Below are 51954 nucleotides of genomic sequence, written 5' to 3'. Positions count from 1 at the left end.
CCTTGGGCAGAAATTCGGCGACCTGCTCGTCGGCGAGCTGCGCGAGCTCGACCGCCTTCGCGTAACCTGCGGCGCGCGTGCGCAGGTCGGCGATCCTCGACGCGCGTGCACGTGCCGCGTTGTCCGCCGCGTCGGCCGCGCCAATCTGCTGCTGCAGTTCGCCGATCCGGTCGTCGAGCGCCGCGCGATCGCCAGTGAGCTTCCGCAACGCTGCCTCGTCGAACTCGACCGGCGCCGGGCGCCAGGTTGCTCCCTTCTGGCTGCCGTACGTCTCGCCGGTCGCGTTGCGCCACGACTGCTTCGCGCCGCGCGCGCGGTCGGCCGCTTCCTTCTGCGCTGCTTCAAAGCCCGCTCGCAACATCGGTGTGATGGCTGCGAGCCGCGCGGCGGCCGATGCGGGCACCGCATCGGCACGAAACCCGAGCTTGTCCAGCAGCCGGGCGCGCATTTCGTCGACGCCGATCTTCACGCCCATCAGGTCGTACAGGAACGCGCGACGCTCGGCCGCGCTGAGGTGCGCGAACCGCTGCGCGTCGAGCACCAGCGGAAGGCGCGGATCATCGGCGAGTTCGCGCTTCATCTTGCCGCCTGGCAGCATGACGCTGTTCGCCTGCTCGCCGCAGGCGACCACAATCTGGCCGCCGTCGGCTCCCTCGGTAACGAGCGAGCCATATTCTTTCTTCAGTGCAACGCGGACCGTGTCGCCCGTGAGCGCCATGCGCACGGCTTCCTGCAGACTGCTCTTGCCGGCGCCGTTGGGGCCGGTAAAGAGGCCGACGGGCTTCGCGAGCCGGATATCCGCTGTGCGGATCCCGAGCACGTTCGCCACGTAAATGTCGGTGATTTTCACGATTCCTCTCCCTGCGGGCCATGTGGCTTGAGCACCGTGCGCCCGCCATCCGCGTCGAGCGGACTGACGACACCCTTTGTTTCGAGCAGCTCGACCAGCCGCGCGGCGCGGTTGTAGCCGATCTTGAACTGGCGCTGGACGCTCGAAATCGTCACCTTCTGCTGCTCGATCACGAACGCTTCAACCTGGCCGTACAGCGGATCTTCGTCGCCCTGGCGTGCCTGTTCCTCGTGCCATTCCTTCCAGCCCTTCACCCATGCGATGCACAGCTCGCCGGCCATCACGGGACATTCGCTCTCGGGCTTACCTTCGGCGGCCGCCTGCCGCCCGGCCTGATGCTGTTCGTCGAGCTGCGCTTGCGTCGGGCCGTCGCCGAGCTTCGGCACCTCGCGGAACTCTGCGTCGACGACGTCGTCGCCATGGGGACGCTGCCCGTCCATGCCGTCGCCGTCCTGGTCGGTGTACTCGCGGCCGAGGTCGAACCCGCGCTGATCGGATTCGCCGCGGATCTCGTCCATGCCGTCGGTATGCTCGGCCGGGTTCGCGACGACGACCAGAACGGTTTTTCCACTGGCTTCGTAAAGCTCGTGCAGATTCGGCTGCGAGCCACCGAACTTCACGACCGCCTTGACCCCATCCTTGATCGTGATCTGATCGAGGTCGCCCTGGACTACGATGCGGCCGTTGCTCGCGATGAGGTGCGTCGCCATCTTCACGTTGTGGTCGACGCGTGCCCGAAGCCGGTCGATGACGTCGTTCTGCTTCTTTTCGGACAGCTTCACCCAGATATCGGGCATCAGCTTCATCTCGGTCACGAGCGCGGAAAGCAGATCTTTGCCGATGCTGTCGGCGGTCATCTGGAGGACGTTTTTGTCGGTCATGTCGGAATCCTTGGAGGCGAATCAGTCGGGTTAGTCGGCGTTGATCGGGTTGCGCGGGCGGCGGCCGGCCGGCGCGGTCGCCTGAGCGGATGCTTTGCCGGTGGCCGACTGTTCAGCTGCGGCGGTGATGGCGCGCATGCGCGCTGACGCGAGGGCGTTCAGTTCGGCCTTCGCCGTCTCATCCGGCACGCCGCTGATCGCGCTGCGGGCGAGGTCGAGGTCTTCGGGCGTCTTGGCAGACTCGATGTCCTCGCGGATTCCGCGCACGAGGCCGGCGACGTCGAAGTCGAAACCACCTTGGCCGTCGCCGTCATCCTCCTGCGGCCCGTCCTGGTCGTCGACGGGATCAGCTTGCGTGGCATTCGTCGCCTCGCCGGTGTCGGTCGTGGTCGCGGTGGTATGCGGTTGGCGTACCGTCTGCGAAGGATCGCGCGCAGCGTCGTACGCGCCTTGCTGCCAACCCGGCTGCGGATCGGATTGCGTTGCGCGGCCGACTTCTTCGGCCTGCTGCGCGCGGCCGGCGCGCATCTCGTCGAGCGTCGTGCGGTTGACCGAGTACGAGCCGTCCGGGTTGACGTCCACGATGTCAGCTGCTTCCTCGACAGTGATGAGGCCCATCAGCAGTTCGGGGGCGTAGAGCTTCCCGAAGAACGATGCCGTGCGGTACCGCAGCATGACTTCGTCCATCGTCTGCCACTTGCTGCCGTTCTTCGTGTACCAGCCTTCCTTGACGGCCATCTCGATCGACACGGCCGGCGACTCGATGCGCTCGCCCGTTTCCTTCTCGATCGCCCACGCGACGCAGACCTTGTCGATAATCGGCACGCGCTTCGTGACGTTGCTCCGGTTGCCGTTTTCCCAGACTGTATCGACGCGCTCGACCGTCTTCTCGCCGAGCACCTTGATGTCGAAGCGCAGCGGGGAGAAGCGACCGCAGCCGTTCACGGCAGCGATGATCCACTGCGAAGACCAGGACGGCCGACCTTCGACGATGTACAGGTTTTGCATCACCATCAGCGGATCGGCGCCCATACGCTGGGCCATGTTCAACGCGACGACTGCGTTCGCGAGTGCGTTCGGGTTCTCGCGCGATTCCTTCACGTTGCCGTACTTATCGAGCTTCTCGATCACCTTGCGGTATGCAGCGGGAACGAGTGTCGAAGATGCGAGCAGATTTGCCGCGCGTTGCATCAGCTCGAACGACTGCAGCGAGCCGAAGCCGGGTGTGACCGTGGGGAGATTTGCCTCGCGCGGGAGGGGCGAGCGGACTGCTTCAAGTGTGGTCGGCGTGGACATGAATACCTCGGTTATTCGTGGAACTGACAGGTGCCGTAGCGTGGACAGTACTTACGGTCACAGAGAAGAGACTTCGGGTTGGGGTAGAAGCGGCCGGAGCGGAACATGTCGGCCGCGAACTGGATCAGGCCGGGTGTTTCCTCGGTGCCGATCATCACGCGCTTCGCGTTCTTGACCGCGGCGGTCGCGACCTCCGGCGTGCCCTTCGTTTTGAGCCCGATGATCTCGGCCGTATCGGCGATCAACTCGCCAGTCGTGTGCTCGTAGAGCATCTCGTAGGTGCCGATCTGCGGCCCGTGGCCTTTCGTGACAGCGATACCCTGGGCAACAGCCTTCGAACCGCTCTTCAAGTCTGCGATGCCCGGGCCTAGTGCAGTGCGCCGGACGCGTGCGCGGTCCATCGTGCCGGTAAGGCGGATCACAATTCCACCGCCGCAGTCGATGTCGAGCGGCTTTGTTTCCATCTCGACCGCGACGAAGTCGTACCGCGGCGTGATCTCGAGGCAGTACTTCGTCGTGAGCGAGATGCCGATGCGCTCGGCTTCCTTCAGGTTGAGATCGTCGCTCTCCGGGTTGTACTCGTTCGATGGGTCGTAGAGCTTGTCGATGAACGCGCCGGCTGCGTCGTCAACGGTCAGGCCAGAGCCATCGAGCACGCTCTGGTCATAGGCGGCCGTGCCGGCGTGGATCGCGGTGCCGAGCGCGGCGCGCAGGCCGACAACGTTGCGCATCTTCAGAAGGTGGATCGCTTCCCACCTGTATCCGCATTCGAACAGTGCACCCCAGCTCGACGCGCGCACGGTATAGACCGAGGGAGTCATGCCGTACCTGCGGTTTCGGCGTCGACATCCGCGGCCGGCGCCGGCATCTTCTCGACGCACCGGTACGGGAAGCGCTCCGGGAACGGCTTGATGTGCTTGTAGAAGTGCGAGCCGAGCGAGTCGGCGGTCTTGAGCGCGTCGAAGTTCGCTCGCGTGAAGCCGGCGTAGTGATACAGCGACGTCGGCGCGGCAGTCTTGCGATCCTTGAACCGGACCGCGAGCGTTTCGGATTCAGCGTCGTAGCCGATGCTGTGGATCTGCGACGATTCGACGGGTTGGGTGTCGATGGTTTTCATGTCTTGGAACTCCAGATAGAACGACGAGAGACGCGCATCGGACGGCGCGGCATGTGGTGGACAACGTGACGTCGATGGGTGCGATGACGGCGCTTAGAGGATCCCCAAGCGTTTGCTGAAGTAGTCGATCGCGATCGCGATAACTGCGACCGCGACGAAGGTCGCGAGAACGAGCGCGCGTGCGGCGCGCGGATGTTGGCGCTCGAAGCGATCAGCGTGATCGGTGAAGCGGCTCATGTTGGCCTCGTGACGAGTGCGGTTACGGTCGTGCCGTCCGCGTTGAGCCGGGCAAGCACGAACGTGCACACCGCAGCGATCGCGAGCGCGACAAGGTAACCTGCTATGGGATTCCATTCGAATACCCGGTCGAGCAGCGCGCCGAGGAGGTCGAAGGGCGTCATCCGAGGCTCCGCAGGTATGGGCCGGCCAGATCAGCGCCGAACCAGAGCGCGCCGATCGCGACGCCGTACGCGAACGCCCATGCCGAGCCTTCGATCGCATAGCGGAGCCGCGATACAGGCGATCGCTTGTACTGACGAAATACAGGCTGCAAGCTGTTGAGGGGTGAACGCATCACCGGTTCCTCCGAAGGTTCCGCTCGGCAAACGTCACCACGTTGTGCTTTGTCCGGTCGAGGATCTGCTGCGCGATCGCCTCGCTGCCGACCATGGTGATGCCGAGCGCCGCCTTGCTGATCAGCATTTCCATCACGTTCGCGAGCGCATCCGGATTGCCGTACGCACCGGATTCGCGCACGTAGTCGGCGATCAGCTTTTCAGCGAGGTCGCCGCATTGAGCGGGGGATTTGAGATTGCTCATCGGTCGACTCCGGCAATGGTGATGTGGCGAACGGGATCGGACACCGGCACGGGCGCGCGGAAACCTGCCTTCGCCAGCGCGTCGTCGACAACGGCTCGGATGCCGGAGGTGAGCACGGTCTTCGACGCGACCAGGTGCAGCGCGTCGATCAGATGCGCCATCGGTTGAAGGTGCGCGTCGAGCGACCGATCGGCCGCGTGCGAGCGGGCGTAAGCATCGGCCGATGCACTTTCGTCGGCGTCGGTTGGCAGCTCACCGTAGGCGAAGCTCGAGTCAGCCAGCTCCTGCGCCAGGTCCTTCGCGCGCTGCAGCCATGCTTGACCGAGCGTGTGTTTGATCCCGTTCATGTGGTGTCTCGGTGTGGTTTGAGCGCCAGCCGTAGCGGGCGCGGGTGGTCAGTCGCCCAGTGCGCGACGAACGGTGTGGTCGGTGCAGCGGGAGAAACCGGCGTTGCCGGGGCCGAATTTCTGGCCGCAGCCTGCGCAGTAGACGTTGGCGAAACGCGGCGCGGTGGCAGCGAGATCGGCGTCGGCGATGCGCTGAGCGATTTCCCTGTCGAGGGCTGCCTTGCAGATATTCCAGACCTCGTACACGTCCTCGATTCGGCCGCGGCGCAGCGCCGCGTCGAGCACGGCGATCTGCGCGGTGGAGAACGGCAGTACGTCGAAAGTGACGCCGTCGGCGATTGCTTCGTTGCGCTCGTCGCGCGCCAGCGCTTCGTCGTCCGAATCGGCCTGAAGCTGGTCGGTGCGTCGGTCGACCAGCGCGGGCAGATGGCGGACGTTGTTGTGATGGGTTCGAGGAGTGTGCATTGCGCCCTCCGATGAAAGTAGGATTGCTAACTGAATTGCAGTCTTGAATAGCGAATCTGCATGTGCGGGCAGTGCTCACCGGCGACGCCTCGAGAGTACGAAACGCCGCCGGTCAGAACTGCATCACTCGCGCGCCCGGCTACTCCCGACCGTGCCGGCTCCGGGCCGCGCGAGGTTTTGTGCCGATTACGACGCCATCGGTCACGTGGTGCTGGCTGTCTTGCATCAGGTTCGTTCAAGCCTGCAAGCGGTAGCCAAAATCGGCCTAGCGCGCTGCGCCTGTCCTGACTCACGACGCTGATCGCGCCGGCCGGTTGCTCCGCGTGTGCGGTCCCGGCTTACCTTCGATTGTTAGAGAGCGATCCGCCTCGGGCGGTGGCGCAGCGATCGGAGCTGCGTTAAGACGGACTTTAGCGAAACGCGAAATGCTTGTCTATAGCGAAACGCGAAAATTTTTGCGAATCGCGCATTTGATAGGCAGCACTTGGCCGCGCGGCCAGCTGGCGTGCGGGGGCAGGCGGACGTGTGTCAGTTGTGACAACGGGAGTTGAAAGCTCCCCAATTGTGGCGCTACACTACTGTATATTCATACAGTATTTGGTTCGACATACGAGCGGGGATCACGTGAATCGAGAGGCGAGGGCATGCAGGATGAAGTGCAAACCTGGAGATCTGGCGCGGGTTATTCGCTCGCGGAACCGTGCGCTTGTTGGGAGGGTCGTGAGAGTCGACCGACCGCATGGTGACGGTTGCTGGGAATGCGAACTGGTCGGCGACCCTGTCTTGGGGTTGGCCGATGACGGGGAAGGTTTGCTGCTTACGCGCGATTGGCTTTTTTCGGACCCGTCGCTCGAGCCACGAGTGGTGATTCGGTCGGAGACCTCAATCGCCTTTGCCGAAGCGCTTGCCGCCTGACGGCGGGGCGTCATGTTGAGTCGCGGATTGGCTGATGAGCCACCCGATAAAAGACTCGACTTGTGCCCTTTGAGTTGGGGTCAGTTTGTCCCAGCCTGCGGGCTGCGCGGACGCTCGCGGGTCCGCTGCAACAAGGGAATGGTCAGTATCGAGCCAACCCACCGGCTTGCCGGCGAGCTCTTCAATTTTACGCGCCGTCGCCGTGCGCATTCCCCGGGGGCGTCCGGTCTTCGAATCCTTGGCGCCGTCTCGGAGGTTCGTGAATTGGGAATGTGACATCCCAAGTGCCGCCGCAGCTGCTGCTGGCCCACCGCGCTCCGCTTCGATGATCCGGAGATTGTCTCGACGGATTTCGTCAATTTCCTTCATGTCTCGCATTCAATAGCAAAACGCTAAAAGCGTATATGCGCGAAACGCTATAGACATTCCTTTCGCGTTTCGCTAAAGTCCGTGCATGGACCTGAAAAGCTACCTTTCCGCCGAGCGCGGTCGACTCACGGCTCTCAGCCGAGCAATCGACGCTCATGCATCCGACGTTAGTCGCTGGGCAAGCGGCGAGCGTCCCATTCCGATTCCGTTCGGCCGGCCGATCGAGCGCGAGACAGGTGGTCAAGTCACGCGCACGGAGATGTTTCCAGTCGAGGTGATCAAGCGTGTGTGGCCGGAACTGCTCGAGGCGCCCCCCGTGTAACCGGTTCGCGCTGGTCCTGTTTGTTGAATCGGCCAGGCATGTCCTGGCCGTTATTTCGCCCCGGCGCCAACTGGGTAAGCAAGTGGGTAATCAACTGGGTATCGATTGATTTTTCGTATGAACCAGACCGAATTCAGGATGTTCGCGCCGTGGGTACAGGCCGCGACGCTGCCCGATGCTGAGATCGAGGCAATGACGTTTGAGGCGTGCCTCGAACGCGCGCTCGAACTCGGGCTGCGGCGCTTCGATCGCAAGACACTGGCGCGCAACTGCGACATCCACTATCCGCACTTCGGCGACCTGGTCGCCGGCCGCCGGCCGTTTCCGGCGACGAAGCTGCACCTGTTCTGCATGTTCACGGGCTGCGACTACCCGCGTCAGTGGCTCGCCATCCAGGAGCGCAAGGCGATCGACGAATATCGCCGGCTCAGCCAGCAGGCGATCGGCGAGTTCGTCCAGCAGGCATTCGGCCAGCGGCAGGCGGCGGCATGACGCTGACTCTCAGCCAGCGCGACATCGGCAAGCCCTTCGCCGTCAAGCTCGGGCGCCCCATGAACTACCTCGGCATCGTCGAGGAAAAGCATCTCTTCATCTACCGCGATCCTCCGCAGGACTATCTCGCGTTCCGTCCGGACCAGCTCTGGATGCTGGAGCGCGTCCGTCCGGAAGCGGCGCCGATCGACAACCAGAAGGGGGACGGCACGTGCTGACTCGACTGCTCGATACCAACCGCTTTTTACCAGCGACTATAGGAATTGCGTGGAATCGGCACTTGAGGGGCCGGGACGTGCTTGCCGGTGCGGTACTCCATGGCGCACAAGGGGCATTTAAGCTTGATTCCACCATACTTCGAGGTTTGCTGAAGGACCCCAAGTTTGTTGTCGTTGTCCATGCAGGGCTGACAAATCAGATGCGCCGGCTGCGACGTGTCGGCGCTTGTGCTTGCCAGCACGAATACGCCCTCGGTCAGTTGGTGAAGCACATACTGACTTCGGATAGCACGTTTTCGATCAAGCTCGGCAATCTTCTCGTTGGCGGATCGAAGCTGCTCCTTCAATTCATCGATTTCGTCGCGCGCGCCCGCCTGCTTCTCCTGCAAGGCGAGAGCCGCGTTTTGAACATCAATCACGCGATCGTTGATCGACTGTTGCATCTCGGCGAGCTTCAGTTCGTCTCGCGCGGCGACTGCTGCTTTTGCAAGATCGACAGCGTTCTTCAGGCCGGCAATCGCTGCCGTTACGGTCATGATCGGCATCTGGTTCCCCGTCTTGAAATAGACCGCGCACGCCCGCGGCGAGACCATCATAGCGCACTCGCGGCGGGCGCTTGCTTGCGCTGGGAGTGCGCATGAACTGGGCGCACGATGACCTTGCCAACGATCTCGCCGCGCATCTTCGCGGCGCATCCGATCGCCTCGTATGGACTGACATGCAGCTCGGGCCGTCCGGCTCGCCGCGGCCGGACGTCTACACGGTGCCGTGCTCGTTCGCCAGGTTCCAGCCGGTCGCCTACGAATGCAAGATCAGCGTCGCCGACTTCCGTCGCGACGTAACGGCGGGCAAGTGGACCTCCTATCTGCGCTTCGCCGCCGGCGTGATTTTCGCCGCTCCGGCCGGGCTGCTGAAGAAAGAAGACATCCCGACGGGCTGCGGCCTGATCGTGCGCGGGCCGGATGGCTGGCGATCGCTGAAGGGGCCGACGTTGAAGAACATAGAGAACCTGCCGCGTGACGCGTGGGTGAAGCTGATCATCGACGGCATGGCGCGGCTCGCGAACTCGAACCTCGAACAGGTTCGGGTCGGGCTCCATAACGAGTGGACGCTCGAGAAGAAGCTGCGCCGGCGGCTCGGCGACATCGTGGCGGACGCGGTGCGTGATCGTCTGCATGCGGAACGGCGCTTGACGGCTGCCACTGCGCGGCTCGAAGGGCTGGCGCAAGAGGCCGAAGACGAACGTCGTCTGATTCTCGATCGTGCGAAGGAAAATGCCCAGCGCGACGCCGCTCAGATTGACAGCGCGCGTATTGAACTCGCGCGGTCGCTCGGACTGGGCGAGAGCGCGGGGGCGTGGGAAATCTCCAGCGCCTGCAAAGAAGCCGCGCGCCGGCTCAGTACCGACGCCGAAATTAAACGACTGCATCAGCAGCTCGAGCGCATTCAGATTGCGATCGGATCGGCTACGCAGCCGCTGCCGCACATTGCGCAGGAGGCAGCGTGAACTGGATCGATAGCGCCCACCGCGGTGACTGCCGCGACCTGATGCGCGCGATGATCGCCGACGGCGTGCGCGTGCAGACGATCGTTACGTCGCCCCCATACTGGGGCCTTCGCTCGTACCTGCCGGACGGCCACCCCGACAAGGCGCGTGAGATCGGCCAGGAGCCGACGCTGCGCGAGTTCATCCGCACGTTGGTCGACGTGTTCGATCTCGCGCGCCAGCTGCTCGCAGACGACGGCACACTTTGGCTGAACATGGGCGACGCGTACGCCGGATCGTGGGGCGCGCAGGGGCGCAGCGGACAGATGTCGGATCGCTCGGTGATCAGTGCGCAGCAGATCGCCGCCGCTCAGCATCGGGCCAGCGGGACCGGCTCGCGCGAGCGCACAGGTCTGAAGTCAAAAGACCTGATGGGCCAACCGTGGCGCCTCGCGTTCGCGCTGCAGGATGCCGGCTGGTATCTCCGTCAGGACATCATCTGGCACAAGCCGAACCCCATGCCTGAGAGCGTGCGCGATCGCTGCACGAAGGCGCACGAATACCTGTTCCTGCTCTCGAAGAGCGAGAAGTACTTTTACGACTTCGCCGCCATGCAGGAGCCGGTCAGCGGCGGCGCGCACGCGCGCGGATCTGGCGTGAATCCGAAGGCACGCGAACCATCCGGCTGGGACACCGGCCCCGGCTCGCATCGCGAGAGGGTTGGGCGTTATCCCGGTACTGGGGTTGGTTTCGGCCGCGGCTATGACCCAGTCGCGAAGCCGCGTGTGAAGCAGAACGCCTCGTTCTCCGGCTCGGTAAATGAACTCGTGACCATGCGCAACCGGCGCAGCGTCTGGACCATCCCGACGCAATCTTTCGACGGCGCGCATTTCGCGACCTTCCCCGAGGCCCTGGTCGAGCCCTGCGTGCTCGCAGGCAGCCGCCCGGGCGACGTCGTGTTCGATCCGTTCTTCGGCAGCGGCACGACGGGCCAGGTCGCGCAGCGCTTCGGGCGGCACTTCGTCGGCTTCGAGCTGAATCCGGAATACACGCCGCTGCAGCGTGATCGCCTGCGCCAGCCCGGCCTCGTGCTGGAGGTGTCGTGATGGACCGGCCGACCCTCCACGTCGTCTCGCTGTCGGGCGGCAAGGACAGCACCGCGACGCTGCTCGTCGCGCTCGAGCTGCACGGCCACGAGAATGTTCGTGCCGTGTTCGCCGACACCGGCAACGAGCACGAGTCGACGTACGAATACGCGCTCGAATACCTACCGCGCGCGCTGGGAATCGCCGTCGACGTGGTGCGTGCCGACTTCACCGACGAATTCGCCACGAAGCGAGCGAACCTCGCGCGGATCGCCGCCGGCGAGCCGGAATCATCCGTGTACGGCAAGCGCGAGTTCATGTACGCGTGGACGCCCGAGGCGGCCGCTCGCGCGCTAGACCTGCTGCACCCGACCGGGAATCCGTTCCTTGACCTTTGCATGGTGCGTGGTGGTTTCCCGTCCCGGAAGCGGCAGTTCTGCACTGAATACTTGAAGCGGAATCCCTTGACGGAATACGCGCTGGATCAGATCGACGCGGGGTATTTCGTCGAGTCGTGGCAGGGCGTTCGCGCGGACGAGAGCGAGGCGCGCAGGTGGCTTCCGAATTACGAATGGCGCGGTGGTCATTACGCCGTGTTTCGACCGATTCTGCGCTGGAACATTGCCGACGTATTCGATGCACACGCGGCCGCTGGCATCACCGCGAATCCGCTGTACCGCGAAGGCATGACGCGCGTCGGGTGCATGCCCTGCATCAACGCAGGGAAGCTCGAATTGCGTGAGATTGCGCGCCGGTTCCCCGAGCACATCGAGCGCATCGCCGCGTGGGAGAGCCTAGTTTCGGAGGTATGTCGACCCTTGAGCCCCGTCTCATTCTTCCACATGGGCACGACGGGGCATTCGGGCCAAGCCACAACAGTGCATCAGGTCGTCGAGTGGTCGAAAACGACTCGCGGCGGCCGGCAATACGACCTTCTCGCGGACGCCGAGCCGGCGACCGCATGCGCCTCGGCGTATGGACTTTGCGAATGAATGACCTCCCGAATCCTCTCACCGACGCGACATGTGACTTGCGGACGTTCGCGTTCATGCCGCTTGATGTCGTGCGTCTTCGCGACAGCGACATCGCCGCGCTGTCCACGGCCGAAGAGTTCCGCGCGGCGGTGCTGCTCTGGTGTGCGGCATGGCACCAGGTGCCGGCAGCGTCGCTTCCTGATGATGATCGCGTGCTCGCGCAGCTGGCCGGCTACGGCCGCGTCGTCGCCGAGTGGCGGAAGGTGCGTACCGGCGCGCTGCGTGGCTGGGTGAAATGCGCTGACGGTCGGCTGTATCACCCAGTTGTGGCCGAGAAGGCGCGCGACGCATGGGCCGCGAAGCACGAGCAGCGCTACAAGACCGAGTGCGCACGCATCAAGAAGCACAACCAGCGGCACGGGACCGAGATCGAATTCCCGACGCTCGAAGAGTTCTTGTCTCCCGATTATCGTGATCCCGTCCCTAGGGACAAAAAGAAAGTGTCCCCGGGGACAAAGGGCAAATGTCCACCGGGACAGACAGGAGTTGTCCCTCAAGACGTCCCTAGGGAAACAGCATCCAAGGGACAGGGAGAGGGAGAAGTAAACCTAAAAGCAAGCGGCGGCGGCACAGCACAGGCAGTAGCGGATGACCCGCCGAACGCCGCCGCCGCCTTCGTCGAAGTCCTGCGCACGAGTGGCGTCGGCTTCGCCGCCGATGACGCGCGGCTGCTCGGATGGTCCGCACGCGGCGTGACGCCGGATGACCTGCGTTCGGCCATCGCCACGGGCCGCAAGCGCCGTGAGCGCGAGGGCAGCGGGCAGCCGCTGAATGTCGGGCTGCTCGACCTGATCCTCGGCGATCTACTCGCCGCGCGCACCGCGAAGCCTACGGCGGGGGCGCGAGCTGCCGGCGACTGGTGGCGCTCTTGGACCGGCATCGTCGAGCACGGCGGCACGCTCGGCATCGAGCAAGGCCGGGACGAACCTCCGTTCGATTTCAAGCTGCGCGTGTTCGACGCCGCCGGCGACGGCCCGTGGTGGGACGAGCACAACCGCGCATTTCGCAACACTGCCGGCCCGGTCGCGGCTGGCGCACTCCTGGGGGAAGGACGATGAACTGCAAAGTCGGCGACATGGCCGTGATCACGCGTGGCGATGCCCGCGATCGAATCGTAGAGGTGAAGGCGCCCTACGGCGACTACTTGCACCTCGGCTTCTGCTGGTACGTCGAAGCGCCGACGCCTATCCCGCCGACGGACGTCGTCACGTTCCGACCGTGTGAGTTGAAGACCGGATGGATTCCGGATGCGTGGCTGCGCCCGATCAGCGGCGTGCCGGTGACCGACGACGTGAGCGACGAGGTGACGGCATGAGGCGAATCACGAAAGCAATGAAGCAGGCCGGCGGCCATCGCTACTGCTGCGAATGCGCGGCTCGCGGCCCGCGCGTGAAAGCGCATTGGACGCACAAGGGGCGCGACTACTGCCACGCACACAAGCCGGCCGAGACGGCGGCGCGGCCCGTGCGCGAGGTGCGCGTATGACCCAGCAAACGCTCATCACGGCATCGCCGATCGCGCAGCGCGTTGAGTTTGTCGTTCCGGGTGCCCCGGTCGCAAAGGGGCGCCCGAAGTTCGCACGCCGCGGCGCGCACGTCACGGCCTACACGCCCGAGAAGACCGAGCGTTACGAGAACCTCGTGAAGATGGTCGCGCGCGCAGCGATGCGCAGCGCCGCACCGTATGCCGGCCCGATCCGCCTGATCGTGCACATCGGTCTGCCGATTCCGGCGAGTTGGTCGATGAAGCGCCAGGGCGAGGCGGCCGGCGGCGCCATCGGCGCCACGAAGAAGCCAGACGCCGACAACGTTGTCAAGGCGTTGAAGGACGGGATGAACGGGGTGGTGTACGTCGACGACGGCCAGGTCGTCGACCTCTGGGTGTCGAAGCGCTACGCGCGCACGCCGGGCGTGCGCATCGAGGCGATCGAATTGAATCTGAAGTCAGCATAAGGAGCGGGGCCTTGAAAGCAAAAGGAAAACTCACCATCAACGCGATCATCGCGGCCATGAAGCCCGGCATCCGGTACTCGTCGCACGATCTCGCCCGTCGCCTGAAGCAGCCCGTTTCGTCGGTGCGCCAGGTGCTCGCGTTGGACGTCGCACTCGCGCGGCTCGACAGCCATTCCGAGAGCCGCGGGCGGATGTACTCGCTTGCGGGAACGAGCCGATCGCCCGGGACGCACGTCGACATGCGCGTCCGGCCGGACTTCACCAGCAACCTGTCGGGCTACATGGCCGAGATCAACACGCGCCAGGCGCTGGCGATGACGACGCGGGGTGTGCGATGAGCGATGTTGTCGAGTTCAAGTCGGCGTTCGATGCCGTGCGGTTCGCGATGTGCTACTCGTCGCAGCAGTACGGCGAGACGATGCTGGCAAAGCGGCTGCGCGGCGAGTCGATCGGTACTGGCATGGGTCTGGTCGGGCTCGATGGCGCGGGGCAGGCCGGGGAGATTCGCCGGCACCTCTGGGAGCTGCCCGAACTGCACCTGTCCGTGATCGTCGCGCGCGCGGCGCCGCATGACCTGCCGTGCTCATGCGGGGCGGCGTGCTGCAGCGGCCGGACGCCGAATCTCGAGTGGCAGGCTGCGATCGGCTGGTTGATCCGGGCGTCCGCCGCGTACTGCTCGGGCTTCTCGCACTACCGCGTGCGGCGCGCGATCATCGAACGGCTGTTCGGCGTGAAGTGCGACCTGGTCGACATCGCGCACGACTGCGAGGCGCACGTGAACACCGTCAGCAAGCACTACGCCGCGGTGCGGAAGTGGATCGAGGGCGACAAGAAAAGCGGTGAGGCGGGCGTCGAGGGCCTTGCGTGGTCGGTGATCGAGCGACGGTTCAGCGAGCTCGGATTACTGCAGGAGCGATCGACCGCTTGACAATGTGTGTTTCGCACACAATAATCCGCCATATTCGATACACGTCATACGTGCGTCCGAAGCAAAGAAGCCCGCGAAAGCGGGCTTTTTCGTTTGTACTCCACTTGCTCGGAAGTTGCAGGTTGGTCAATATTTGGTTTCCAACCATTGGAGACCAGAAATGCCAAAACACTCGGCTCAGCAACAGGGGATCGCGGTAGATACTGCACGTATCGCTGGCGAGTTGAACGCTGCAGCAGTTATCTTTCGTGAGAAGTTCAAGGCTGTCGCGGAACGGCCCGGTTCTGCAACGCTTGGCGTAAGGTGGCGTGATCTTGAGTCTGTATCGGCGCCCAGCTTTGCCTTTGATACGTTCAGTGGCACGGTGATCGCTGCTTTCGACCACGTCGATAGTGCTTCAGCTTCAGATGGCGGCGGACTGCGCGGGCGATACCGCTTGTATCGATTCGACGGAAATCCCATTAAGCCCGAGCTCAAGGAGTTCTGGGCGTTCTTGACAAACGAAAGCGGATCAGCGACGTGGGCTATTCCAGGGCAGTTTGAGTGGAACACCGGGATCGATTCGGACGTTGTGAGTTTCGTCTATCGTTCACTCTTGGAGTTCTACGGAACGATCGATCAAGTGTAGTTTGGGTGTAAGTGATCGTGCCAATGTGAGCCCGCTCAGCGAAAGCCAGCGGGCTTTTCTGTTTCGCTACAGGCCGAAGAACCACGTTTCCGCCGATCGCGTCGCGACAATCTCGCAAGGTTTCCCAATCAAATCGCATGCGGCGTGGACGAAATCCACGACACCGGAGCCCCCGAGTTCTGACTGCCCCCAGTAGAGGCCGGTGGGAAGTGGGTATGAGCCGCCCGTCGTTGCTGGAATTTGCCGATAGAACCCGAGTAGAGCCATTTGGACATGCAGGTGTGCGTAATCGAGTTCGTTTGCCCCGTGCAGTTCGACGCGTACAAGATAATCAGCCATGGTCGCCCCTCTGTGTGTGGTTATCGGCGTTCTATGTAGAGCGCCTGCTGCGAACTTATACGTGCGTGAACGTTCGTCAATCCTGTCGTAAACCCTGAATACCAGCAATGGGACGCCGACAAACTTCCGTTCCCGCCGTACTGCAACTGCATAGTCGGCCGGCGCCCCCCGACATCCTTTTCGACGAGTCGAACTGGATCCGGCACATCGTGCCGGCCGACGGCGTCGCCGAGTGGGTGAACGAGACGCTCCTGCGCGAAGGCGCGCCGCTGCACAACCCGGATCACGAGCACCTGGTCGACGCCGACATCGCCTACCTCTGGGCGGCCGTCGAGAACGTGCGCCAGATGCGGCGCGTCGTGGGCCAGTGCGAAGAGGTGACGATCCGCGCCGGCGGCTGGCAGCGCGCGCGGCAAGAGCAGCAGTATCTCGAATGGTTCGGCCGCATGCCGGCGTTCCTGATCACGCTCGACGCGCACTACGCGCGCGAGTGCAGCGATCTGGAGTGGTGCGCACTGGTCGAGCACGAGCTGTATCACATCGGCCAGCGCACCGACGAGTTCGGCGCGCCGGCTTTCACGAAGGACGGCATGCCGAAGCTCGGCATCCGCGGGCATGACGTCGAGGAATTCGTCGGCATCGTCCGGCGCTACGGCGTCGGTGGCGGCGCCGGCGACACCGCGAAGCTGGTCGATGCCGCCCGCCGCGCGCCGGAGGTCGGCCACGCCGACATCGCGCGCGCCTGCGGCACCTGCATCCTGCGGGCCGCGTAACCCGAACGTTTTCCCGCTATGGCAGCACTTCCCGACACGATCAAGGTGTTCATCGTGCAGTCGCTGGCGTGCTTCGACACGATCTCGCGCACCGCGAAGGCCGTGCACGACGAGTTCGGCGTCGAGGTGTCGCCGCAGCAGTGCGAGCGGTACGACCCGACGAAGCGCGCCGGCTCGACGCTCAGCAAGAAGTACCGGGACATCTTCGAGCGCACGCGCGAGGAGTTTCTGAAGGACACGTCGCGCATCGGCGTGTCGCACCGCGCCGTGCGCCTGCGCGCGCTCGATCGCGCCGTCGCGCTGGCTGAGCAGCGCGGCAACCTGCCGCTGATGGCGCAGCTGCTCGAACAGGCTGCGAAGGAATCCGGCGACGCCTACACGAACCGGCGCCGCCTCGAACACACTGGGGAGAACGGCGGCCCGATCGAGAACAGGACGGTCGTCGTCGATGAAAGCCAGGTCGCAGCCGCCGTCGCCAAACTCGAAGACGAGTATTGACCCCGCAATCGAGCGGGCCGTCCTGAAGGCGAAGTGCGAGCGGGATCACCTGTTTTTCAGCCGGTACTTCTTCAAGCACAGGCAGGCGATCAAGTTCCGCGTCAACTGGCACCACGTGCTGATCGCCGACACGGTGCAGCGCGTAATCGACGGCACGCTGAAGAACGTCGTCATCAACGTGCCGCCGGGTTCGTCGAAGACCGAACTGGTCGCAATCAACCTGATCGCGCGCGGCCTCGCGCTGAACCCGCGCGCGCGGTTTTTGCACATCAGCTACTCGGACGACCTCGCGCTACTGAACAGCGAGACGGCGCGCGACATCGTCGCATCCGACGAGTACCAGGCGCTCTGGCCGCTGAAGGTGGCTGACGACGCGAAGTCGAAGAAGCGCTGGAACGTGCTCGTCGATGGCAAGAAAGCCGGCGGCGTGTACGCCGTTTCGCTCGGCGGCCAGATCACCGGCTTTCGAGCCGGGCACATGACCGAGGGCTGGCAGGGCGCGATCATCATCGACGATCCGCTGAAGGTCGAGGACGCGTATAGCAAGACGAACCGGGACAAAGCTAACCGCAAGCTGCAGTCGACCGTGAAGAGCCGAAAGGCGAGTCCGGACACGCCGATCATCGTGATCATGCAGCGGCTCGCGGAGGAAGACCCGACGGGCTTCATCAAGGCGCGCAAGCTGCCGGGCGACTGGGAGTTCATCGAGATCCCGGCGCTGATCACGGACGAGTACGTCGCGAAGCTGCCGGCGCATATCCGCGACCGCGTCGAGTGCGACGAGCGGGACGCGGACGGCCGATACAGCTACTGGCCGTACAAGGAGCCGCTGCAGGAGCTGCTCGCGTCCGAGAAGGCGGACGCGTACGTGTTCAACGGCCAGTACATGCAGCGTCCGTCGCCGCTGGGCGGCGGGATCATCCAGAGCGGCAAGTTCCTGCGCTACGGCGCGCTGCCGCAGTTGCAGTATCGGAAGATCTTCGCGGACACGGCGCAGAAGACCGCCGAGCGAAACGACTACAGCGTGTTCGAGTGCTGGGGCCTCGGGTACGACAACCGTCTGTACCTGATCGACCTGGTGCGCGGGAAGTGGAAGGCGCCCGAGCTGAAGCGCCGCGCGATCGACTTCTGGAACAAGCACGCGGCCATTGGCGCAGACGATCCGGGCGCTCCGGTGCTGCGCCAGATGAAGGTCGAGGACAAGTCCAGCGGTACGGGACTGATTCAGGACATTCAGGCCGAGGGCGGGATCCCGATCGAGGGCATCGAACGCGTCAAGGACAAGCTGACGCGCGTGATGGATGTCGTCAGCCACATCGACTCCGGCAACGTCGGCGTCCCGCTGGATGCCCCGTGGGTCAGCGACTTCTTGACGGAGTGCGACTCGTTCACGGCTGACGACACGCACATGCACGACGACCAGATTGATCCGATGGTCGACGCAATCAACGACATGCTGGGAGGCGCGAAGGACCTGTCGGTCTGGGAGCGGCTTGCCGGTTGAGCACGACAGGATTTCCCGGAATGTCGAAACGGAAGCAACAGACGCGGCCGCCGCGCGCGCCGGCGGTGACGCACGCCCATCGCACGGTCGACTCGTTCGCCAACTTCGAAGCGCGGCTCGGATGGGGTGCCGACAATCAGGCGTCGGCGGCGCAGTACACGCTGACGTACCAGAGCCGCAACCGTGTCTGGCTGGAAGCTGCGTATCGCGGGTCGTGGATCGTGCGCGCAGCGGTGGACGCGATCCCTGAGGACATGACCCGCAAGGGCATCGAGATGTCCGGGCTCGATCCGACCGACGTGTCGAAGATGGAGACGGCACTCACGCGCAAGGCGATCTGGGACCAGCTCTGCGATACCGGCAAGTGGGCGCAGCTGTACGGCGGCGCGATCGCGGTGATGCTGATCGACGGCCAGGACATGTCGCAGCCGCTTCGGCGCGAGACCATCGGGAAAGGCCAGTTCAAGGGCCTGCTCGTGCTCGACCGCTGGATGGTTGCGCCGCCGGTCGGCGAAGTCGTGACCGAGTTCGGCCCCGATCTGGGCATGCCGAAGTTCTACGACGTGCTGCCGACGGCGATCGGCTTGCCGCAGGGGCGCATTCACCATTCGCGCGTGCTGCGAATGGACGGCGAAGCACTGCCGTTCTACCAGCGCATCAGCGAAAACGGCTGGGGCCTGTCGATTCTCGAGCCGATGTGGGATCGGCTCATCGCGTTCGATAGCGCAACGGTCGGTGCCGGGCAGCTCGTCTACAAGGCACATCTGCGCACGCTCAGCGTCGAGAAGCTGCGCGAGATCATCGCGGCCGGTGGCCCGGCGCTTAACGGGCTGCTGAAGCAGGTAGAAATGATCCGCCTCGGGCAGTCGAACGAGGGGCTCACCCTCATCGATGCTACCGACAAGTTCGAGACTCATCAGTACACGTTCAGCGGGCTGTCGGACGTGATGCTCCAGTTCGCGATGCAGCTGAGCGGCGCGACCGGCATTCCGCTCGATCGCCTGTTCGGTCAGCAGCCGGCGGGCTTGAGCGACACCGGCGAAGGGTCTCGGCTGCTGTACCACGAGAAGGTGCACACGCGGCAGGAGCGCCGGCTGCGTAACCCGCTGCACGGCCTGCTCGACGTCATGTGCCGTTCCGAGATCGGCCAGCCGTTGCCGGAAGACTTCTCGTACGAGTTCAACCCACTGCAGGAGATGTCGGCGGCCGAGAAGGCGGAGATCGGCAACAAGACGGTCGATTCGGTGACGAAGGCTGTCGACGCCGACCTGATTCCGCGAAGTCAGGGCATGCGCGAGCTGAAGGCGTCATCGCCGGATACCGGTATGTTCGGCGACATTCCCGACGAGGCGATCGAGCAAGCCGAGCAGGACGAGCGGGGCGAAGATCCGCCGGACATCGATCCGGCGCTGACGATCGGCCCGGCGCCGGGCGCTGCTGCGCGGACGAATGATTCTCTGATTCGCAGGCTTTTCCGACGTCGATGATCCTCACCCTCGATCGAAAGCGCGACCGACGCAAGAATCCCGTCCGGCTGAGCGGTGCCGAGCGGCAGTACGGTAGCCAATTGCGAAAGATCGCGCATCAGGTCGGCGTGCTCGTGAACGGCTTTCCAGCCGATGACGCGTCGTATGCGCCGACGATCGAGGAATTGCTGCGTCGGTACGCGGAGGCGCTCGCCCCGTGGGCCGAGGCGACGGCGGCACGCATGATCGCTGACCTGAATCGGCGTGACGAGCAGATGTGGATGAAGCAGGCCGCCGACATGTCGCGCGCGCTGCGCGACGAGATCCGCGGTGCGGCCACCGGCGAGACGATGCGCGCGCTCCTGTCCCAGCAGGTGCGGCTGATCAAGTCAATCCCGCTCGACGCAGCCGAGCGCGTGCACCGGCTGACGCTGGAAGGAATCGTCGACGGCGCGCGCGCCGTGCAGATATCGAAGGCGATTCAGGAGTCGGGGCAGGTCGCGAAAAGCCGGGCCGACACGATCGCGAGAACCGAGGTCAGTCGCACGGCCGCGACGCTCACCGAGGCGCGTGCGCTCGACGTCGGCAGCCCCGGCTACTTCTGGCGGACGTCGGGCGACTCGGACGTCCGCGAGGACCATCGCGAGCTGGAAGGCAAGTTTTTCACGTGGGACAAGCCGCCGATCGCAGATAAGCGGTCGGGCGCGCGGGCCCATCCCGGCTGCATCTACAACTGCCGGTGCTGGGCGGAAGTCGTCCTTCCGAAGGGCTGATATGGCGAAGATGAAACGGGACAGCAGTGGATCGCTGCTGTTCGAGTGTCCGTGCGGTGAGCTGCACGTCGTCTATCCGCATGGCTGCGATTCTCCGAACCCGGCGCGATGGAGCTGGAACGGCAGCGTCGATGCTCCGACGTTGTCGCCGTCGATCCTCGTGTCGTGGCCCGGCCCCGACGATCGGCAGAACGTCTGCCATTCATTCATCACGGATGGCCGGATCCAGTTCTGCGGCGACTGCACACACGAACTGGCCGGGCAGACGGTCGAGCTTCCTGACTGGGTGGACTGAGCATGCCGACACATCGAACGACGTTGTGCGTGCGAGTGCGCACCGCATGGTGGTTGCCGCTGTACGCCCGATTCCTGGCCGTCTGGTGTCGGGTCACACGCACCGAGCCCGACTACGAGCGAATCCGTGGCGTCATTGCGCGCGGTGTCCGAACCAGCATCCAAGACTGATATGCGGATTTTCACCACTGACCATGCGTGCAGCTGCGGCTCGCACGCCGCGCGCGCCCGCGCGCATACCCGCGACGGCATCACTGCATCGGGCGTATACGCGGCCGAGCAGCTCGGCGAGCGGCAATCGATCACGCCGGAAGGCTTTCTGCTCTGCGAGGCCGTGCCGATCGCGCGCGTCGGCGCGCAGGACTACGCCTATTTCGAGCTGCCGGAGATCGAGGCGAAGGACGGCGTTATCGTCGCCGAGCGCACGGCCGACGTGCTGTTCAGCCCCGAGACGCTCGCCAGCTTCGAAGGCAAGCCGATCACGATCGACCATCCGCCGGACTTCGTGACGCCGGCGAACTACATGTCGGTGGCGCGTGGCACGGTCCGCAACGTACGGCGAGGCGAGGGCGACCAGACTGAGCTGATGCTCGCCGACCTGCTGATCACCGACGCGGAGGCGATCCGGCGTGTCCAGAGCAAGGGCGCCGACGCGCTCACGCAGGTCAGCAACGGCTACGACGCCGACTACGAACAGATTGCGCCTGGGCGGGCGCGACAGGTGGTGATCGTGGGCAACCACGTCGCCCTCGTGAAAAGCGCCCGCTGTGGCCCCGTGTGTTCGATCGGGGATAGCAGTTCCAACATACTCCCGACAGGAGATGCAAGCATGGCAACCAAGAAAGGCTCCAAGTTCGTCGACGCGTTGCGCAAGGCATTCATGACGCGCGATTCCGAGGCGTTCGAGAAGGCCGCGAGCGAGATGACCGGCGACGAAGGCGGCGAGGGTGGCGACGGCCAGCCCCAGATTCATATCCACATGCCCGGCACCGGCACCGATCCGAAGGCGGGTGTCTCCGCGACGGGTGACGACGGCGCCGGCGGTGGTGAAGGGGATCCGCTTAAGCAGGTCCTCGATGCGATCCAAGCGACCAACGGCAAGATCGATGCGCTCGCCAACCGCGTGACGAAGCTGGAAGGCGGCGGCACGCAGACGGGTGACGATGATGACGACGCCGGCGACGACGGTATGACCACGCAGGACAACGACGGCGCTGGCGACGGCAACGACGACAAGTCCGGCGCGCGGACCGGCGACAGCACGGCGCTGCGCGACCAGTTCCAAGACGCGCTCTCGCGCGCCGAAATCCTCGCGCCGGGCGTGCGGCTTCCGACATTCGACGCGAAGGTCGCGCGAAAGAAGACGGTCGATGCCATCTGCGTGTTGCGCCGCCGAGCGCTGCGCGCCGCGCTGGACAACGAGAACGCCGAACTGGTCAAGTCGGTGGTCGGCGGCGCGAACGTCGCCAGCATGACCTGCGATTCCGTGACGGCGTTCTTCAATGCGGCGTCGGAGGTCGTGCGTAGCAAGAACTCCGGAGTGACGCAGCGCCGGACGAATGATTCCGCTCAGGCCGAGCGGAAAGACATCAACCAAATCCACGCGGAATTCTGGAAGGTCCACAAGTAAAGGAGCCGACATGCCCTCGTTGCAAGCTTATCAATATCGCATGCCGGCAGGTTTTGCCGGTGACCTCCAGCGAGCCGAAGTCGCCACGATCGAGACGCAACTGATCGACTCGGCGGCGCCGCCGACGGCGTTCGGTGTGCCGGTGAAAGTGGTGAACGGCAAGATCCAACCGATCAACAACGCGGCCGACACCGCCGCGCTCGTCTACGGCGTGAACCTGCGTGCGTACCCGATCCAGGGCAACGGCACCGATCCGCTCGGGACGTCGACGCCGCCGACGAGCGGCCCGACTGACATCCTGAAGCGTGGCTACTTCAGCGCCGCGCTGGGCGGTACAGCGCCGGCGACGAAGACGGGCACGGTGTATGTGCGCGTCGCGGCGGCTGCCGCCGGCAAGCCGCTCGGTGGCTTCGAAGCGGCGGCCGACGGCACGAACACCGTCGCGATGCCCTCGAACTGGTATTTCACCGGCCCGGCCGACGCATACGGCATCGTCGAAATCGCCGTCAACATCTGATCCGGCGCTGAACAGCGCTTCACCCGAAGCCCCGCAATCGCGGGGCTTTTGCATTTCTGGAGCCATTACATGGACATGTCCGAACTGAAGCACCTGCGCCGGGCCGGGGCGTCGATCCCGATGTCGGCGGCCGTCGCGGATGCGACGCGCCGACTGATCCGCGCGCGTACGCAGGACCAGCAGTACACCTACGATCGCCAAACGATCGACTCGACGGGCGCGTTCCTCGTCGGCCAGCTCGAACGCCTCGACCAGACGCTCAACGAGCCGCTGGTCGAATACACCTGGTCGCGCGACATCTTCATCCGCAGCGACGTGTCGGCGGCCGACGAAGTCTCGTCGTTCACGAACTCGGCGTTCGGCATGAGCGGCGGCATCAACCCGAACGGCCTGAACTGGATTTCGAACGAGGGCAACGCGCTCGCGGGCCCGTCGGTCGATATCGGCAAGACCGCACAGCCGATGCTGCTCTGGGGTGCCGAAGTCAAGTACACGGTGCCCGAGCTGATCAAGTCGCAAGCGCTCGGCATGCCCATCGACTCGCAGAAGGTCGAGGCAATGAACATGAAGCGCAACATGGACCTCGACCAGATCGTCTACTACGGCGATCCGCAGATGAGCTTCACCGGCCTGGTGAACTCGATCGGCGCCGTCGGGAGCGTTTCGAACGTCGCGAACGGCGCGGCCGGCACGCCGCAGTGGGAAACGAAGACGCCGAAGGAGATCCTCAAAGACGTCAACGAGATCCTGACCTCGGCATGGCAAGCGTCCGGCTGGAAGGTGAAGCCGAACCGCCTCATGCTGCCGCCCGCGAAACTGGGCTGGGTTGCATCGCAGATTGTGAGCGACGCAGGCAACAAGTCGATCCTGACGTACCTGCTCGAGAACAACATCTGCACGCAGCAGGGCACGCCGCTCGAGATCCTCGAGCTGAAGTGGCTGATCGGCGCCGGCGCCGGCGGCACGCAGGGTCAGCTCGGCACCGTTGATCGCATGGTCGCGTACAACAGCGACAAGAAATACGTCCAGTTCCCGATGACGGACCTGCAGCGCACGCCGCTCGAGTACCGCTCGCTGTTCCAGATCACGACCTACTGGTCGCGTATCGGCCGCGTCGAATGGCGCTACGGTACGACGGCCGCTTACCGGGACGGGATCTGACATGGCGAAGATGGCGAAGATCAACGTTCTGACGGCGTTCACGATCCGGCTGGCCCACGAGGGCGAGGAAGTCGTCCGACGCATCGAGGCCGGTGTGCAGGAGGTCGAGGACTTCATCGCTGATCACTGGTATGCGAAGGCCCACACGGGCCCGCTGCCGGAGAAGTCCAGCGATTCGAGCGGCTCCCAAGACGGCGCGGCGGATCAGGCTGCCGCAGCCGCAAAGGCCGGCCTCCAAGCTGAGTCGGATCGCCTGGAAAAGCTGCGCACCGAGCTCGATACGTTCGGCAAGGGGCTGGACGACCGCGCGGCAGCGCTCGACACGCGCGAAGCTGCGGTTGCGGCGAGCGAGCAAGATCTCGCCGCTCGGGTCGCCGCGTTCGAGGCAGGCCAGAAGGACGCCGCTGCGGCCGCGAAGGATGGCGCTGCCGACGCCGCGACCCAGAAGTCCGGCAGCGGGAAGAAGGCATAATGGCCTCCCGGCGCCGCGCCATGCAGGCGCGCGCCGGGCATCTGCATTTTGGCAAGGTGACACGTGGATATCGCCCAGTTCCGACAGTCCTTCCCCGAGTTCAGCGACACGACGACGTACCCCGACTCGCTCGTCCAGTTCTGGATGACCGTGGCGGTATCGCTCGTCAACGCAGACCGATGGGCCGAGCTGACTGATCTGGGAGTCGCGCTCGTCACCGCGCACCACCTCGCGCTCGCCGTGAAGGACCAGAAGATGGCCGCCGTCGGCGGCGTGCCGGGCCAGGTGAGCGGGCCGCAGTCGTCGAAGTCCGTCGACAAGGTGAGCGCGAGCTACGACACCGCGGCCGTCGCGATCAAGGATGGCGGCTTCTGGAACGCCACGATGTACGGCGTCCGCTATCTCAGCCTCGCACAGATGATGGGCTCGGGCGGCATTCAGCTGTAATGCTGCTGTCGCCCATCGGGAGAATCCCATGGACGGCATGAAAATCGACCGCCTCGACGAGGTGCTGAAGTCGATAAGCGGGCTCGTGCAGAAGGAGGTGCTCGTCGGCGTGCCGGACAGCACCGCCGGCCGCAAGGACGAGGGCGAGCCGCTCAGCAACGCCGAGATCGGCTACATCATGGAAAACGGCTCGCCGGCAAACAACATCCCGGCGCGCCCGCACCTGGTGCCCGGCGTGCAGGACGCGCGGCCGAAGTTCGAGCCGCAACTGCAGAAGGGCGTCGAGGCGGCACTCGACGGCGACCTCGAAAAGGTCAACCGCAGCCTGAATCGCGCCGGCCTTGTCGCACAGAATTCCGTGCGTGCGAAGATCAACAGCAACATCGCTCCCGAACTGGCCGATTCGACTCTGGCCGCGCGCCGACGCCGCGGCGTGACTCGGGAGAACACGCTGGTCGACACCGGCCAGTATCGGAACTCGATCACATACGTGGTTCGCAAGAAGTAGCTCCGACTCTTCCCGATCTAAGGGCCGCCACGTGCGGCCCTTTTTCGTTGGTGCCTGCACTATGGCTTTCCTCGACGTCACCGACGTTCTGCTCGATCCGGATTTCATGGACACGGGCCTGAACTGCAATCGCATGACGCAGACGGTCGACGGCCACGGCCGCGCGCAGAACACCGCGGCATCGACGCCGTTCGCCGCCGTCGTGACGAGCGACAAGGGCGACATCCTGCATCGCAACGCCGACGGCAGCCGAATCATCGGCTCGATCACGCTGCACACGATGTTCCGGCTGATGGACGGCAGCGCCGGCCACGACGCCGACGAGGTCGTATGGGCCGGCCGCACATACACGGTCGTCAACGTGAACGACTACTCGCACTTCGGCCGCGGCTTCGTCTGCGCGACGTGCGACCTGAAGCCTCTTTCGGGATGACCCCATGAACGACAGCTCGACCGGCGGATACCTGGCGCCAGCCGTCGATGCGCCGCCGGCCGAGGACGACGCCCTCGACGATCTGGTCCACGACCTGATCGCGGGTGTCACGGATCTTCCGCCGGACCTCGTGCGGCCGCGATGGCAGCCGACCGTGCCGAAGCAACCGGAGCCATCCGTCGACTGGTGCGCGTTCGGCGTCCAGGAGCAAGAGCCGGACGCCGGCCCAGCCATCCAGCACGACGGCACCGGCGACGGCCACGACACGTACATCCGGCACCAGGACATCGACGTGCCATGCACGTTCTACGGGCCGCGCGCGAAGGGTTATGCGCAGCGGCTCGCCGACGGCCTCGCGATGCCCCAGAACCGCGAGCAAATCCAACTGCAGGACATGGCATTCGTCGGCGTCGGCCCGATTCGGGCAGCGCCCGACTTGATCAACCAGCAGTGGGTGCGGCGCTACGACATGACCGTGAAGCTGCGCCGCAAGATCACCCGGACCTATCTGGTCCTCAACCTCAAATCGGCCACCGTGGCGACGACGACCGACTCGTCGACGCCGGTGGCTGGCGTTTCGAACATCCACTCGTAGGGGACCAGCATGTCCAACGGATTGCCGGTATCGCGTCTGATCAACGTGTCGATTAACCTCGCCGCGCTGGCGGCGCAGGGCGCGAATTTGAACACTGTGCTGATTCTCGGCCCGTCGGCCGTCATCGACACCAACGAGCGAGCGCGCTCGTACGGGGGCATCGACGAGGTGAAGGCCGACTACGGCACCAACACGCCGGAGTACTACGCGGCGGCCTTCGCGTTCAACCAGGTGCCGCAGCCGCAACAGATCATGATCGGCCGGTGGGCGAAGACGGCGACGTCCGGCTCGCTGCGCGGCGGCGTTCTGTCCGCCGCGCAGCAGGACATCTCGCTGTGGGATGCGATCACGACGGGCGCGTTCAGCATCACGATCGACGGCGTGGCGAAGTCGGTCACTGCACTGGATTTCTCCGCGCAGACGAACCTCAACGGAGTTGCCACCGTCATCAACGCGAAGCTCACCGGTGCGACGATCGCCTGGACCGGGTCGCAGTTCGTCGTGACGTCGAACACGACCGGCACGAGTTCGAAGGTCGGTTATGCGACTGCGCCGGGCAGCGGTACCGACATCTCCACGATGCTCGGCCTTACCAGCAGCCTCGCCGGCGTACCGGCAGACGGTATCGCGCCCGAGCAACCGGTCGACGCCGCCGCGCTGTTCCTCGACCGCTTCGCGAACCAGTTCCTCGGCCTCGACTTCGCCGACGCGTCGATCACGGACGATCAGCACATCGCGGTCGCGAACCTCATCGAGGCAGACCAGCGACACATCTACGGCATCACGACACAGAACCCGCAGGTGCTCGATTCGACAGTGTCGACCGACATCGCGAGCAAGCTGAAGGCCCTGAAGCTGAAGTACACGATCGTGCAGTACTCGAGCTCGACGCCGTACGCGGTGTCGTCGCTGCTCGGACGCCTGCTGACGGTGAACTTCGACGGCAATAACACGACGGTCACGCTGATGTTCAAGCAGGAGCCGAGCGTCGCTGCCGAGCAGCTGACCAGCACGCAGGCGAATGCGCTGCAGGCGAAGAACTGCAACGTCTTCGTGAACTACAGCAACGACACGTCGATCATCCAGTACGGCGTGACGCCGAGTGGCATCTATGTCGATTCGGTCTACAACGCGATCTGGTTCCGCAACCGCATCGAGACGGACGTCTACAACCTGCTGTACCAGAGCCCTACGAAGATCCCGCAGACCGACGGCGGCAACGCGCAGATCGCGGCGAAGATCGCGGCGGCTTGCGAGGCTGGCGTGAACAACGGATATCTCGCGCCTGGCGTCTGGAATTCGGCCGGCTTCGGCGCCCTGAACCAGGGCGACACGCTCGCGAAGGGCTACTACGTGTACCAGCCGCCGATCGCGACGCAATCGCAGGCCGATCGTGAGGCGCGCAAGTCAGTCACGTTCCAGGTCGCAGCGAAGGAAGCCGGCGCAATTCACAGCGTCGACATCCTCGTCAACGTCAACCGCTAATAGGGGCAACTCAACATGGCGACTTATAGCTTTCAGGACGTCGCGGCGTCGATCGTCGGCCCGGGCGGTTCGTTCTCGCTCGGCTACGGCGAAGCAACCGCGGAAGAAGGCATCACGATCGTGCGCGCGGGCGACAAGAACACGATGACGGTCGGCTCGGACGGCGAGGGCATGCATAGCCTGCACGCCGACAAATCCGGGCAGGTCACGTTGCGCTACCTGAAGACGGCGCCGATCAATGCGAAGTTGATGGCGCTGTACGACGCGCAGTCGCTCGACAGCCGTCTGTGGGGCAAGAACCTGATCGAGGTTCGGCAGACGGCCGCCGGCGACGTGACCACAGCGCGCAGCTGCGCGTTCAAGAAGGCGCCGGACCTGAAGTACGCGAAGGACGGTGACACCGTCGAATGGGTCTTCGACGCGATCAAGATCGACAACATCCTCGGGACGTACTGAGCATGACGACCGAAGTGCAACTCAACGGCGTGCGGTACGCGATCGGCAAGCTGAGCGCGATGCAGCAGTTCCACGTGTCGCGGCGCATCGCGCCGATCATCCCGCCCATGATCCCCGTGCTGATGAAGTTCTACGCCGAGCTCGAGCAGGCCGACGTCGCGCGCGAGCAGGCGCACGCGAACGCCGCGCTCGCAGCTCTGTCGGAAGGTGCGGAAGATGCGGAAGATGCGGAAGCGCCGGACGCCGCGGCGCCGGCACCCGCGCGCGATCGATCGCGCGAGCTGCTGTCGCTGGTCGACGCGATCGCGCCGGTGCTGCAGCCGTTTGCTGACGCGCTGGCCGGCCTGAAGGATGAGGACGCGGAATACGTTTTCGGCACGTGCCTGTCCGTGGTCGAGCGCTGGCAGGGCGCTGGGTGGGCGAAGGTCTGGAACATTGCCCATAAAACGTCGATGTTCGACGACATCGGCATCGACGTGATGCTGCCGCTCGTTGTGCGCGTGGTGGTGGCGAACCTCGGCCCTTTTATCAGCGGGCTGCTTACCAGCCAAGCGAGCAGCCCGGCGGCGACGTAGGCTGGATCCGCACGCTGCCCGGCGGCGAGGACTGGCTGCTCGCGCCAGTACATGCGCAGATGTGCCGGTACGAGTCGCTGCTCGACGGAACGCTCGGCCTAGCCGACATCGCGCTGATGAACGACTCCCTTGCCGTCCGGGCAGACAACGACGCGGCGTTTCGCCGCAAGATGGACAGAGAAAATGGCTGATTCGGTCGTCATCCGCGAGTTCCTTGTCGCGCTCGGCTTCAAGGTCGACGAGAAGGGCCTGAAGAACTTCAAGGAAGGCGTCGAAGGCACGACGAAGGGCGTCAAGCAGCTCATCGCCACCGTGTCCGGCGCCGCGCTCACTGTGAGCGCCGGCGTTGCGGCATTCGCGTCGAAGCTCGAGCGCCTGTACTTCGTGTCGCAGCGCACGGGCGCGTCAGCGGCCAATTTGCGCGGCTTCGAGTTCGCTGCGCGGAACATGGGCGTATCGGCCGAGGCCGCCACCGGCACGATCGAGAACCTCGCCCGCTTCCTGCGCAACAACCCGGCTGGCGAGGGCTACCTCGCGACGCTGGGCGTGCAGACGCGCAACGCGAACGGCGAGCTGCGCGACACGGTCGACATCATGTCGGACCTTGGCAAGGCACTGGCGAGCAAGCCGACATGGCTCGCGAGCCAGTACGGAAACATTCTCGGCATCGACGAGAACCTGCTGCTCGCAATGCGCAACGGAGACTTCGAACGTCTGCTGAAACAGTACCGCGAGATGTCGCGGACGACGGGCCTCGATAAGGCTGCGGACGATTCGCATCAGTTCATGACGCAGCTGCGCGGAATCGGCACCGCGTTCGAGAACCTCGCGATTCGCGTCGAAGGCGCGATGTTGCAGAAGATCGGGCCGCAGCTCGGCCGATTTCAGCGATGGATGGACGAGCACGGCGATGAGATCGCCAACCGCGTCACCGACGTCGCGAATGCGGTCGTTCGAGCGGCCGCCGCGATGGCGCCTGCTCTCGCATGGCTCGCCGACAAATTCGTCGAGCTGGATCACGGCACGGACGGCTGGTCGACGAAGATCGTGCTTCTCGGCGTGGCGCTGCAGGCGCTGGGCGTGTTCCGGATCGCGGGCGGCATCCTGAAGATGGCAGGTGCACTGCGCGCTGCAGGTGCGGCGACGACGGCGGCTACAGCCGCAGGCGGCGGCCTCCTGTCGGTGCTCGGGAGTCTCGCGGCAGCAGTGGCCGCTGTGGGCGCGGCGTTCGCGGGCTGGAAGATCGGTGACGCGCTGCGCGACAAGGTAGACGGGCTGATTTCTCAGCTGTCAGGCGGGAAGTATCGGTCGATCTGGGATGTCCTGACCGGAATAGATCGGCGCGGACTGGGCGCGACCGGCGGCTACACGCAGGCCGAGATCGACAGCGTGAAGGACGGCGGCGGTGCGAAGCTGACGCCGCCGCGCGGCGCTGCTGCTGCGCCGGTGGCCGCAGCGCCCGCCGCGTCAGCCGGCCTGGCCAGCGCGATGTCGCGTCTCGCTGACACGGCGTTCGGCCAGCTGATCGCGCGCGGCGAGGGCGAATACAACAGCGTCAACCGTGGCGCGCGGGGCGGGTATCGCGCCGGCACGGAAAATCTCGAAAGCATGACGCTGGCACAGGTCATGGCGGCGCAGCGCGCCGGGCAGTTCAATGCGGCCGGCCGCTACCAGATCATTGGTAGCACGCTGGCCGGGGCAGCGCGCTCGCTGAAGCTGAACGGCGACGAGATGTTCGACCGCAAGCTGCAGGACCGGATCTTCGAGCAGTACCTGGTGCGCAACAAGCGCCGCGCGATCGCCGATTACGTTGAAGGGCGCAGCGACGATCTACGCGGTGCGCTGCGCGCGGCGTCGCGCGAGTGGGCGAGCGTCGCGGACCCGGACACCGGTCGCAGCTACTACGCCGGCAAGGGCAACAACCGCGCGAGCATCACTGCCACCGAGATGGAGGCCGCGCTGCGCAACACGCGCGCGACGTACCAGCCGGCCGGTGCGCTGATGACCCAGTCGGCGGCGCGCGGTGGCCCGGCGAAGGTCGAGCTGCACCAGTCCACGCAGATTCACGTGAACGGTGCTAGCGATCCTTCGGCAGCCGGCCGCGCGGTCGAGCGTGAGCAGCGCGCGGTTAACTCAGACATGGTGCGCAACCTACAGGGGGTGATCGCGTGATCCTCGACATGATCATGATCTCGCCGAAGAAGATCGGCAGTATCACGGTGCAGGTCGCGATCGAAGAGGTCTACAACGACGAGTTGACGATCACCGAGCATCCGGTCGAGCAAGGGGCGCAGATCACCGATCACGCGTTCAAGCGCCAGCCGGATCTCGCGATGCGCTGCGGGTGGAGCAACGCCGACTACGAAGCGCTGCTCGGCGCGGCGGAGGCGACGTTCGACGGCGGCGGCCTGCCATCGGCGCAGTACATCAACGCGATCTATTCGCAGTTGCTCGCGCTGCAGCAGGCGCGTACGCCGTTCGACATCACGACAAGCCGCCGAACCTACCAGAACATGCTTCTGCAGGGGCTGCGGCTTACGACTGACGCGAAGACGTCGAGCGCGCTGATCCTGACGGCGACGCTCAAGCAGATCCGCATCGTGTCGACGCAGGTGACGAAGCTGCCGCCACGTGAGAACCAGGCAGACCCAGCGTCGACGGCCGAGACCGGCAACGGCGGCGCGAAGGCTGCCGTGCCGGCCACGCCCGCACCGGGCGGTGCAGTAGCACCGGGGAGTATGTGATGCCGAGTTTCTTCGAGATTCCGTTTTCGCCGCGCCCGGAGCGCTTCACAGTGACGCTGACAGGGACCGACTATCGCTTGACCGTCCAGTACCGCAAGGCTGGCGGCGCGGGATGGGTGCTCGACGTCGCGGACGCCTCGGACAACCCGCTGGTGTCTGGTATCCCGCTGGTAACCGGCGTCGACCTGCTCGCGCAGTACAAGCATCTCGGCTTTCAGGGGCGGCTATGGGTGCAGGGGTCTGCCGATCCGGACGACGTTCCGACGTACGAGGATCTCGGCATCGGATCGCTCGTTTTCTGGGTGACGGATCAATGAGCGTCCAACAGTTCGGCCGGAAAGTATCGCTGATCATCGGATTCGACAGCGGCGAGGCTCTCGACCTGTCCGAGCTGCGGATCGTGTTCCGCGTGCAGCGTGGCGACCTGCAGACGCCGAACTCGGCGCGGATCCGGGTCTACAACGTGTCCGCGACGACGGCGCGGCGCGCGCAGAAGGAATTTACGCGCGTCGTGCTGCAGGCCGGTTACGAGGGCAATTACGGGATCATCTTCGACGGTCAGATCAAGCAGGTGCGGCGCGGGCGCGAGAGCCAGACCGACACGTTCCTCGACATCACTGCGGCAGACGGCGACTCGGCGTACAACTTCGCCGTGGTCAACACGACGCTCGCAGCTGGCTCGACGCCCGCGGATCACGTGGCAGCAATCTGCACCGCGATGAACCCATACGACGTGCGGCAGGGTTATCTGCCCGAGTTGCCGTCGAACCCGCTGCCCAGAGGCAAGGTGATGTTCGGCATGGCGCGGGACTTCATGCGCTGGACCGCCCGCACCACGCAGACGGTCTGGAGCATCCAGGATGGGAAGGTAGTGATGGTGCCGGAAACGGCGTACATGCCCGGCGAGATCGCAGTGATTACTGCCGCTACCGGCATGGTTGGGCTGCCGCAGCAGACGGCGAACGGCATCGAGGTGAAGATGCTGTTGAATCCGAGCGTGAAGATCGGCCGGCTGATCTGGCTCGACAACGCGAGCATCCAGCAGTACGAGTACAGCCTGAACGTCGGCCAGCAGGCCGAGAACGAGCGGATCGAAATGCAGGCAAAGCTGCAGGACGACGGGTTCTACTACGTGATGCTCGCCGAGGTGAGCGGCGATACGCGCGGCGAAGAGTGGTACACGAGCGTGATCTGCCTGGCGGCAGACGTCACGGTGCTGCCCGATTCCTTCAAGGACAAGGTGGCGGTGCCGACCGCCGACGTGATCAAGCGGTTCGGCTAACGGCCGTATGTCGGCAGCGCCTTGATGGTCATCGTGGTGATCTCGCCGCTGCGCTTCACGTCGGCGCGCGCGAGGACGTTGAGCGCCATCGACTTCGTCGGCATCTGCGGCACGATGATCACGGCGTTGCCGTCGATCGTCTCGCCCCAGCAACCGATGTCCCACACGCCGCGGTAGGACTCGTAGCGCCGCATATTCTTCGCGTTCGCGAGCGGCAGGCCGCACCTCTTCGTCGTGTACAGGATTGTCGGGAATTCGTTCTCGACTGTCGCGCCGACCTTCATGCCGGCGAACGGATAGATATAGGCGTCGTCGGCGACGGCGGCGAGCGGCGCGAGCAGCACGGCGGTCAACAGCAGTTTTTTCATTTTCATCCCATGGATCGACGTGAAAGGGTAGGCGACCCGGAGACCGCCTTGCGTGAAGCGTTCGACGGCGTGCGCGCGGGCATCTGGACAGCATTGCCCGGCATCATCCAGTCGTTCGACAGCGCCGCCGACCGGCCGCCGACGTGCAGCGTGCAGCCGGCGATCAAGGCGCAGGTGCGCGGCATCGACGGCACAATCCAGAGCGTTGCACTGCCGCTGCTGGTCGACTGCCCGGTCCAGTTCCCTGCCGGCGGAAATTGTACGTTGACGTTCCCGGTAGCGCCGGAAGACGAGTGCCTGGTCGTGTTCGCCTCGCGCTGTATCGACGCCTGGTGGCAGTCGGGCGGCGTGCAGGAGCAGGCGGAGCTGCGCATGCACGACCTGTCGGACGGGTTCGTGCTGCTCGGCTTTCGATCGCAGCCGCGCGCGCTCGCTGGGGTCAGCGGCAGCTCCACGCAGCTGCGCAGCGACGACGGCGCGACGTACATCGACCTGAACCCGACGCTGCAGAAAGTCAGGATCGTCGCGCCGGGCGGCTTCGACGTCGTCGCGCCACTGTCGACGTTTTCGGCGGCCGTGACTATCACGGGCCTGCTGACGTTCGTCGGCGGCATGGTCGGCAGCGCGGCGAGCGGCGCCGCAGCCGTGTTCAACGGCATCCTGAATGTGATCGGCCAGATCACGGCGAACGGCAAGCGCGTCGACGACACGCACACCCACCGCGAGAACGGCGCGGGCAGCAATACGAGCCCGCCTAACTGAAGATTCCCATGCGATACCGAAAACTCGACGCTGACGGCGACTACGTCTTCGGCGGGGGCGCGGCCGACTTCCTCGTGAACACGCCCGAGACGGTCGCCCAGGCCGTGCTGACGCGCCTGCGCCTGCTGCGCGGCGAATGGTTCCTCGACACGACGGCCGGCATGCCGTGGGCGACGGACGTGCTCGGGAAGTACACGAGCGGCAAGTACGACGCGGCGATCCGCACGTGCATCCTCGGCACGCAGGGCGTTACGGAGCTTGTCAGCTACTCGAGCACGGCTGATCCAGAGACGCGCGTTCTGACCGTCACCGCGACGATCAACACCATCTACGGCACTACCACGGTACAGGCGACATTGTGACTCTCACGACCATCGCACCCACCATCGACGCGAACGGCATCACCGCGCCGACGTATGCGGAAGTGCTCGCGTATCTGCAAGACCAGTACCGCTCGATCTACGGCGCCGACACATACCTGGAGCCGGACAGCCAGGACGGCCAGATGCTCGGCGTGTTCGCAAAAGCGATCAGCGACGGCAATTCGGTCGCGATCGCGATCTACCGGTCATTCAGCCCGGCGACTGCGCAGGGAGATGCTCTGGCGAGCAATGTCAAGATCAACGGCATTGCGAAGAAGAGCGCGTCATATTCCAGCGCCGACCTGGTGCTGGTTGGGCAGGCCGGCAAGACGATCACGAACGGCGCCGCGAAGGACGTCAACGGCGTGCAGTGGTTGCTGCCGGCCACCGTGACGATCCCGCCGAGCGGCACGATCACCGCCACCGCCACGTGCGCGTCGATCGGCGACGTGTCCGCGCGCGCGGGCACCATCAACCAGATCGCGACGCCGGCGCTTGGCTGGCAGTCGGTGACGAACCCGGCGGACGCCGCCGAGGGCGCGCCGGTCGAGAAAGACGCTGTGCTGCGGCAGCGGCAGACGGTGTCGACCGCGCTGCCGTCGCTCACGGTGCTCGACGGCATCGTCGGCGCGGTGGCGAATGTACCGGGCGTTACACGGTACGTCGCCTACGAAAACGACACGGATGCGACGGACGCGAACGGCATCCCGTCACACTCGATTTCGCTGGTCGTCGAGGGCGGCGATGCCACGGCAATCGCAAATGCGATCGCGGCGAAGAAGACGCCGGGTTCCGGGACGTATGGCACGACTCCCATCATCGTCGCGGACATCTACGGCCGTCCGATCACGATCAAGTTCTTCCGGCCGGTGGACGCGCCGATCACGGCGGCGGTCACGTTGAAGGCGCTTACCGGCTATACGAGCCAGACGGGCCAGCAGATTCAGCAGGCGGTGTCGGACTACATCAACGGCGTGCAGATCGGCGGCGGCCTGTCCGGCAGCGTCGAATGGGGTGACGCATTGACCGCGGCGAACGGCGTCGGCGGAGGCGTCACGTTCAAGCTGTCCGGCCTGACGCTCACCGGTCCACGCGGCGCCGGCGCGCCGGACGTAGTGCTGCTGTTCAACGAGGCGGCGTCGTGCATCCCCGCGAGCGTGACTTTGGTGGTGACGTGATGGCCGCATTGAACGACTACACCTCGCTGATCACGTCCGAGCATCGTGACCTGCCTCGGTTTGCGGCGGTGCTCGGCGCGCTCGTGCAGCCGCTCGTCGATCAGATGAACGTGCTGCAGAGCATGCCGGGAAAGTTCGACCTCGACGACGCGGTCGGCGTACAGCTGGACGACGTGGGCCTCTGGGTTGGTGTTTCGCGGAAGATTCGGACGCCACTGACCGGCATCTACTTCTCGTTCGATGTCGCTGGCCTCGGATTCGATCAGGGTATCTGGAAGGGCCCCTTCGATCCAGATACGGGGCTGACCGTGCTCGATGATGACACCTATCGGCTCGTCATCCGCGCGAAGATCGGCGCAAACCACTGGGACGGGACGCTTGAATCGAGCGCGGCGATCCTCAACAGCATCTTCGGGAACCTGAGCGGCGATCTCGTGCCGTTGCATGCCAACGGCGAAGTCTTCGGGACTGGCGATGGCGTCACGAAGAACTTTCCGCTGACTTATGGTGGTGCGCAGGTTCGGCGCGTCGACAGCGCGGCGCTGTATCGCAACGACTGGCAGGGGGATCAACCGCTCTATCCGACAGCGCGAACGAACATCCTAAAGTACAGCGAGGATTTTACGCAAAGCGCGTGGACAAAGAGCAACGTTTCGATTACGGCAAACGCAACGACAGCGCCGGATGGCCGATCGATCGGTCAAAAGATGGTCGAGAATACGGCCAACGGCGAGCACTATTTTGACCAGCAAAACGTTACAGCGGATTCGACGCAGTACTGGACGCGCCGCATTTGGGTGAAAGGCGCTGAGCGGACAAAAGCAGTAATCAAAGTTTATTGCCAAAATAATTCCGGCAGTAACTGCGCGGTTCAATTTGATACGTCGACAGGAACCTTCGCAGCCGCGTCCTCTACGAACGGGACGCTTTCATACTCCGCTATGGCGGGGGCGAATGGGTGGTGGCTTATTACGTTCACCACAAAATTCACAACAGTCGATACAGCGTTACGCATTCGTACACAGGTTGCGAACGCGGCGGGGGCTACGTCATATACGGGTGACGGTACAAGCGGGATTTATTTCCAGTACCAAGACCTAGAACTAGGTACGACAGGCGGCAGCTATATCCCGACCACGACGGCGGCTGCCAGCGTAACGGATTATGCGATCAGTTCGAGCGGAGTCGCGCAGTTAGCGGGTGCTCCGTCGCCGGGCGCGAAGCTGTCTTGGACCGGTGACGGGGCGTTGTACCAGCAGGGTACGCGCGTATTCATCGAAGACCACCAGGACATGTCCATGACGATCGGGATCGCGGGGAAGGTGCCGTCGGCTATTTTCCTTGCGCTGCTTGCTGGCGGCTATATCCCGCTGAAGCCCGAGGGCGTGCGGGTCAACTACACGATCGTGACCAGCGTCGATACCGCACCGCTGTTTGGCTTCGACGTGAGCAACGAGTACATCGCCGGTTTCGATACTGGAGCATGGGGCACACCGGTCTGAGCCGTACAACGCATTTTTCGCCATGAGCCGCCTTCGGCGGCTTTTTTATTGCTTGGGGTACAGATGGCAAACAACAACTTCAAGGCGTTCGCGGCTGCCGTCGGCGCGAACGTGATGACGCAGGCCGATTTTGAGGCACTCGCGGCGCTGCTCACCGGCTTTCAAAGCGGCACCGCGCAGTCGGCGCAGCTCAACAAGGTATGGCGCCAAAGCTCGATCATGGCGGCCGTGCTTGCGCAGTTCATCGTCGATCTAACCGGGCAGGACGCGATTGATGATGGCACGACGACGACTCTGCTCGCGAATCTCAAACTGGCCGTGCAGGCGCAGTCGGCGGCAGTGGTGGGGCAGGCGCGCAATGTGGCCATGTCGGTGACGGCTGCATCGGCCACGGCGACGCTGATTGCTGATGAGGTCGTGGTCGGAAGCGCACTCGGTGGCAAGAAATACGTGCTCAGTTCGTTCAGCAAGACGGTCAACCTCGCGACGACTGGCGCGGGTGGGATGGACACCGGCAGTGCGCCGGTATCGGGCTATGTCGCGCTGTACGCGATCTACAACCCTTCGACGGGGGCGAGTGCTCTGCTCGCTCGGAACGCGACGAGCGCGGCTCAGCCGAATGTGTACGGTGGCGCGAACATGCCGTCCGGCTATACCGCGTCGGCGCTGGTTAGCGTGTGGCCGACGAATGGGAGCGGGCAGTTCATTCAGGGATGCCAGGCCGATAGGTCTGTTTCTATCGCTGGCATCAATGTTCTCAGCACGTCAACTGGCCAAGCAACCCTGACGCCGCTATCGATCTCTGGAGCGGTGCCGCCGAATGCGAAATCGGTTTCCGGATTTTTTGCTCTTGCGACTACAGCTTCATCCGCCTATGCGACATTTAACGTCGCAGGAAACGCTGCGGCATTTGCGCAACAGCTTTTTCAGGGGCAATTGACGAACGGGTTTACTCTGAACTCGTCTTTCAATGCCGTTCCTACAATCGCTCAGCAGACAATTTATTACGTTCTTCAGATGAGTGCGGGAACGCTTACGGCCAATGTTTATATTTCTGCGTATACCTTCTGAGGGAAAAATGACGACAATTTTCGTTCAGCTCTCTGATGAATCAGAGAACTCCATCATTTCAGTGTTCGGCTGTCAGCAGGATTCGTCGGCGTATCCCAATCAAGGTAAGGTGGAAACCACGGACACCCGGTATCTTGACTATCTCAGCGCGATGCCGCCTTTTGCTCAGTCAGGACTTCCCGTGTAACCGTCTGCGACGCAGATTCCATTTGTACCGCAATCGACCCACTTCGCTCATCGTGATTTCCCATCACTTTGTCTCGGAGTTTGATATATGGGCGCTCCACAACCGTATATGTCAAGGTTGCAAACGCGTAGTATGCCAACAAAAGCGACACATAGAAAATAGCGGTCATGTGCTGACTATCGATAGATATTCGATAGTCGGCAAAAACACTGATAACCAGTGTCAGCATGCAAATGTGACCAAGGTACAGTGAGTATGAAATCTTGCTCGTCCATCCGATAAGCAAATCTGCCAACTTAATACCTGACGTGCGCAATAGCATTGCGCCGGGAATTATTGCTGCAATAATGACGGATATTCCGGGATATAACATCATTCGAATTGCGATATTGCTAGCCAGACCGGGTGCGCCAATCGCGAAATAGATAGTCGATGCGGTAAATAACGCGAGCGGTATTTTCCATGATCGAGCCATTTTGGAGAAAATATCAGGGTGTTCGATATGCAGGTAGGCCATGAAGACGCCGATGAACAGGGAATCTAACCTGCATATGACGATTGACCTGATGTTCCGATCAATGTCCGATAGCGAATGTGCGTGCGCTCCGAAGGCGATTCTAGAAATCAGAGGTACGACTAGGAATGCAGCGCCCACGGCGAGCATGGCATGTCGGTCGGAGCGAAATACCTTGATTGCGCCTACAAATAGGCACGGCAGCAGAAGATAGAACCACTCTTCGACAGCGAGGCTCCATGAGTGCTCAAAGAATGGCGTCATCGGCCATGCCAGATTTTGCAGGAATACGAAGAATGGCCACACGATCCTAAGATCAGCCGGCCCGTGATAGTCGAAGCGAAGATAGACGAGCAGGAAGAACGCATAGAGTGGCAGTGTTCTTGCCCAGCGTCGCTTCCAGAAGTCTAGGACGTGTGCGGGCGAGTTAAATTTCCCGGCTCGATGAGATCGAATGAGGATGCCTCCGATCAGGAATCCGCTCAGAACATAGAAGATTTCAACGCCGATGACGCCCTGCGCGCCGAAATACCACTTGAGCCATGTTGGCGGCGTGCCATGGGCCACGGTGTGGCTGGCCAAAACAAGGATGACGGCCGATGCGCGCAACACGTCCAGACCGAATACGCGCCGACTATTGCGGCTGCCATCAATGCTCATTTTTCATCCCTTCAGTCGAAATAGTCCCCAAAATTCTATCAAATCATCCTGGCCTGACGGTCAGGCGTAGGCATTCCCCCATCAGGAGGCTGCGCCTCGACACTGGGCTGCCCGATGTTTCATCTGAATTCCAATTTGGCCGACAACTGGCGCGCGCTATACCGGCGCGGCATAGTCATCTTGAGCAGCGCGCTCGCGCTTCTCACGGCCGCCGGTCCGGCGAGCGTCGAGGCATGGAACTCGATGCCGTCCGACCGGTGGAATGCCGCCGGGCTACTGGAGTCCACGCCACGATCGTGTAACGCTAGGTCAGTCCGTTTCGGTCGGTACTTGCACGAGCCTCTCCGCATTGAAGGATCAACTTGTCATTTCTTTTCACGTGTCGCAAGGCAGGCCGACCCGGATTTATAGTGGTCGAGAACAATTCGTCGTCGCCCTCGGGCGACTTTTTCATTTCGGGGACTCGATGAAGAACGATCTCGCGGTGAGCGCGGCTAAGGCGGCGCCGGCGGTGGGAAGCAACTTCTGGCTGTGGCTGACCGGCCACGACATCAACTGGTGGGTAGCCGTCGCGACGATCGCGTATATCGGGTTACAGGCGTACTACCTGATCAAGAACAAAGGGAAGAGGGCATTGCTCGATGGCTAACGTACCGAAGAAGACACTGGCGGGTGTTGTGGGGGCTGCTGCGGCAGCCCTTCTTTTTTCAATGGTCCCGAAGTTCGAAGGGGAGGTACTGGTCGCCAAGCCGGACCCGATCGGGATCATCACCGCGTGCAACGGCGACACGAAGGACGTCCGCGCGGGCCAGCGCTTCACGCCCGAAGAGTGCCGCGCGCGCCTCGAGCAACGCCTGATCGAGCACGCCGAGCCGGTGCTGAAGTGCACGCCGGTGTTGAAGGGGCACACGTACCAGCTCGCGGCCGCGGTGAGCTTCGCCTACAACGTTGGCACTGGTGCGTACTGCGGCAGCATGACGGCGAAGCGGTTCAACGCCGGCGACTGGAAGGGCGCGTGCCGCGCGATGAACGAGGCGGATAACGGCCGGCAGCAGTGGGTGACGGCCGGCGGCCGCGTGCAGCCAGGTCTGGTGAAGCGGCGCGCGGAAGAGCGGGCTCTGTGCGAGAGGGGGTTGTAGTGCGTCGTCGGATTACTTATTCGAGTCGTCAGGCTTCGTGCGGCGGATGCGCTTCGTAGCTGGCTTGCCTTTGTAGAACTCCGCTAGATCGGCAGATTGTTCAGTGCGTTTGCTGGAACTCGTGAGGTCCGGGGTGATGACCGATGTGTGCATCGCAACGACATCGAATTTTCCCGTTTTTCTGATCGCGGTCAGGTGTTCACTGATTTCGTCCCACGAGATTGGATGACCGCCAGTGTCAAGCGTCACATGGACACGGGCGACGTCCAAAGGCTCGAGCGCCGGATGATCCGGAATACGCGGCCCAGCACGCATGCGGCTTCTGAGCTTAGCCATTTCGAGCCGCATTTTTGTGTTTTCTGCCAATAGCCTTGACGTCTGATCGACCGTCAGTACCTTCGCCTGTTCAGCAAAAGACTGTTCGAGGCGGTAGACCATTTCCGTATTCAGAGAATGCCCACGCGCAGCTGCGCTCTCCGTCAGCATCTGATGGAGGTCTCGGGGCAGCCGGAGCGCCGTCTTGGTGTAGTCGTCCTGTTTCGCCATGGTCGGATTGTACGCGTGCCTCCAAAAAAATGGCAAAAAGCCGTTGCCTCAAATTTGGAGGCAAACTATACTGGGTTCGCCGCCTCAGATTTGAAGGCGTTGGAGGGTGTGATGAACGATGAAGCAAAGATCCAGCTTCGCTTGCCGGCGGAGGTCCGGGATTGGTTCAAGGGGTTCGCGGAGCGGCACAGTCGCTCAATGAATGGTCAGATGATCGAGTTGATCAAGGAGAAGCGGGAAGCAGAAAAAGGAAAGGCCCCGAACGCGTGATCTTGGCGGATTACGTTCAGGGCCTTGTGCAGTGAACCTATGCAAGGAACACAACATGCGGAATCTTAGCACGGCCTCGGCCGAAGGCAAGGCAAACCCGGCGCAACTGCGCTGCCGTCCAGGCGATCTCGCGAGAATCGCATATTCGTGGAGTCTGGCGCTTGCGGGGCGCACCGTGATCGTCGAAAAGTTACGGACTGATGGCAGCTGGAACGTGACGCTCCTCGGCGAGCCCGCCTTTGGGTTGACGCGGGGAGGTATCCCAATCATTGGTGACAAGTTTTCCTTTCACGATTCGTCGCTGGTTCCATTGCGCGGCGACCATCCGGAGACGGAAGATGTGCGCGCCGAGCTGATCTCCCATTCGCTCGAAGCGCTGCGGAATGCAGCACATCGTGTGCCGCTGGACTTCGAGAGGATTTGCGCAACTTTTCCGCCGAGCGAGGTGCACTGATGAATGCGCTGACGATTACTGGTGTTGCCATCCGCACCGATGCCGAGGGCCGGTACTGCCTGAACGATCTGCATCGCGCGGCTGGCGGGGAGAGCAGGCATCAGCCCGCGTTCTGGATGAGGAACGCACAAACCCGAGCCCTCATCGAAGAAATCAGGGCCTCTGCGAATTTGCAGACCCCTATCGCGACAGTAAATGACGGCGCAAACAACGGCACCTATGTAGCCAAGGAACTGGTCTACGCCTACGCGATGTGGATCAGTCCAGCGTTCCACCTGAAGGTAATACGGGCATACGACGAAATGGCGTCGGGTGGTCAGGCCGCGGCGCCGTCGCTCCCGAATTTCGCGAACCCGGCCGAGGCTGCGCGAGCGTGGGCCGAGCAGTTCGAACAGCGCGCAGCGCTTGAGCAACAGAAAAGGGTGCTGGACGCCAAGGTGGCCGAACAGGCGCCGAAGATCGAGACGCTCGGGCGGATTGCCGACGCCGAAGGTTCGATGTGCATCCGCGATGCCGCGAGTACTCTCCAGATGCAACCGAGCAAGCTGACGGCGTGGCTGAGCGCGAATGGTTGGATCTACCATCGCACTGGCAAGTCTGGTTGGCTCGCGTATCACGACAAGCAGCAGGCTGGCTATCTGGTTCACAAGAGCACGCCCTACACCGATCGAGTGACCGGCGACGAGCGCGTCAGCGAGCAGGTGCGCATTACGATGCGCGGGCTCACGAGGCTCGGGGAGCTGGTGCCGCGCGATCAAGGCAGGATGCGGCGAGCATCCGGATATACCAATCGCGAGAACCGCGGCTCCGCACATCACTGATTGGTGAGTGCGTTAGCAAGAATGAATTGATGTTGTTACGCGGCCCCCGGCATCCCCGGGGGCTTTTTTATTGCCCGGAGGTTTTATGGATGTTGAGGAATCTCACGAAACGCGGCGCACGCTCGCCGAGGACGTTTTCTATCCCGACCACGAGCCGCGCACAGAGTCGCCCACGTTCCGCGCGAGCAAGCGGGAGATGAAGGCGGCCGGCGGCTACGTCTGCGCGGTCTGCGGCGACGACCAGGCCGTCGAGTCCCATCACCGATTCTTCGAGTGGGCGTTCTCGCATGCGATCGACTGGAAATGGATCCGCGGCGTCGCGCTCAACCAAGTCGACACGATGTTCAGCCACAAGCTGCAGTGCGTCGTGCCGATCCCGCGACAACACCCCGTCTGGGACGTGATCCGGTTGACGCAGGGCTTCGACTGGGAGGCGTTCGATCCGGCGCGGCCGGAGGCATTCGTCGACTCGACATACAACCAACTGCTGCTGTGCGCGCTCCATCACCGGGGCAAGGACCACGGCCGGCATGAGGAAAGCGATCCGGTCTGGAGCGTGCAGGCGTTCCTACTTCCGGGCTTCGTCTACTCGCCGGACGAGCTGAAGCAACTGCACGCGAAGGAGGCGAAATGATCTTCCTGAAATCTGCATGGCCGTACCTGGTGGCCGCGCTGCTCGGCGCCGCGGTTGGCGCCTATTCGGTCCATCTGATCAGTGCGGTCGAGATCTTGGCTATGCGCGCTGATGCGGCACAAGCCCAAGCGAAGGCAGTCGCTGCGGCGCGTGCCGAGGAACAACGCCGCACCGCGGCCCAATCGGAGATTGCGAAAGATGCAAATCAACAACGAACGGCTGCGCTCGCGGATGCTTTTGCTGCTCGCGCTGCCGCTGGCAGCCTGCAGCAACGCGTCGATCAGCTCGTCGCAGCCGCCCGCCATCCCGCCGCTTCCGCCGGAAGCCCGGCAGCCGGCGACGCCCTCGATCTGCTTGCCGACGTGCTCGGCCGCGCTGACCAGCGCGCGGGCGAGCTGGCAGAGTACGCTGACCGTGCCCGCATCGCCGGCCAGCAGTGCGAGCGCGACTACGACGCCCTGACTGCTGCTCCGTTGGTTACTTCTCCGTGACGGTGTAGCGGGTCGGGCGGCCGAACTGGTGGGCGAGCTGGTCGCACGTTTCGTCATCGAGGTCATCCAGCCCGGTCGCGCGCGTCCAGAATGCGCACCCCAGGCGCGGCCGCGCCGCGACGCCGTTGACGTTCCCGGGATGCATGCAGATCGCGTGCGAACCGCCGCAGAACGCCACACCAGACCAGTGTTCGCACGTCCAGCACGGGCGTCGGATCGTCTCTATAAAGAGACCGCTACCGCAGCCATCGTTACTCATGATGTACGGATACTGTATAAATATACAGTGTATCGCGCGATAAGATGGTGTCGTCAACTCGAACAATTGGGGACGGCCGATGTGTACCAACTACCGTGCGCCGCATGAGGATTTCGAGCTCCGAGAGCTGAGAATCCAGCCGTTCAGCGAACTGTATCGGGACTTCCCATGGAAGCCGGAGATCTACCAGGACTATCTGGCGCCGATCGTTGCGAACGTCGATGGGACGCTCAAGCCGCTGGCGGCTGGCTTTGGCTTCTGGCCGCGCGCGCTGCAGAAAGCCAACATCGACAAGGCGAAAGAGCAGGGCCGGAAGCCGCCGATCATGCGCAGCACGATGAACGTGCGCGACGACAATCTCGGGAAGTCGCCTCTATACGGCCCCGCTTGGCGCGCCGGCAGGCGCTGCCTGATTCCCGCGGAATGGATCTACGAACCGTGCTACGAGACGGGGAAGAATGTGTGGCATCGCATCGGACTGGCCGACTGGCGCACGATGTGTGTCGCTGGGATCTGGCGGACGTTGACGGGCCCGGACGGTGGGGAGCATCACACGATGGCCATGATCACGGTGAACGGCGAGGGGCACCCGATCTTCTCCCGGATGCACAAACCCGGCGACGAGAAGCGGGCCGTCGTGATCCTGCATCCGGACGACTGGGAGGAATGGCTGACGACGCCGAACGTCGAGGCCGCGCGCGTGATGCTGCAGTTGTATCCGGCGGATGATATGGCGGTCGAGATGGCCAATAACATTGAATAATGGCACGTCTTCTGATGTAACTGGGAGTTTTGGCGATGCTGATTGATCTGGATTTTTGATTATCTTCGGGGGAAGAATGCAAGGTCTCGGTGACGAAGGCTGGTTTCGTATAGTTTCGATCGCTTATTTTATCGCTGTTACTATCGCTGCCGTTGCTACGGGGGTGAGCATTGCTGCAGGGATTGCTCAATATAAGTTGGGAAACAGAATATCAGACAGGAAGGACCGTGAATTTTCAGAGTACAAGGCGCGGGAGGAACTTAAGGTGGCGCAGGCCAATGAACGCGCAAGTATGGCAGATCAGAAGGCAGCGGAAGCGAATAAAAGGGTTGCCGACGCGAACGAGAAAATTGCCGTACTGAATAATCAAACGAAAAAATTGGACGTGGAAAATTTGCGCCTGAAGTTGCAGCTATCGTGGCGTGAAATTGATGAAAAACATAAAAATGAACTGATCGATATTCTTCGTAAATTTCCCGGGACGAGGGTTTCGATACAATATTCAATGAATGATGCGGAGTCGGAAAATTACTCTTCTCAATTTTCTGACTTATTTAAAAAATCCGGCTGGGTAGTCGTTGATTCTTATCAGGTTGTATTTCGAGAGAAGCCGCCATTTGGAATGGTTGTTGCGATAAATTCGAGCGACGTTGCGAATTCTAAAATACGGGCCCCAGCTGATGCTTTACTAGATTATCTATACCGGAATAAGCTTAGTGTTAGCTGGGGCGGTGAAAAATCAGAAAAGATTCCACGGGGTGAAGTGAGGGTCATAGTAGGGGTAAAGCGGCCGTTGGGTCGAGGGGATTAGCGCGAATTTTTCTGGAAGATGGGAAATGTGGTCCATGCTACACAAGGCTAATCGAGGATTTCATATTCCAATGTTCTTGCGTAACTATCTGAATTTTCGTGGTAATGTATAAGGATTGTGATTCCTGTCGTCGTGGGTTCGAGTCCCATCAGCCACCCCAAAGAATTCCAAGCGGTATCCAGTAGTTAGAAACGGCACTGTCCAAAAAGACAGTGCCGTTTTTGTTTTGGAATTCCCTAATTGGGAATTACATACCTCCCCGCTTCACCATCTTCGTTCGATCGTAGACGCGCGCCGTCGTCTCCGGATTCGCATGCGGATCCGGCAACTCGCCACGTTCCGCCTTGTGCCGAGTCACGTAATACGCGCGCAGGTCGTGGAACGTGAAGCGCCTCCCGATCTTCTTCAGTTCCAACGCATTGTTCATCAGCTTCGACCACTCGGTCTTGAAGCCGGCCGGCGAGTAGTGGGTCGCGTAGCGATTGGAGAACACGTACAGACAGTCGTCCTGCCGAGCGGCGCGCAGGCGCGCAACGAGTTCCGACAGGGTGGGCGTGATCTCGATGTGCTCGATGACTTCGCCGCGGTTCTTTCCGCGCTGCTTCGCGCGCTTCACTCGAATCACGCCTGCCGCCTCGTCAATATGCGTCCAGGAAAGGTCGAGGAATTCCACTTTCCGACTGCCCGCGAGCGCCGCGTACTCTGCTGCCATGCCGATCACCGCCTTCTGGCCGCCGAGCGACGCGACCAAGGCGGCGAACGCCTGTCAGTCTTCCGGCTCGGGGCCTCGGTGCGCGGCTGCTCTTCGTTGCGCCGAACCTCGCGGCAGGGGTTGTGCTTCGCCTCGCCGCGGTCGATCGCCAGGCCGATCAGGTTCGAAAGCAGCGCGACTTCGCGGTTGGCGCGCACCGGCGCAGCCGCGCGCTCGATGTGCAGGTAGCGCGAGACGTGAGTCGAATCGATGTCGGTGGTGGTCATGGTGTAGTCCTCAGGACGTCGGAGCGTTGTATTGCATTCGTGCTAGGCTCCCAGTCATATTGCGGAGGTTGTCATGCAGCGAACAATCCAGTACCGCGGCTTTGAAATTGATGTCCAACTGACCTCAGCCGCTCCGGACATGTACGACGTCACCTTCCAGATAAAGGGTCACGACAATCTCGGTATCCTCGGTGCGCGTGGACATCGGATACAGATTCGAAACGGCCCATTTACCCGACGCTGGGCATACCTCGTGGCCGAGATCGCGGGTCAGGCGGCGATTGATGTTTTGCTTGGTCCCGCCGAGTGATCTGCGTCCTTGGCCGTCAATTCGAGAGCTAGGCCCTTTCCTTGCCTAAGGTTCTATAGGCCGGCGTGCCGTTATCTCCTGAGGACAGTCCTCGTGCCTCGATTGCTGTTCTGTTTTCTTGCCCGCTCGCGTTCTGCGTGAGCGGGCTATTTTCGTTTTGGGGTGGTCATGGTGTGATCCTCGGTGGTCAGGCGGCGACGTCGGGACACACGCTGTTGCCGATCATGCGCACCTGCGCCGATTTCGACAGCGGCTCGCCGTTGACGACCGGGTCGAGCACGTAGCTGTCGGGGAGCCCCTGCGAGCGGGCCAGCTCGCGCGGTGTGAGCATGCGCATGCCGATGTCGACGACCGCGTCGTCTTTGCCGTGGATCGTGATCAGGCCGATGCGATCGCGCGTCGGGAACGTGTGCAGCGGCGCGCGCGCACCTCGGCAGGATGCGTGCCGCCGGCGCTGACCGTGTGCAGCGGGTCGTCGGCCGGCGCGCCTTCGCGGCTCGTGCCGCGCGACTTCACAAGGTTCGATGTCACCTGGTGATGATGGTCCTGCGTCGTGATCGTGCTGATCGACGCGTCGAGCCGGGCGATTCGTGTCCACCGTAGGAGCTGCATGAGCGCGACAAGGACGAGTACAAAAAGATGAAGGCCGGTCAGAGCAAAGGCCATCGATGGACCTATTCAGGTATTTGTTATGCCGATCACATTCTCCGAAACTAAGTGGTGGTTGTGTGCAGCGGCACTTTCGATTACCGCAAGCGCGTTCGCAGAGACTGCAGCACCCAATTCGATCCGGCTATCGAATGGCCGTGAGATGCAACAAGACGGTAAGCACTTGGTTGAGGTCGATGCTGGACACCATCGCTCAGCGACGGTGCAATTGCCGCTCGCACTTCGTCGGGCCGTAGCTTCTGCGTCGAGTATCGGATTCCCATCGGCGAGCTCGAAGGTCGCCGACGGGAAGGAATTCGTATTGGTTGTTGTGAATCAGTCGTCCAGCAACAATCCGATGGGCTTCTGCGGCTCAGGAGAGGAGGGTACCCTCTACGTCCTCCAAATGAAGGGAAATGTCGCCGCCTCGAAGTATGCGGTGCCCGTGCAAAGCTGTTTGAATAGCGTGTCGCTCGACACCGACGTGAACAATCGCTCACCGTACCTCGCGATCGAATGGCTAGACGGCTCCCCGGGTTTCAAGATTGCATGGACCAATATCGACGATGCTGGTCCCGCCACCCGTGAGTATCGCTACAACGGCAGTACATTCGTCGAAAGCAAGAAGTAGTTTTTGTCGAGACCGGCTTGCAAAAATTCTGCGACTTCGTCGGCAGTGGGCCGAGTAGCTCGGTCTGGTCGACGACCGTACTTGCGATCAGGTGTCGTACCTCTGAAATTGAAGTTGTGCGATTTCCTGTGGGTAACCGAGGTTTCCATTGGAATCCGCACTTGCAGGATATCGATGTGCTCCTTCGCTTAAGCCAAAGCGTCTATCATATGCATAACACAACAATTGGAGGAATGCATGGCGACCTACAAGGAACTGAAAGCCCAAGCGGAGGCATTGGCCGAGAAAGCAGAGGCTGCGCGCCGGGCTGAGATGCAATCCACTATTGATGACATTCGTGCCAAGGTCGCGGAGTACGGCATCACCGAAAAGGATATCTTCGGAGTGCGTCGTGGCAAGTCGGCAAAGCAACCGAAGGCTCCGGCGGAGGCGAAATATCGCGATCCGAAGACTGGCGCGACCTGGTCGGGCCGCGGCCGTGCGCCGGCTTGGATTAAGGATGTCAAGAATCGGAATCGATTCCTGATCCAGGAGTAAATCAACTTTGGGGCTGTAAACTCGCTCGCGTTTCGTTGTATTGACGACGTCGGGCGCGATGTGCGTCCAAGCGAAGCCCGCATGCGAAAGCAAGCGGGCTTTTTTGATTGCAGTGATGCGCCAGTTCGCCTACAATCGTGGCCGCGGGGTGGAGCAGTCTGGCAGCTCGTCGGGCTCATAACCCGAAGGTCATAGGTTCAAATCCTATCCCCGCAACCAATACCGAAGCCCGCTCTGCGACAGCAAGCGGGCTTTTTGCTTTGTGCCATCACATGATCGAGTAGCCCCATACGTTATCTCCCGCGTCGTCGCCCATGTACGGCGTAGCAATGACGTCGCGCGGCAGTTGCCAGCCGGTGGTGACGTAGTCGCGCATGCGCTCAACCAGACCGCGCAGCGTGCCGCCGTGCGTGAAGCTGCGCTAGCGGCCACGGGTGTCGTGCGTACAGACGCGCTTACCGGTGTAATCGTCGACGAACCATACGCGTCCTCGGCTGTCGAGCTCGATGCGTGCGTAACGGTCGTGCTGCGGGTTATAGAAGAAGTGCCGCCCGTCCGACCCGATGGCTTTGATTAACTGGTTGGTGTGCTCGGTGCGTTCGGCCTTGGCGGTCAAGGGGCTCGGTACCGACGGAGGTCAGCCAGCAACAGACGTTGGCCCACACTTTCACGTGGACGTTCAAACGTCGGCTTCGCCCAGACAACGGACTTTTGTCCTTGGATCATGCGGTTCTCGTTACCGACGTCCCCGCGCAGCCGATGGTCGGTGGCTACATTGCGCCCGAGCTATTTGGGAAGATGGGAGTGCGCGGCGTGGTCGGAACGCTGGGCCGCGAACCACGCATGAACAGCGGCAATCACGTCCGGGTCGTTGCTTGCATAAGTCAGGCTCGCTCCGGAGGGCAGACTCCTGTATTCAATATGGAGCTTCTCACCCGCCCTTGTCAGGGTGGCGAGCCCTGCCATATCGTGGCCGTGAATCGCCGCAGGATCGGCGAAGTCGCCGCGGCGGAAACGTTGAGCTTCGATTGCCAGATGAGAGCGAATAAGCGCGACCTGTCTGGTGTCGTGTTTGTCGTTCGCCGTGATTGTCTCAATCCCACCGCTTCCGGTATCGTCGAAAAAATGGGTGGTCCGCGCCAGATCAAACGGCATCACAGTCGCACCCTTGCGGGCCACCTCCGCCCGGTGCGACGTCATGTCGTGGTTCGACATCGTGTCCTCGTGCGACGTGGTCTGCTCCGGCTCCCCTGCAACCGCGATCGATACACCGATCAGCGCGCCTGCCGCCGCTGTCATGATTTTTTTCATCGCTTCGCTCCTCCCTTGAAACCGTGAAAGCTGATGCAAGTTTCCCATACGTCAGTGCGTGGATCACCCTGGTCAATTCGTATGGCCAGCGGTTCCCGGATCGAAACCCATAGTCTGCGATCGTTGCTCATGCGCAGACTGACATTTGCGTGCTGGAAGCACGAGCCGGAGAACCTCCAAGTGGTCCGACCGCATGAGGGTGATCTATTTCGAATCCGGCAATGCATCACTGAGCGGTCGAACGTCGATCAATTCCTCCGGTGTCGCCCGTGGTATTGCCATAAAAGTATCGCAGTGTCAGGTTGCGTCACTCAGATCGTCCGGCGCGCGAGCATGGTGCGGATCTCCCCGATCGCCTTGGCCGGATTCAGGCCTTTGGGACAGACGTCCGTGCAGTTCAGTATCGTCCGACACCGGAAGAGGCGATACGGATCGTCAAGATTGTCCAGCCGCTCACTCGTACCCTCGTCACGGGAATCGACCAGAAAGCGATAGGCCTGCAGGAGCCCTGCAGGACCGACATATTTATCGGGATTCCACCAGTACGAGGGACATGCGCTGGAACAGCACGCGCACAAGATGCACTCGTACAGACCGTCGAGTTGATCGCGTTCCTCAGGTGTCTGGCGCCTTTCCCGCTCCGGCGGGGGCGTGTCGTTGATCAGGTAGGGCTTGATCGAGTGGTATTGCTTGAAGAATGCGGTCATGTCCACGATCAAGTCGCGAATAACCGGCAACCCAGGCAGCGGACGCAGGACCGTGTGGCGGGGAAGGTCGTTGAGGTTGGTGATGCAGGCGAGCCCGTTCTTGCGGTTAATGTTCATTGCATGGGCCTGTCAGTAATTTCGTGTTCAAGGCATATGATCCTCCCCAGGAGAACCTATGCCTCGCAAACCGAAAACCCCACCGGTAGAGCTACCGGCGATTCCCGCTGAACTGCTTGAACAATTCGGCAACGGCCCGATGACGGCCGAAGCGATCAATGCCGCGACGCTAGCCCTCAAGAAGGCGCTGATCGAGCGAGCGCTGGGCGGTGAGATGAATCACCACCTCGGCTACGCGCCGGGCGCGGCAAAACCGGCCAGCGTGACGAACCAGCGCAACGGCCGTGGCGCCAAGACGGTTCTGACCGAAGACGGACCGATCCGCATCGAAGTACCGCGCGACCGCGACGGCAGTTTCGAACCACTGCTGATCCCCAAACACGAACGACGCTTCACGGGCTTCGACGACAAGATCGTTGCGATGTACGCACGGGGCATGACCGTGCGCGAGATTCAGGGCTTTGTGCTGGAGCAGTACGGCACGGAAGTTTCGCCCGAATTCATCAGTTCGGTGACCGATGAGGTCATGGCCGAAGTGACGGCCTGGCAGGCCCGGCCACTCGAACCGATGTATCCGGTCGTATTCTTCGACGCGCTGCGCGTGAAGATTCGCGAAGACGCCGTCGTGCGCAACAAGGCCGTCTATCTGGCACTGGGCATTCTGCCCGACGGCACGCGTGACATCCTGGGCCTGTGGATCGAGAACACCGAGGGCGCCAAGTTCTGGATGAAGGTATTCAATGATCTGAAAACACGCGGCGTGGGCG

The 51954-nt window shown here is 62.9% G+C and carries 77 protein-coding genes, 1 tRNA gene and 2 pseudogenes (2 of these 80 running past the window's edge); 55 read left to right on the top strand and 25 right to left on the bottom strand.

Annotation, left to right across the window (positions count from 1 at the left end; all coding sequences use genetic code 11):
* The 12 genes from WS66_RS21845 to WS66_RS21800 all read right to left on the bottom strand — a co-directional run.
* Positions 1-850, bottom strand: the start of a protein-coding gene (locus WS66_RS21845; RefSeq protein ID WP_059603216.1) for an AAA family ATPase. It extends 917 nt beyond the left edge of the window; only the first 850 of its 1767 coding nucleotides appear in the window; it begins with the start codon at positions 848-850; the stop codon falls past the left edge of the window.
* Positions 847-1731 (bottom strand): DNA translocase FtsK, encoded by an 885-nt coding sequence (locus tag WS66_RS21840; protein ID WP_059603213.1) that lies wholly within the window; start codon positions 1729-1731, stop codon positions 847-849. Before WS66_RS21840 ends, WS66_RS21845 begins: the two co-directional genes overlap by 4 nt.
* Before the next feature lie 30 nt (positions 1732-1761).
* Positions 1762-3027 (bottom strand): hypothetical protein, encoded by a 1266-nt coding sequence (locus WS66_RS21835; protein ID WP_059603209.1) that lies wholly within the window; start codon positions 3025-3027, stop codon positions 1762-1764.
* An 11-nt stretch (positions 3028-3038) separates the two neighbouring features.
* Complete coding sequence (locus WS66_RS21830) at positions 3039-3848, bottom strand: RecB family exonuclease (protein WP_059603206.1); 810 nt, start codon at positions 3846-3848, stop codon at positions 3039-3041.
* A complete protein-coding gene (locus WS66_RS21825) occupies positions 3845-4144 on the bottom strand; it encodes a KTSC domain-containing protein (RefSeq protein WP_059603203.1) in 300 nt (99 codons plus the stop codon). The genes WS66_RS21830 and WS66_RS21825 overlap by 4 nt, the downstream gene beginning before the upstream one ends.
* 93 nt (positions 4145-4237) lie before the next feature.
* Complete coding sequence (locus WS66_RS34120; RefSeq protein WP_179955264.1) at positions 4238-4381, bottom strand: hypothetical protein; 144 nt, start codon at positions 4379-4381, stop codon at positions 4238-4240.
* Positions 4378-4545 carry a hypothetical protein gene (locus tag WS66_RS34115; protein WP_179955263.1) on the bottom strand — a complete coding sequence of 56 codons (168 nt, stop codon included), beginning with the start codon at positions 4543-4545 and terminating at the stop codon, positions 4378-4380. Before WS66_RS34115 ends, WS66_RS34120 begins: the two co-directional genes overlap by 4 nt.
* Positions 4542-4718, bottom strand: coding sequence for a hypothetical protein (locus tag WS66_RS34110; protein WP_179955262.1), 177 nt, complete (start codon positions 4716-4718; stop codon positions 4542-4544). Before WS66_RS34110 ends, WS66_RS34115 begins: the two co-directional genes overlap by 4 nt.
* Positions 4718-4963 (bottom strand): hypothetical protein, encoded by a 246-nt coding sequence (locus tag WS66_RS21820; protein WP_059603200.1) that lies wholly within the window; start codon positions 4961-4963, stop codon positions 4718-4720. Before WS66_RS21820 ends, WS66_RS34110 begins: the two co-directional genes overlap by 1 nt.
* The gene (locus tag WS66_RS21815; protein WP_059603197.1) at positions 4960-5310 is read right to left on the bottom strand and encodes a hypothetical protein; all 351 of its coding nucleotides are present in this window, start codon (positions 5308-5310) and stop codon (positions 4960-4962) included. Before WS66_RS21815 ends, WS66_RS21820 begins: the two co-directional genes overlap by 4 nt.
* A gap of 48 nt (positions 5311-5358) precedes the next feature.
* On the bottom strand, positions 5359-5775 hold the full coding sequence (locus tag WS66_RS21810) for a hypothetical protein (protein WP_059603194.1): 417 nt from the start codon (positions 5773-5775) through the stop codon (positions 5359-5361).
* A gap of 882 nt (positions 5776-6657) precedes the next feature.
* Complete coding sequence (locus WS66_RS21800) at positions 6658-7059, bottom strand: hypothetical protein (protein ID WP_082728970.1); 402 nt, start codon at positions 7057-7059, stop codon at positions 6658-6660.
* 85 nt (positions 7060-7144) lie between these two features.
* On the opposite strand from WS66_RS21800, the gene WS66_RS21795 reads away from it, so the two are divergent.
* The 3 genes from WS66_RS21795 to WS66_RS21785 all read left to right on the top strand — a co-directional run bounded on the left by WS66_RS21795 (position 7145) and on the right by WS66_RS21785 (position 8091).
* On the top strand, positions 7145-7381 hold the full coding sequence (locus WS66_RS21795) for a transcriptional regulator (RefSeq protein WP_059603192.1): 237 nt from the start codon (positions 7145-7147) through the stop codon (positions 7379-7381).
* Between the two features lie 117 nt (positions 7382-7498).
* Positions 7499-7873, top strand: coding sequence for a hypothetical protein (locus WS66_RS21790; protein WP_059603189.1), 375 nt, complete (start codon positions 7499-7501; stop codon positions 7871-7873).
* A complete protein-coding gene (locus WS66_RS21785; protein ID WP_179955261.1) occupies positions 7870-8091 on the top strand; it encodes a hypothetical protein in 222 nt (73 codons plus the stop codon). Before WS66_RS21790 ends, WS66_RS21785 begins: the two co-directional genes overlap by 4 nt.
* A 26-nt stretch (positions 8092-8117) precedes the next feature.
* Here the strand turns inward: WS66_RS21785 and WS66_RS21780 are convergent, their stop codons facing one another.
* A complete protein-coding gene (locus tag WS66_RS21780; RefSeq protein WP_159086569.1) occupies positions 8118-8636 on the bottom strand; it encodes a hypothetical protein in 519 nt (172 codons plus the stop codon).
* A gap of 92 nt (positions 8637-8728) precedes the next feature.
* Between WS66_RS21780 and WS66_RS21775 the strand changes: the two genes are divergently transcribed.
* The 10 genes from WS66_RS21775 (at position 8729) to WS66_RS21735 (ending at position 15204) form a co-directional block, all read left to right on the top strand.
* Positions 8729-9598, top strand: a complete 870-nt coding sequence (locus WS66_RS21775) for a hypothetical protein (RefSeq protein ID WP_059603184.1) — start codon at positions 8729-8731, stop codon at positions 9596-9598.
* Complete coding sequence (locus WS66_RS21770; protein ID WP_059603181.1) at positions 9595-10683, top strand: DNA-methyltransferase; 1089 nt, start codon at positions 9595-9597, stop codon at positions 10681-10683. The genes WS66_RS21775 and WS66_RS21770 overlap by 4 nt, the downstream gene beginning before the upstream one ends.
* The gene (locus WS66_RS21765) at positions 10680-11654 is read left to right on the top strand and encodes a phosphoadenosine phosphosulfate reductase domain-containing protein (protein ID WP_179955260.1); all 975 of its coding nucleotides are present in this window, start codon (positions 10680-10682) and stop codon (positions 11652-11654) included. Before WS66_RS21770 ends, WS66_RS21765 begins: the two co-directional genes overlap by 4 nt.
* On the top strand, positions 11651-12754 hold the full coding sequence (locus WS66_RS21760) for a DUF1376 domain-containing protein (RefSeq protein WP_082728963.1): 1104 nt from the start codon (positions 11651-11653) through the stop codon (positions 12752-12754). The genes WS66_RS21765 and WS66_RS21760 overlap by 4 nt, the downstream gene beginning before the upstream one ends.
* Positions 12751-13011: a hypothetical protein gene (locus WS66_RS21755; RefSeq protein WP_059603175.1), complete on the top strand. Its 261-nt coding sequence runs from the start codon at positions 12751-12753 to the stop codon at positions 13009-13011. The genes WS66_RS21760 and WS66_RS21755 overlap by 4 nt, the downstream gene beginning before the upstream one ends.
* A complete protein-coding gene (locus tag WS66_RS33750) occupies positions 13008-13181 on the top strand; it encodes a hypothetical protein (RefSeq protein ID WP_159086568.1) in 174 nt (57 codons plus the stop codon). The genes WS66_RS21755 and WS66_RS33750 overlap by 4 nt, the downstream gene beginning before the upstream one ends.
* Positions 13178-13648: a RusA family crossover junction endodeoxyribonuclease gene (locus tag WS66_RS21750; RefSeq protein ID WP_059603172.1), complete on the top strand. Its 471-nt coding sequence runs from the start codon at positions 13178-13180 to the stop codon at positions 13646-13648. The genes WS66_RS33750 and WS66_RS21750 overlap by 4 nt, the downstream gene beginning before the upstream one ends.
* 11 nt (positions 13649-13659) lie before the next feature.
* Entirely contained in the window at positions 13660-13986 is a 327-nt protein-coding gene (locus WS66_RS21745; RefSeq protein ID WP_059603169.1) for a hypothetical protein, read from the top strand.
* Positions 13983-14576, top strand: coding sequence for a hypothetical protein (locus WS66_RS21740; RefSeq protein ID WP_059603166.1), 594 nt, complete (start codon positions 13983-13985; stop codon positions 14574-14576). Before WS66_RS21745 ends, WS66_RS21740 begins: the two co-directional genes overlap by 4 nt.
* A gap of 160 nt (positions 14577-14736) precedes the next feature.
* A complete protein-coding gene (locus tag WS66_RS21735; RefSeq protein ID WP_059603163.1) occupies positions 14737-15204 on the top strand; it encodes a hypothetical protein in 468 nt (155 codons plus the stop codon).
* Between the two features lie 66 nt (positions 15205-15270).
* On the opposite strand, the gene WS66_RS33745 is transcribed toward WS66_RS21735, so the two are convergent.
* Positions 15271-15543, bottom strand: coding sequence for a hypothetical protein (locus WS66_RS33745; RefSeq protein ID WP_159086567.1), 273 nt, complete (start codon positions 15541-15543; stop codon positions 15271-15273).
* 107 nt (positions 15544-15650) lie between these two features.
* Here WS66_RS33745 and WS66_RS21730 point away from each other — a divergent pair, with 107 nt between their 5' ends.
* From WS66_RS21730 to WS66_RS21630, 22 genes are all read left to right on the top strand, one after another.
* Positions 15651-16316 (top strand): putative metallopeptidase, encoded by a 666-nt coding sequence (locus tag WS66_RS21730; RefSeq protein ID WP_059603160.1) that lies wholly within the window; start codon positions 15651-15653, stop codon positions 16314-16316.
* An 18-nt stretch (positions 16317-16334) separates the two neighbouring features.
* Positions 16335-16814: a DUF2280 domain-containing protein gene (locus WS66_RS21725; RefSeq protein ID WP_059603157.1), complete on the top strand. Its 480-nt coding sequence runs from the start codon at positions 16335-16337 to the stop codon at positions 16812-16814.
* The gene (gene terL, locus WS66_RS21720; RefSeq protein ID WP_059603154.1) at positions 16765-18318 is read left to right on the top strand and encodes a phage terminase large subunit; all 1554 of its coding nucleotides are present in this window, start codon (positions 16765-16767) and stop codon (positions 18316-18318) included. The genes WS66_RS21725 and terL overlap by 50 nt, the downstream gene beginning before the upstream one ends.
* Positions 18319-18338: 20 nt before the next feature.
* Positions 18339-19805: a DUF1073 domain-containing protein gene (locus WS66_RS21715; RefSeq protein ID WP_059603151.1), complete on the top strand. Its 1467-nt coding sequence runs from the start codon at positions 18339-18341 to the stop codon at positions 19803-19805.
* Complete coding sequence (locus tag WS66_RS21710; protein WP_059603148.1) at positions 19802-20557, top strand: phage head morphogenesis protein; 756 nt, start codon at positions 19802-19804, stop codon at positions 20555-20557. Before WS66_RS21715 ends, WS66_RS21710 begins: the two co-directional genes overlap by 4 nt.
* A gap of 10 nt (positions 20558-20567) precedes the next feature.
* Entirely contained in the window at positions 20568-20852 is a 285-nt protein-coding gene (locus tag WS66_RS21705; protein ID WP_236872943.1) for a DUF6527 family protein, read from the top strand.
* A 171-nt stretch (positions 20853-21023) separates the two neighbouring features.
* Complete coding sequence (locus WS66_RS21700; RefSeq protein WP_059603143.1) at positions 21024-22481, top strand: DUF2213 domain-containing protein; 1458 nt, start codon at positions 21024-21026, stop codon at positions 22479-22481.
* Positions 22482-22491: 10 nt separating this feature from the next.
* Complete coding sequence (locus WS66_RS21695; RefSeq protein WP_059603139.1) at positions 22492-22998, top strand: structural cement protein Gp24; 507 nt, start codon at positions 22492-22494, stop codon at positions 22996-22998.
* A 69-nt stretch (positions 22999-23067) separates the two neighbouring features.
* Positions 23068-24159 carry a DUF2184 domain-containing protein gene (locus tag WS66_RS21690; RefSeq protein WP_059603137.1) on the top strand — a complete coding sequence of 364 codons (1092 nt, stop codon included), beginning with the start codon at positions 23068-23070 and terminating at the stop codon, positions 24157-24159.
* 1 nt (position 24160) lies between these two features.
* Complete coding sequence (locus tag WS66_RS21685; RefSeq protein ID WP_236872942.1) at positions 24161-24631, top strand: STY1053 family phage-associated protein; 471 nt, start codon at positions 24161-24163, stop codon at positions 24629-24631.
* A 63-nt stretch (positions 24632-24694) separates the two neighbouring features.
* Entirely contained in the window at positions 24695-25078 is a 384-nt protein-coding gene (locus WS66_RS21680) for a DUF4054 domain-containing protein (RefSeq protein WP_059603133.1), read from the top strand.
* A gap of 28 nt (positions 25079-25106) precedes the next feature.
* On the top strand, positions 25107-25586 hold the full coding sequence (locus WS66_RS21675; RefSeq protein WP_059603130.1) for a hypothetical protein: 480 nt from the start codon (positions 25107-25109) through the stop codon (positions 25584-25586).
* A 61-nt stretch (positions 25587-25647) separates the two neighbouring features.
* Positions 25648-26019, top strand: a complete 372-nt coding sequence (locus WS66_RS21670) for a hypothetical protein (protein ID WP_059603126.1) — start codon at positions 25648-25650, stop codon at positions 26017-26019.
* A 4-nt stretch (positions 26020-26023) separates the two neighbouring features.
* Complete coding sequence (locus WS66_RS21665) at positions 26024-26614, top strand: phage neck terminator protein (RefSeq protein WP_059603123.1); 591 nt, start codon at positions 26024-26026, stop codon at positions 26612-26614.
* A 9-nt stretch (positions 26615-26623) separates the two neighbouring features.
* Complete coding sequence (locus WS66_RS21660; protein WP_059603120.1) at positions 26624-28099, top strand: DUF3383 domain-containing protein; 1476 nt, start codon at positions 26624-26626, stop codon at positions 28097-28099.
* Positions 28100-28114: 15 nt separating this feature from the next.
* The gene (locus WS66_RS21655) at positions 28115-28555 is read left to right on the top strand and encodes a phage structural protein (RefSeq protein WP_059603116.1); all 441 of its coding nucleotides are present in this window, start codon (positions 28115-28117) and stop codon (positions 28553-28555) included.
* A gap of 2 nt (positions 28556-28557) precedes the next feature.
* A complete protein-coding gene (locus WS66_RS21650) occupies positions 28558-29130 on the top strand; it encodes a phage tail assembly chaperone (RefSeq protein ID WP_059603112.1) in 573 nt (190 codons plus the stop codon).
* Between the two features lie 59 nt (positions 29131-29189).
* Positions 29190-29321 (top strand): DUF6889 family protein, encoded by a 132-nt coding sequence (locus WS66_RS34910; RefSeq protein WP_442859294.1) that lies wholly within the window; start codon positions 29190-29192, stop codon positions 29319-29321.
* Entirely contained in the window at positions 29314-31302 is a 1989-nt protein-coding gene (locus WS66_RS21645; protein ID WP_059603109.1) for a hypothetical protein, read from the top strand. The genes WS66_RS34910 and WS66_RS21645 overlap by 8 nt, the downstream gene beginning before the upstream one ends.
* A 14-nt stretch (positions 31303-31316) precedes the next feature.
* Positions 31317-31874, top strand: a complete 558-nt coding sequence (locus WS66_RS21640) for a phage baseplate protein (protein ID WP_335672053.1) — start codon at positions 31317-31319, stop codon at positions 31872-31874.
* A complete protein-coding gene (locus WS66_RS21635) occupies positions 31874-32191 on the top strand; it encodes a phage baseplate plug family protein (RefSeq protein WP_059603106.1) in 318 nt (105 codons plus the stop codon). Before WS66_RS21640 ends, WS66_RS21635 begins: the two co-directional genes overlap by 1 nt.
* Positions 32188-33156: a phage protein gene (locus tag WS66_RS21630; RefSeq protein ID WP_059603103.1), complete on the top strand. Its 969-nt coding sequence runs from the start codon at positions 32188-32190 to the stop codon at positions 33154-33156. Before WS66_RS21635 ends, WS66_RS21630 begins: the two co-directional genes overlap by 4 nt.
* On the opposite strand, the gene WS66_RS21625 is transcribed toward WS66_RS21630, so the two are convergent.
* Positions 33153-33530 carry a hypothetical protein gene (locus tag WS66_RS21625; RefSeq protein WP_059603100.1) on the bottom strand — a complete coding sequence of 126 codons (378 nt, stop codon included), beginning with the start codon at positions 33528-33530 and terminating at the stop codon, positions 33153-33155. The genes WS66_RS21630 and WS66_RS21625 overlap by 4 nt on opposite strands.
* A gap of 3 nt (positions 33531-33533) precedes the next feature.
* Between WS66_RS21625 and WS66_RS21620 the strand changes: the two genes are divergently transcribed.
* The 6 genes and pseudogenes from WS66_RS21620 (at position 33534) to WS66_RS21600 (ending at position 38399) form a co-directional block, all read left to right on the top strand.
* A complete protein-coding gene (locus tag WS66_RS21620; protein WP_059603096.1) occupies positions 33534-34286 on the top strand; it encodes a Gp138 family membrane-puncturing spike protein in 753 nt (250 codons plus the stop codon).
* Between the two features lie 8 nt (positions 34287-34294).
* A complete protein-coding gene (locus WS66_RS21615) occupies positions 34295-34648 on the top strand; it encodes a hypothetical protein (protein ID WP_059603093.1) in 354 nt (117 codons plus the stop codon).
* The gene (locus WS66_RS21610; protein WP_059603090.1) at positions 34645-35826 is read left to right on the top strand and encodes a baseplate J/gp47 family protein; all 1182 of its coding nucleotides are present in this window, start codon (positions 34645-34647) and stop codon (positions 35824-35826) included. The genes WS66_RS21615 and WS66_RS21610 overlap by 4 nt, the downstream gene beginning before the upstream one ends.
* Positions 35826-36239 (top strand): annotated as a pseudogene (locus WS66_RS34450) (DUF2612 domain-containing protein); the annotation flags it as partial. The gene WS66_RS21610 and the pseudogene WS66_RS34450, both read left to right, overlap by 1 nt.
* A gap of 21 nt (positions 36240-36260) precedes the next feature.
* Positions 36261-37328 (top strand): phage head spike fiber domain-containing protein, encoded by a 1068-nt coding sequence (locus WS66_RS34905; protein ID WP_442859303.1) that lies wholly within the window; start codon positions 36261-36263, stop codon positions 37326-37328.
* A 63-nt stretch (positions 37329-37391) separates the two neighbouring features.
* The gene (locus WS66_RS21600; protein ID WP_059603084.1) at positions 37392-38399 is read left to right on the top strand and encodes a hypothetical protein; all 1008 of its coding nucleotides are present in this window, start codon (positions 37392-37394) and stop codon (positions 38397-38399) included.
* Positions 38400-38542: 143 nt separating this feature from the next.
* Here WS66_RS21600 and WS66_RS21595 read toward each other — a convergent pair whose 3' ends face one another.
* The gene (locus tag WS66_RS21595; RefSeq protein WP_059603081.1) at positions 38543-39760 is read right to left on the bottom strand and encodes an acyltransferase family protein; all 1218 of its coding nucleotides are present in this window, start codon (positions 39758-39760) and stop codon (positions 38543-38545) included.
* Positions 39761-40226: 466 nt separating this feature from the next.
* Here WS66_RS21595 and WS66_RS21590 point away from each other — a divergent pair, with 466 nt between their 5' ends.
* Complete coding sequence (locus WS66_RS21590; RefSeq protein WP_004532301.1) at positions 40227-40409, top strand: hypothetical protein; 183 nt, start codon at positions 40227-40229, stop codon at positions 40407-40409.
* Positions 40402-40899, top strand: coding sequence for a lysozyme (locus WS66_RS21585; RefSeq protein ID WP_059603078.1), 498 nt, complete (start codon positions 40402-40404; stop codon positions 40897-40899). The genes WS66_RS21590 and WS66_RS21585 overlap by 8 nt, the downstream gene beginning before the upstream one ends.
* Before the next feature lie 12 nt (positions 40900-40911).
* On the opposite strand, the gene WS66_RS21580 is transcribed toward WS66_RS21585, so the two are convergent.
* Entirely contained in the window at positions 40912-41445 is a 534-nt protein-coding gene (locus WS66_RS21580) for an Arc family DNA-binding protein (protein ID WP_059603075.1), read from the bottom strand.
* A gap of 111 nt (positions 41446-41556) precedes the next feature.
* Between WS66_RS21580 and WS66_RS33740 the strand changes: the two genes are divergently transcribed.
* From WS66_RS33740 to WS66_RS21555, 5 genes are all read left to right on the top strand, one after another.
* Positions 41557-41715, top strand: a complete 159-nt coding sequence (locus WS66_RS33740; protein ID WP_159086566.1) for an Arc family DNA-binding protein — start codon at positions 41557-41559, stop codon at positions 41713-41715.
* 55 nt (positions 41716-41770) lie between these two features.
* Positions 41771-42169 carry a hypothetical protein gene (locus WS66_RS21570; protein WP_082728961.1) on the top strand — a complete coding sequence of 133 codons (399 nt, stop codon included), beginning with the start codon at positions 41771-41773 and terminating at the stop codon, positions 42167-42169.
* A complete protein-coding gene (locus WS66_RS21565; RefSeq protein WP_059603071.1) occupies positions 42169-42990 on the top strand; it encodes a phage antirepressor KilAC domain-containing protein in 822 nt (273 codons plus the stop codon). The genes WS66_RS21570 and WS66_RS21565 overlap by 1 nt, the downstream gene beginning before the upstream one ends.
* An 85-nt stretch (positions 42991-43075) precedes the next feature.
* Positions 43076-43624: a hypothetical protein gene (locus tag WS66_RS21560; protein ID WP_059603068.1), complete on the top strand. Its 549-nt coding sequence runs from the start codon at positions 43076-43078 to the stop codon at positions 43622-43624.
* Positions 43621-44115: a DUF2514 family protein gene (locus tag WS66_RS21555; protein WP_082728960.1), complete on the top strand. Its 495-nt coding sequence runs from the start codon at positions 43621-43623 to the stop codon at positions 44113-44115. Before WS66_RS21560 ends, WS66_RS21555 begins: the two co-directional genes overlap by 4 nt.
* Here the strand turns inward: WS66_RS21555 and WS66_RS21550 are convergent.
* Positions 44102-44260, bottom strand: a complete 159-nt coding sequence (locus tag WS66_RS21550; protein ID WP_159086565.1) for a hypothetical protein — start codon at positions 44258-44260, stop codon at positions 44102-44104. The two genes, WS66_RS21555 and WS66_RS21550, sit on opposite strands and share 14 nt — an antisense overlap.
* Positions 44261-44453: 193 nt before the next feature.
* Between WS66_RS21550 and WS66_RS21545 the strand changes: the two genes are divergently transcribed.
* Together WS66_RS21545 and WS66_RS33735 are read left to right on the top strand one after the other, a co-directional pair.
* Complete coding sequence (locus tag WS66_RS21545; protein WP_059603060.1) at positions 44454-45137, top strand: SOS response-associated peptidase family protein; 684 nt, start codon at positions 44454-44456, stop codon at positions 45135-45137.
* Between the two features lie 76 nt (positions 45138-45213).
* Positions 45214-45948 carry a hypothetical protein gene (locus tag WS66_RS33735; protein ID WP_159086564.1) on the top strand — a complete coding sequence of 245 codons (735 nt, stop codon included), beginning with the start codon at positions 45214-45216 and terminating at the stop codon, positions 45946-45948.
* Between the two features lie 247 nt (positions 45949-46195).
* Here the strand turns inward: WS66_RS33735 and WS66_RS21540 are convergent, their stop codons facing one another.
* Together WS66_RS21540 and WS66_RS21535 are read right to left on the bottom strand one after the other, a co-directional pair.
* On the bottom strand, positions 46196-46699 hold the full coding sequence (locus WS66_RS21540; RefSeq protein WP_159086563.1) for a tyrosine-type recombinase/integrase: 504 nt from the start codon (positions 46697-46699) through the stop codon (positions 46196-46198).
* Positions 46666-46926 (bottom strand): hypothetical protein, encoded by a 261-nt coding sequence (locus WS66_RS21535; protein WP_059603057.1) that lies wholly within the window; start codon positions 46924-46926, stop codon positions 46666-46668. The genes WS66_RS21540 and WS66_RS21535 overlap by 34 nt, the downstream gene beginning before the upstream one ends.
* A gap of 73 nt (positions 46927-46999) precedes the next feature.
* Here WS66_RS21535 and WS66_RS21530 point away from each other — a divergent pair, with 73 nt between their 5' ends.
* Positions 47000-47236, top strand: coding sequence for a hypothetical protein (locus WS66_RS21530; RefSeq protein WP_059603054.1), 237 nt, complete (start codon positions 47000-47002; stop codon positions 47234-47236).
* A gap of 187 nt (positions 47237-47423) precedes the next feature.
* Here the strand turns inward: WS66_RS21530 and WS66_RS34215 are convergent, their stop codons facing one another.
* Complete coding sequence (locus WS66_RS34215) at positions 47424-47579, bottom strand: DNA cytosine methyltransferase (protein WP_335672061.1); 156 nt, start codon at positions 47577-47579, stop codon at positions 47424-47426.
* Between the two features lie 35 nt (positions 47580-47614).
* On the bottom strand, positions 47615-47848 hold the full coding sequence (locus WS66_RS34210) for a hypothetical protein (RefSeq protein WP_059603051.1): 234 nt from the start codon (positions 47846-47848) through the stop codon (positions 47615-47617).
* A 79-nt stretch (positions 47849-47927) separates the two neighbouring features.
* Between WS66_RS34210 and WS66_RS21520 the strand changes: the two genes are divergently transcribed.
* The 3 genes from WS66_RS21520 (at position 47928) to WS66_RS21510 (ending at position 49271) form a co-directional block, all read left to right on the top strand.
* On the top strand, positions 47928-48515 hold the full coding sequence (locus WS66_RS21520) for a hypothetical protein (protein WP_159086562.1): 588 nt from the start codon (positions 47928-47930) through the stop codon (positions 48513-48515).
* A gap of 237 nt (positions 48516-48752) precedes the next feature.
* Entirely contained in the window at positions 48753-49052 is a 300-nt protein-coding gene (locus WS66_RS21515; RefSeq protein WP_059603047.1) for an H-NS histone family protein, read from the top strand.
* A 142-nt stretch (positions 49053-49194) separates the two neighbouring features.
* A tRNA-Met gene (locus WS66_RS21510) sits at positions 49195-49271 on the top strand.
* A 202-nt stretch (positions 49272-49473) separates the two neighbouring features.
* On the opposite strand, the gene WS66_RS21505 is transcribed toward WS66_RS21510, so the two are convergent.
* The 3 genes and pseudogenes from WS66_RS21505 to WS66_RS21490 all read right to left on the bottom strand — a co-directional run.
* A complete protein-coding gene (locus WS66_RS21505; RefSeq protein WP_059603045.1) occupies positions 49474-49668 on the bottom strand; it encodes a hypothetical protein in 195 nt (64 codons plus the stop codon).
* 170 nt (positions 49669-49838) lie between these two features.
* Positions 49839-50363, bottom strand: coding sequence for a hypothetical protein (locus WS66_RS21500; protein ID WP_059603043.1), 525 nt, complete (start codon positions 50361-50363; stop codon positions 49839-49841).
* 311 nt (positions 50364-50674) lie between these two features.
* A pseudogene (locus WS66_RS21490) lies at positions 50675-51190 on the bottom strand (succinate dehydrogenase iron-sulfur subunit); the annotation flags it as partial.
* A gap of 55 nt (positions 51191-51245) precedes the next feature.
* Between WS66_RS21490 and WS66_RS21485 the strand changes: the two are divergent.
* A protein-coding gene (locus tag WS66_RS21485) for an IS256 family transposase (protein ID WP_059600046.1) crosses the window boundary here: on the top strand, positions 51246-51954 show its 5' portion. 542 nt of this gene lie beyond the right edge of the window; only the first 709 of its 1251 coding nucleotides appear in the window; it begins with the start codon at positions 51246-51248; its stop codon lies beyond the right edge, outside the window.

This window comes from Burkholderia sp. LA-2-3-30-S1-D2, from assembly GCF_001523915.2.
Taxonomy (GTDB): domain Bacteria; phylum Pseudomonadota; class Gammaproteobacteria; order Burkholderiales; family Burkholderiaceae; genus Burkholderia; species Burkholderia diffusa.
Note: the sequence above shows the minus strand (reverse complement) of the source record. Positions and strands in the feature narration are given on the sequence as shown.

Coding starts and splice junctions, on each gene's coding strand:
- WS66_RS21735 (WP_059603163.1), top strand. CDS start 14,737: ATGCCAAAACACTCGGCTCAGCAACAGGGGATCGCGGTAGATACTGCA.
- WS66_RS21700 (WP_059603143.1), top strand. CDS start 21,024: ATGCGGATTTTCACCACTGACCATGCGTGCAGCTGCGGCTCGCACGCC.
- WS66_RS21830 (WP_059603206.1), bottom strand. CDS start 3,848: ATGACTCCCTCGGTCTATACCGTGCGCGCGTCGAGCTGGGGTGCACTG.
- WS66_RS21545 (WP_059603060.1), top strand. CDS start 44,454: ATGTGTACCAACTACCGTGCGCCGCATGAGGATTTCGAGCTCCGAGAG.
- WS66_RS21755 (WP_059603175.1), top strand. CDS start 12,751: ATGAACTGCAAAGTCGGCGACATGGCCGTGATCACGCGTGGCGATGCC.
- WS66_RS21760 (WP_082728963.1), top strand. CDS start 11,651: ATGAATGACCTCCCGAATCCTCTCACCGACGCGACATGTGACTTGCGG.
- WS66_RS33750 (WP_159086568.1), top strand. CDS start 13,008: ATGAGGCGAATCACGAAAGCAATGAAGCAGGCCGGCGGCCATCGCTAC.
- WS66_RS21815 (WP_059603197.1), bottom strand. CDS start 5,310: ATGAACGGGATCAAACACACGCTCGGTCAAGCATGGCTGCAGCGCGCG.
- WS66_RS21795 (WP_059603192.1), top strand. CDS start 7,145: ATGGACCTGAAAAGCTACCTTTCCGCCGAGCGCGGTCGACTCACGGCT.
- WS66_RS21600 (WP_059603084.1), top strand. CDS start 37,392: ATGGCAAACAACAACTTCAAGGCGTTCGCGGCTGCCGTCGGCGCGAAC.
- WS66_RS21520 (WP_159086562.1), top strand. CDS start 47,928: ATGCCGATCACATTCTCCGAAACTAAGTGGTGGTTGTGTGCAGCGGCA.
- WS66_RS21840 (WP_059603213.1), bottom strand. CDS start 1,731: ATGACCGACAAAAACGTCCTCCAGATGACCGCCGACAGCATCGGCAAA.
- WS66_RS21640 (WP_335672053.1), top strand. CDS start 31,317: ATGATCTCGCCGAAGAAGATCGGCAGTATCACGGTGCAGGTCGCGATC.
- WS66_RS21550 (WP_159086565.1), bottom strand. CDS start 44,260: ATGCATCCCGGGAACGTCAACGGCGTCGCGGCGCGGCCGCGCCTGGGG.
- WS66_RS21705 (WP_236872943.1), top strand. CDS start 20,568: ATGAAACGGGACAGCAGTGGATCGCTGCTGTTCGAGTGTCCGTGCGGT.
- WS66_RS21580 (WP_059603075.1), bottom strand. CDS start 41,445: ATGGCGAAACAGGACGACTACACCAAGACGGCGCTCCGGCTGCCCCGA.
- WS66_RS21740 (WP_059603166.1), top strand. CDS start 13,983: ATGAGCGATGTTGTCGAGTTCAAGTCGGCGTTCGATGCCGTGCGGTTC.
- WS66_RS21630 (WP_059603103.1), top strand. CDS start 32,188: ATGAGCGTCCAACAGTTCGGCCGGAAAGTATCGCTGATCATCGGATTC.
- WS66_RS21535 (WP_059603057.1), bottom strand. CDS start 46,926: ATGACCACCACCGACATCGATTCGACTCACGTCTCGCGCTACCTGCAC.
- WS66_RS34110 (WP_179955262.1), bottom strand. CDS start 4,718: ATGCGTTCACCCCTCAACAGCTTGCAGCCTGTATTTCGTCAGTACAAG.
- WS66_RS21750 (WP_059603172.1), top strand. CDS start 13,178: ATGACCCAGCAAACGCTCATCACGGCATCGCCGATCGCGCAGCGCGTT.
- WS66_RS21620 (WP_059603096.1), top strand. CDS start 33,534: ATGGATCGACGTGAAAGGGTAGGCGACCCGGAGACCGCCTTGCGTGAA.
- WS66_RS21800 (WP_082728970.1), bottom strand. CDS start 7,059: ATGAAGGAAATTGACGAAATCCGTCGAGACAATCTCCGGATCATCGAA.
- WS66_RS33745 (WP_159086567.1), bottom strand. CDS start 15,543: ATGGCTGATTATCTTGTACGCGTCGAACTGCACGGGGCAAACGAACTC.
- WS66_RS21725 (WP_059603157.1), top strand. CDS start 16,335: ATGGCAGCACTTCCCGACACGATCAAGGTGTTCATCGTGCAGTCGCTG.
- WS66_RS21670 (WP_059603126.1), top strand. CDS start 25,648: ATGGCTTTCCTCGACGTCACCGACGTTCTGCTCGATCCGGATTTCATG.
- WS66_RS21780 (WP_159086569.1), bottom strand. CDS start 8,636: ATGCCGATCATGACCGTAACGGCAGCGATTGCCGGCCTGAAGAACGCT.
- WS66_RS34120 (WP_179955264.1), bottom strand. CDS start 4,381: ATGAGCCGCTTCACCGATCACGCTGATCGCTTCGAGCGCCAACATCCG.
- WS66_RS34210 (WP_059603051.1), bottom strand. CDS start 47,848: ATGCAGCTCCTACGGTGGACACGAATCGCCCGGCTCGACGCGTCGATC.
- WS66_RS21655 (WP_059603116.1), top strand. CDS start 28,115: ATGGCGACTTATAGCTTTCAGGACGTCGCGGCGTCGATCGTCGGCCCG.
- WS66_RS21810 (WP_059603194.1), bottom strand. CDS start 5,775: ATGCACACTCCTCGAACCCATCACAACAACGTCCGCCATCTGCCCGCG.
- WS66_RS21665 (WP_059603123.1), top strand. CDS start 26,024: ATGAACGACAGCTCGACCGGCGGATACCTGGCGCCAGCCGTCGATGCG.
- WS66_RS33740 (WP_159086566.1), top strand. CDS start 41,557: ATGAACGATGAAGCAAAGATCCAGCTTCGCTTGCCGGCGGAGGTCCGG.
- WS66_RS21555 (WP_082728960.1), top strand. CDS start 43,621: ATGATCTTCCTGAAATCTGCATGGCCGTACCTGGTGGCCGCGCTGCTC.
- WS66_RS21560 (WP_059603068.1), top strand. CDS start 43,076: ATGGATGTTGAGGAATCTCACGAAACGCGGCGCACGCTCGCCGAGGAC.
- WS66_RS21660 (WP_059603120.1), top strand. CDS start 26,624: ATGTCCAACGGATTGCCGGTATCGCGTCTGATCAACGTGTCGATTAAC.
- WS66_RS33735 (WP_159086564.1), top strand. CDS start 45,214: ATGCAAGGTCTCGGTGACGAAGGCTGGTTTCGTATAGTTTCGATCGCT.
- WS66_RS21825 (WP_059603203.1), bottom strand. CDS start 4,144: ATGAAAACCATCGACACCCAACCCGTCGAATCGTCGCAGATCCACAGC.
- WS66_RS21785 (WP_179955261.1), top strand. CDS start 7,870: ATGACGCTGACTCTCAGCCAGCGCGACATCGGCAAGCCCTTCGCCGTC.
- WS66_RS21695 (WP_059603139.1), top strand. CDS start 22,492: ATGCCCTCGTTGCAAGCTTATCAATATCGCATGCCGGCAGGTTTTGCC.
- WS66_RS21595 (WP_059603081.1), bottom strand. CDS start 39,760: ATGAGCATTGATGGCAGCCGCAATAGTCGGCGCGTATTCGGTCTGGAC.
- WS66_RS21710 (WP_059603148.1), top strand. CDS start 19,802: ATGATCCTCACCCTCGATCGAAAGCGCGACCGACGCAAGAATCCCGTC.
- WS66_RS21715 (WP_059603151.1), top strand. CDS start 18,339: ATGTCGAAACGGAAGCAACAGACGCGGCCGCCGCGCGCGCCGGCGGTG.
- WS66_RS21645 (WP_059603109.1), top strand. CDS start 29,314: ATGGCTGATTCGGTCGTCATCCGCGAGTTCCTTGTCGCGCTCGGCTTC.
- WS66_RS34115 (WP_179955263.1), bottom strand. CDS start 4,545: ATGACGCCCTTCGACCTCCTCGGCGCGCTGCTCGACCGGGTATTCGAA.
- WS66_RS21650 (WP_059603112.1), top strand. CDS start 28,558: ATGACGACCGAAGTGCAACTCAACGGCGTGCGGTACGCGATCGGCAAG.
- WS66_RS21500 (WP_059603043.1), bottom strand. CDS start 50,363: ATGAAAAAAATCATGACAGCGGCGGCAGGCGCGCTGATCGGTGTATCG.
- WS66_RS21615 (WP_059603093.1), top strand. CDS start 34,295: ATGCGATACCGAAAACTCGACGCTGACGGCGACTACGTCTTCGGCGGG.
- WS66_RS21775 (WP_059603184.1), top strand. CDS start 8,729: ATGAACTGGGCGCACGATGACCTTGCCAACGATCTCGCCGCGCATCTT.
- WS66_RS34910 (WP_442859294.1), top strand. CDS start 29,190: ATGTGCCGGTACGAGTCGCTGCTCGACGGAACGCTCGGCCTAGCCGAC.
- WS66_RS21635 (WP_059603106.1), top strand. CDS start 31,874: ATGCCGAGTTTCTTCGAGATTCCGTTTTCGCCGCGCCCGGAGCGCTTC.
- WS66_RS21820 (WP_059603200.1), bottom strand. CDS start 4,963: ATGAGCAATCTCAAATCCCCCGCTCAATGCGGCGACCTCGCTGAAAAG.
- WS66_RS21565 (WP_059603071.1), top strand. CDS start 42,169: ATGAATGCGCTGACGATTACTGGTGTTGCCATCCGCACCGATGCCGAG.
- WS66_RS21570 (WP_082728961.1), top strand. CDS start 41,771: ATGCGGAATCTTAGCACGGCCTCGGCCGAAGGCAAGGCAAACCCGGCG.
- WS66_RS21625 (WP_059603100.1), bottom strand. CDS start 33,530: ATGAAAATGAAAAAACTGCTGTTGACCGCCGTGCTGCTCGCGCCGCTC.
- WS66_RS21530 (WP_059603054.1), top strand. CDS start 47,000: ATGCAGCGAACAATCCAGTACCGCGGCTTTGAAATTGATGTCCAACTG.
- WS66_RS21590 (WP_004532301.1), top strand. CDS start 40,227: ATGAAGAACGATCTCGCGGTGAGCGCGGCTAAGGCGGCGCCGGCGGTG.
- terL (WP_059603154.1), top strand. CDS start 16,765: ATGAAAGCCAGGTCGCAGCCGCCGTCGCCAAACTCGAAGACGAGTATT.
- WS66_RS21835 (WP_059603209.1), bottom strand. CDS start 3,027: ATGTCCACGCCGACCACACTTGAAGCAGTCCGCTCGCCCCTCCCGCGC.
- WS66_RS21685 (WP_236872942.1), top strand. CDS start 24,161: ATGGCGAAGATGGCGAAGATCAACGTTCTGACGGCGTTCACGATCCGG.
- WS66_RS21675 (WP_059603130.1), top strand. CDS start 25,107: ATGGACGGCATGAAAATCGACCGCCTCGACGAGGTGCTGAAGTCGATA.
- WS66_RS21585 (WP_059603078.1), top strand. CDS start 40,402: ATGGCTAACGTACCGAAGAAGACACTGGCGGGTGTTGTGGGGGCTGCT.
- WS66_RS21690 (WP_059603137.1), top strand. CDS start 23,068: ATGGACATGTCCGAACTGAAGCACCTGCGCCGGGCCGGGGCGTCGATC.
- WS66_RS21730 (WP_059603160.1), top strand. CDS start 15,651: ATGGGACGCCGACAAACTTCCGTTCCCGCCGTACTGCAACTGCATAGT.
- WS66_RS21790 (WP_059603189.1), top strand. CDS start 7,499: ATGAACCAGACCGAATTCAGGATGTTCGCGCCGTGGGTACAGGCCGCG.
- WS66_RS21515 (WP_059603047.1), top strand. CDS start 48,753: ATGGCGACCTACAAGGAACTGAAAGCCCAAGCGGAGGCATTGGCCGAG.